Below are 57,671 nucleotides of genomic sequence, written 5' to 3'. Positions count from 1 at the left end.
AATATACAAGCGGTCTTTAAATAGTTTCATCGAAGATCCCGAAGCGGCAAATGCGGCTTCACCTTCGTCTGCGATAAGGAAATAATCGTTGCTGACATCCGTCCAAGTTTTTCCTTTGTTGCTGGTTTTTAGTAGTTGGAATTTTCCATCAATTGGATCACCAAGTATAAAACCAGTTTTGCCCACAAAATCCAAATCATCTAAAAAAATGTCGGGATGGCTATTTTCATACACTTTCTCCCAAGATTTACCTGCATTTGTTGTGCGTAAAATCACAGCAGGAGAGCCTGCATTGACGATTACAGCTTCTTTATCTGAAAAAGCATAGATATCCCGAAAATCGTATTTTTCAAAACCTGTAGGATTTACCCATTGCCAATTTTTCCCCTCATCTTTAGAAAAACCTACAGTTCCATTGCTACCGCTTACCCAAACTATTTTCTTACCAACTGTGGACATTCCACGAAAACTAGCGGATATATTCTCTACGAGCAGCGTAAAGGTTTGTGCACAGCACATGGTTCCAATAAAAAAAGAAAGGGCGATAGATACGATTTTTGATAGCATATATTTATTATGTTAATTGTGCAAGCAAGTTATCAAACTCTTCGCGAAGTTTTGAAAGTTCGGCTTCCAACGTAGCGACACGTTCTTCCAATTGCTGAACTTGACCACTGTTACTACTAGATGATGCTGAAAGGATAGAATTTTCATAATCTTCTTCATCAAAATCTGCAAATAGATGGACATAACGAGCCTCTTTTTGTCCTGGCTTCTTAGGCAATAACTTGATGTAAGGCGTTTCATCCTCAGCCAATTTATGTAAATACGTCTGCACTTCCTCTATATCATCAAACTCATACAATCTTCCTGAATTGGAATTTATTTCGCCAGCTGTCAAAGGTCCACGTAAGAACATAAGACACAAAATCGCCAATTCTGCAGGAACTAAAGGATAATGAATCGCTATATTATGTTTGTATTTGGTCACTCTGGAGCCACCACCAACTACAGTCGATATCAATCCAATTTTTTTCAATCCATCCAGCGTACTCACAATCGTACTCTCGTCGTAATTCACCACAGGCTTACGTGATGTCTTTTGATTACAAGCTGTTTGCAATCCATTTATAGTCATTGGATAATACTCGGGTGTTGTTTTCGACTTTTCTAGTAAAGAGCCTAATACGCGAATTTGTTCTGCATTTAATGTAGGAATTGGTTTTTGTGTTTCCATTTTTAAAGTAAGGTTTATACTTTTCGAAGATAAGAATTATTTAGTTCTTCGTATTTTCGTGTGCTAAAAAAGACATACTTTGCTAAAAATCGCCCATCATACCGCTTATATTCATCCTTTACGCGAAGGTCACCGTTTCCCGATGGTCAAATACGAGCTTATACCCGCTCAACTGCTTTACGAAGGAGTTGTAGATAAGGATAATTTTTTCGAACCAAAATTAGCGGATTTCGAAACTTGCTGCTTAGGTCATCGTAAAGAATATGTTCAACAGTTGTTTGACTTGACATTGGACGCTAAGATGGTGCGCAGAATAGGATTTCCGCTTTCACAATCGCTTGTTGAGCGTGAACGGTATATTTTGGATGGGACTATTCAATCTACATTGTATGCAATGAAATACGGCATTTCGTTCAATACAGCAGGAGGGACGCATCATGCAGGTTATGATTATGGCGAAGGATTTTGCTTGATGAATGACCAAGCTGTGGCTGCTAATTATCTTTTGACGAATGGTCACGCAAAGAAAATATTGATTATTGACCTCGATGTGCATCAAGGAAATGGGACAGCACATGTTTTTCTAGATAATCCCAAGGTATTTACATTTTCTATGCATGGCGCTAAGAATTTTCCTTTTATCAAAGAGAAATCTGATCTTGATGTAGAGCTTCAAGATGGAATTTCAGATACAGATTATTTGAGTCTGTTACTTAGTCATTTAGACGAATTATTCGAACGTGTAAAGCCTGATTTTGTGTTTTATCAAGCGGGTGTAGATATACTTTCTTCGGATAAATTAGGTAAACTAAAAGTTTCGAAAGAAGGATGTAAACAACGTGATTATTTGGTGATTAATAGATGTCATCAACTGAGAATTCCTATACAAATCTCCATGGGTGGAGGTTATTCTGTTCATATTAAGGATATTGTGGATGCCCATGTGGCTACCTACAAAACTGCTGTTGATATTTTTGATTTTTAGCCAAAATACTTTTATATTTTTGTTTCTTTAACTTTAATCTATGTTTTTTCATCAAGACGCAACGTTTGAAAATCTTTCTATTCATCATGTAGGCAACAAAGCCAACGATGAGTTTTATATATTGTCCGAAAATCCAATTGATTTGGCTGGAGACGAAATATTGCCCGATTTATTGATGCAATATTTTATGAAACCTTTTGCAAAGTTGACTGAAGTTTATCGCTTTTTTCATCCCAATGAAGAATTAGAATTAAATGAAGTGTATCACTTTTCAAAGAAATTTTTTGAAGGCAATATCAGCTTTCACGAGTTTTCACAACAAGTAACCAAACATTTATACGAAGTTTCGGATCATCCGAAAATCAAGTCGGGTGAGGTCTATGTCGTAGCGTTGAAGAATGTGCAAATGGAAGGAGAGGACCATGCGGCAGTAGGGATTTTTAAATCCGAAAACAAGGAGGCATACCTTAAAGTGTATCCTGAGCAGGGCGGTTTTCAATTGAATTATGAGCAGGAAGCGATTAATATCAATAAACTGGATAAAGGTGTTGTCATTGTCAATACTGAAACTGAGGAAGGCTTTAAAGTATTGGTTGTCGATCAAACAAACCAGTCCGAAGCAGTCTATTGGAAGGATAATTTCTTACAATTGAAATCGCGTAATGATGCTTTCCAGCAAACAGGAAATCTCATGAAAGTGTACAAAAACTTTGTTAACGAAAAATTGGATGAAGTTTTTGAGTTGGAAACTGCAGATAAAATTGATTTGTTGAATCGTTCGATGAACTATTTCAAAAGCAAAGAAACTTTCGACAGTGCCGAATTTGAAGAGGAGGTAATTGCTAATCCACAAGCCGCTTCTTTGTTTAATGAATACAAACAGTCTTTTGAAGATGAGTTTGATATGCCTTTTCAGGCAAATTTTGAAATAGCTACGCCAGCCGTAAAGAAAATGGCAAGTTCATACAAATCTGTCATCAAATTGGATAAGAATTTCCATATTTATGTCCACGGAAAGCGGGAATACCTCGAGCAGGGCTATGATGAGGATAAAGGGAAAAACTATTACAAGTTGTATTACGAAAATGAAACCCAAAGTTAGAACTAACATACTCCGAAAGTACTATCTGACCATTGGCTTTTGCTGGGTTATCATTGTGCTTTTAGAATTGCTAAAGACTAAAGAAAGTTGGGTAGAACAGTATTATGCACAAATGTTTTACCCCGCTATTTCTTACCTGTATATTGTATTATTCTCATGGATTCCGTTTAGTATAGGGGATATCTTCTATGCTACGATTGCTATAGTATTGACTTACAATGTTGTGCTCGTTTTTCGAGAACTGTTCCGTAAACAATGGTATAATCTAAAACTTAATTTAGCACGTATAATATTTATATTATCAACTGTTTATGTAATATTTACAGTCAATTGGGGATTGAATTATTTCAGACAACCCGTAGCTGATAAATTTGGTTTTTCAGACGCAAAAATAACGCGAGAGGATCACCTCAAAATATTGGATAAATACATTGCGATAGCGAATGAGCTACGTGAAAAAGTGGATGTAAATAGCAACTCCAAAAATGGTGTGAAAGGTGATTTGACAGAAATTGTACTGCAAGATACTTTATTAAAGGATTATCTATGTAAAACACAGGTTCGCGCTAAAGAACCAATATCGAGTGTACTTGCATCGTATTTTACGGTTTCGGGCTACTTCAATCCGTTTACACTGGAAGTTCAGGTTAATCAACTCATACCTAATGCTTCATTTCCCTTTGTCACCGTCCATGAGTTGACACATCAAATGGGCGTAGGATTCGAAGATGAATGCAATTTTATCGCTTTCTTGACATTGAAAGATAATAGAGATGTCTGGTATAAGTATTCGGCATATTATTCTGCTGTAGAATATTTGTTGCATCCCTTATATGGAAATAAAGAATTATTCGATCAGTACAAATCTAAATTATCACCAAAAGTGTTGGCGGATTTCAAAGCTGAAAGAGAATTTTGGATGTCCTATCGAGGTTGGATTGATAAAGTTTCAGGTGTATTCTACAATCAATTCTTAAAACACAACAATCAGCCCGAAGGGTTGGAACGCTACAATATGATGACAACCCTTCTTGTCGCTTGGGAAAAACAACAAGAAAAGTTGCCTTAACTATCTAAAACTTTTCCATCCATCCTTCAAAAGCTTTGATGAATTTTTTGCATAAGTCAGCGGTAGTATCAGATTTTATTGTATCATCCTCATCAAGAAGCTCGGTGACATTGCCGATGTACATTTCGGGTTGCTGCAAAGTAGGCATATTCAGAAAGGTAAGACATTGCCTCAAATGATGATTCGCCCCGAATGCACTAATTGCGCCTGGAGAAACAGAAACAATTGCAGCAGGCTTCCCATCCCATTTACTTTTACCATAAGGTCGTGAACCTACATCTAATGCATTTTTCAACACCGCAGGAATTGATCTATTGTATTCGGGTGTGAAAAATAAAAACGCATCGAAGGACGATAGTTTGTCTCGGAATGAGCTGTATTCCTTTGGCGGTTTATCTTGATCTATATCTTCATTGTAGAGTGGTAAATCACCAATAGCTAGAAATACATAGCTATACTTTTTATCCAATAGATTGACCAAATTATTCGCAATTTTTCTGTTTAAAGATTCTTTGCGTAAGCTTCCTACTAGTATTCCAATGCTTTTACTCATAATGCTTTATACTTTGATTACACTAGGTAAACAGCTGAAATAGACAATAAGTTTAAAATGATTTAAAAGCGAGAGGAGAGGCCTCTCGCTTCAGTTGTGATGTTATTATATTTTTTCGAGAATATCCAAGATCAAAGGATAGGTATTCTCACGTACTTTTTTCAAATCTTTTTTATTCAACCACACAGCTTCTGTGATATCTTCTTCGGTTTGAGGAATGAGCTCAGGCACTTTATTTACGCCCATATCGTACCATTTCGTTTGTTTTAGCACAAATTTACCGCGCATGATGTAGGTATGGTAGGTAGTTTGAATCTTTTCGCCTAAATAATCCACCTTAATTCCGCATTCTTCTTCTACTTCACGTACTGCAGCCTCACGCATTTTTTCCCCTTCATCAACTTTACCTTTTGGTAAATCCCATTTTCCTAGTCGATGAATAAACAAATAATCACCTTCACCATTACGTACAACGCCTCCAGCAGCATAAATAATTTTCAAGTCTGAAATGATTTTTTTGAAGATAGAATTAATCTCTGGATGTACAAACAAATAGGTAATTTGCTGGTTTTTAGTAGACGTGTTGAAAAGTTTTTCAAGTTCAATTTCTTGTAATCCAATAGTTTGAACATTCTTTTCGATTTTAGGAGCAAAATCTGCTAAAATAAGCAGGCTTTGGTTCATATAAATTTTATAAATTTGTGCCATGAATAATTTAAATGAGGTTGAACAAAAAGTTGCTGAATCCTTATTGCAAATTAAAGCAATAAAATTACAACCTAAAAGTCCTTTTACATGGGCATCGGGTTGGAAGTCTCCAATTTATTGTGATAATCGTATCACACTGTCACATCCAGCTATCCGTACGTATATTCGTCAAAGGTTGGCACAGCTGATTCAAGAAGAGTTTGGATCTGTGGAAATGGTTTCTGGTGTAGCTACAGCAGGCATTCCTCAAGGTGTACTAGTAGCACAAGATTTAGGCTTACCATTTACTTATGTACGCAGTAGTGCAAAAGATCATGGACGTCAAAATTTAATTGAGGGTGAAGTAGTAGAAGGACAACGCGTTGTTGTTATAGAAGATTTAGTCTCTACAGGCAAAAGCTCATTACAAGCGGTACAAGCTTTGCGTGAAGCAGGTTGTAATGTCGTAGGACTGGTTTCTATTTTTACATACGGATTGGATGAAGCGACTAAGAATTTTGCTGACGCAAAGTGTCCAATATTCAGTTTATGTAATTATGATGCACTTATCCAAGTTGCAGTACAAAAAAGTTATGTATTGGATTCTGACGTAGAGTTTTTACAATCTTGGAGAAAAGATCCAGCAAACTGGTCTCCAGCACAATAAAACACATACTAACTATGACTGTTATTCAAAACAATGTTGCGATTAATAAACCTATTAATGAGGTTTATAATTTTTTAAATGATTTAAACAATCATGAGCAATTGATGCCTGAAAATATCTACAATTGGTCTTCGACAGCTGATGAGGCTCGTTTTACGATTAAAAACATGGCAAAATTGGCTTTGAAAATTAGCCAACGTGTGGAGAATAAAGAAATAATTTGTGTTCCCTCAGAAGAAGCTCCATTTGAATTGAAATTAGTGTGGAAGGTGGAAGAGATTTCTGCCACAGAAACGAGTGCTACTTTCATTATTGAAGCACAATTAAACATGATGATGAAAATGATGGCTTCAGGTCCTTTACAAAAATTAGTGGATCATCAAGTGGGCAAATTGAAAGAAATATTAGGATAATTATCATACAATCCAATCCCAAAGAAAAGAGGTTCAAAATAATATTTTGAACCTCTTTCTATTTAAAACGTAAATGTAACGTGTGTCAAGAATTTATTCACGAGTTCAGTTCTTCCATGACTTACGAATTGGCTTAGTGGAGTCTGGTAAGAAAAACCTATTGCAATATTATTAATTGTACTCTCTAAACCTACATTGAGGTTGGTATTGTAACCACCAGTTTGTTCGATTTTAAAACCCATAGTTTGATCTCTAGCTTGGGTATCGTGCTGGATCCCGACATTTGGACGTAATTTAATTTTTTCATTTATCGAAGCATTATAATAAACACTTCCATTTAAGGTCAACTTATTCCCGTATTGATATTCATCGCTATTTCTGGTATTAGCCTTATAACTAACATTAGTATTGAGACCAATATTTTTTATGCTAATATCGTAATTCAGCGATCCTGTAAAATCAAAACTTCCAGTTCCTAATTGATAGATATTAGCAGAATTAGTAGTGATAAACTCATCTTTATTGTATTCACCCGTTGGTAATTTGACTCCTGCACCAAACCAAAGTGTTTGGGTAAATATTTCAGATTTATTCAGTAGGTTATAATACCCACTTAGATTGATATCGCCAAGACCCGATTTGCTGGATTGCTGATCTGTTCCATAACTGTATTTTTGGATTTTACTATAAGGTAGGATAGCCATCACGCGCCAACGAGTACCTAGATTCCAAGCGGACCATAGCTCTGCAGTGTGGTATTTTTCCTTATTTGTCAATGCTGTTTTATTTCCTGAAACGTCTAATTGTGTGTATACCTGATTGAAGTGATAGCGCACACCAACGAAACGCTTATTGAAATTGGGTAATAAGCCGGTGTAATTACTTCCCAAACCACCGCCACAAATTTCGCAAGCTACAGCAGATAATGTGCTCAATATACCCAATAATGCAAAAAGTAAAATTTTTCTCATGGTTGATTAAAAGCTTTATTGTTTACGAATGATTCGTCATTTAATGTATTCAGAAAGGCTAATAGGTCTTGCATTTCATTTGCACGCAATGGAATTCCTTTATTTTGTTTTAGAAGAGGATCTAAATTGTCCGTATGCACGACCTCTTTTGCATAATGATTTAATACTCCCTCAAGCGTGATGATGCGCCCATCGTGCATATAAGGAGCTGTATAATGCAAATTACGTAGGGTCGGAACTTTGAATTTAAGCTTATCTTCCTCACTTGAAGTGATATCATAGCGCCCCAAATCTTTTGCTGGATTAATCCCAAGGCCATTATCACGGAAACTATGATCCGTAAATAAAGGTTCTTGATGGCAAGTGTTACATTTGGATTGAAATATCTGATAGCCACTTGCTTCTTCGGTTGTAAAGGTAGCTTCGTTTCTTTTTACTTTATCATACTTTGAATTGTCCGAAACAAGCATCACCATAAAATGTGAAAGGGCTTTGAACACCTGAGTTGAGGTTATATTTTCGGTGCCGAAAGCCTGCTTGAATAAGATTGGATATTGTGTATGCGCCTGCAATTTTTTTACAACGTTTTCCATATTTTCATCCATCTCAATAGGATTATGAATAGGCACCATTGGTGTCAGATCTAATTGCTGTACACCACCATCCCAAAAAAAGGATGCTGACCAAGCCAAATTTATGAGCGCACTAGAATTTCGAATTCCGAGCTGATCATCAATACCGTGACTCACATCATGACCATGATGCGTAAAAGCATTTTGGCTGATATGACAGCTCGCACAAGAAATTGTGTTATCTCTTGAAAGTATTCCATCGTGAAATAATTTTCTGCCCAACTCAAAGGTCTCTTGAGATAACGGAGTAATAGCAAAACTGTATGTAGGTTCTGGAAAATGCCCTGGCTTAGTAAAGCCTGCAAATTCGATCAGATTTAAATCATCTGCTTTTTTGCAGGCCCAAACAGCCAATAACAGTAAAAGCAATACCAAAAGCTGTTGCTTACTTCTCATGGTTTGCTATTTTCGTAAAGTTGTGCGTATGATCATGGGTAAACATGGTCGCGTAATTGTCTGCGATTTTAGCATGCGGTCCAGAGGTCATCACGATTGGATTGGTCTTGATAGAGATTGTGTTTGGCCCGTCAAAGATTTTACCGATATCCACCATCAAATGTATATCGGATGAAAGATTTTCTTGGACTTGGCTCTTACCTGCTTTTGTAAGATCAAGTTTAATAATTCTGTTATTATTTACCGTAGGTGTGCTGTAACCCCCAAAAAGTCCAATATGATATTTAAAACTGTTGTTTGGATTAGCCGCCTGAGCGGAATTACCTTCTAATTGGAAGTGGATATATCCCGAGTTCCATGACCAATACATTCCATATTTTCCAACATCCAACACGCCAGTACGTTCTTCTGCTGGTAACGTATTCGTAAGACTATCCACACCAAGATTAAACTCTAAACTTTTGTATTCGCCCTGAGGAATTGTCAAAATTGGTTTTTGAGAATTTGCGTCACTTGCATCTATAAGAAAGAATGATTCTTTTTTGGGAATTGTGATGACCTCACCATTCACTTTTGTGAATTTAATATTACTCACATAATATTTAAGCGAGGTAATATTAAACATTTCGTTGCTAGCATTCGAATACAAATAATCATTCAAAACCAACTTCTTGCTGCCTACGATATGATCAAATTTTATTTTAACTAGCCCTGACTTTGTTTCGTCAATTTTAATTTCTTCGTTTTTAGTACAGCCACTCAACAGACCCGCGATGCACACGAATCCCAATAATATTTTTTTCATGAAAATGATAAATTAAGTTTAATAACATACAATCCATATAAATCCACCACTGTGAATTCATATTAATTGAAAATAGAATACGATAATTGATGTTATTAACCGATGAGTGGGGGACGATCCAATGTGTAAATAAAATCTCTCGGATTTAAATTTGAAGTGTATAGACCATATACCTTTTTAAGTATTGGAGTTGACAAGTATATGTCAGATGAAAACAAGTTAGGATTTACAGCTAAACTTTCTTGAAAATTGACCTTAAAGTTTTGTTGTTCGTTTTCTTGTTGGTTTTTCAATTTCTTCATCAGAAAACATTGACCTTGACACGTATTATTCTCCATATTACGCTGCACACACAAGTACTTTTCAATATAATTCTGATTATAATAGAAAGAGGTGCATATCACTAATGTCATGTTGCATTGCAATAACATGATGGGTATTAGGATATATAGCAGCCAGGTTTTCATTGCCCGCAAATCTACAATATCCTATGAAGAAATAAAATTTATTTAATAAAATTAATGAAGTTATTTATTTGGATTAAATCTTAATAAGGATTATATTTGTTCCATCAACAAAAAGGAATAGTAGTAAACGATGATTTGTCCATTAGCTAACGTAGAAGAAGTTTTTAAGACAGGATTTGGAGCAGTGTATCAATGTAGCAGAAAAAACTGTTATTGGTTGGAGTTTCAAAATACCACGACTTCATTTAGCGTAAGTGATTTCTTTTTATTTAAAAAGCGTATTGACAGCATCGATATTGAAAAAATGTTATGTGATTCCTCAAGGACATCAGATTTTGAAATGGTTATGCCATTCCGTACAGAGCGTTGTTTTATACTATCTGTTGAAGACATTTTAAATCTGCGCGAGATTTTGGATGGTTCTAAATTTATGATTGAACTTAACTGCCAAATAAAGACAATATTACGTCGCGGAGCAGTTTTTGCATTCTAGATTTTAATTATACTGATTCCAAACAACTTACATCTTACGAGTCTAATTTAGACTGAATTCGTATAACACTTTTTTTATACAATTCACATCTCTTCATCCTATCTTTGTATTAGTAAATGAGTGGTACAACTATTGCTACTTATAATTGTTAATACAAAAATTGTAACTATTAAACTTTACATATATGAAAGATTTATTGAAATTGAAATCATCTTTGTCTGAAGAGATCGAAAATATATTAAACGCCCAAATCAAAGTCGAAGCACATTCATCAGCTATTTATTTAGCGATGTCAGCATGGTGTGGTGATCAAGGTTTGGACAATGCTGCTAAATTTTTTGCAAAACAATCTGATGAGGAACGTGAGCATATGTTAAAATTATTCAATTACGTAAGCAGCCGTGGCGGTAAAGCAATCTCACCAGAAGTAACAAATATTCCAAATGATTTTGAATCTTTCCGTGGTGTATTTGAACAAGCATTAGAACAAGAAATGTTTGTTACGGAGCAATTTAATAACATTGCGGACAAATGTGCTAAGTCTAAAGACTATGTGACTTTCAACTTTTTAGGTTGGTTCTTATCAGAGCAAGTTGAAGAAGAATTCGTATGTCGTAGAATTTTAGAATTATTTGATGTGATTGGAGAAGAGGGTACAGGTCGTTGGGAAATCGATAGACATTTGGTAAAAGTTTGTTTTGATGGTGAATAATTAATTATCCCAAAGTCAAAAATACGAAAGGAAGATATTGATAAACAATATCTTCCTTTTTTTATACTATAAATTTAACTTTCTCGTTTTATATAAAATTGCCCTTAGCATTTTTTCAATGTATTTTATTTAGTATATTGATAAACGGTATTGATGCATTAAACTGTGTATTTTTTTCTGCGAAACATAATCTTCTTTTTTGCCTTTGTTATATTTTTAACGAGCAATTCTCTATACGCGCAAATTCAATTTAGTGGTACTGTAAAGGATTCTTTGGGAACCCCTATTAAAGATGTTATAGTAAAATTGCATATTGAAAATGATACTTTATTCCGCGTCACTAATTCTCTCGGCAAATATTTATTTAATGATCTAAACGTTAAGCAAATACAGGTAAGTTATAATATGTTAGGCTATCTCAGCAAATCGAAAAGTTTTATACTTAACCTTACTGATCAGAATTTTGTAGCACCAGATGTGATTCTACAAAAAATAAACTACATTATACCCGATGTTTCAGTCACCAGAGTTATCCCAATGGTGATTAATGGTGATACGATTCAGTATAATTTGGGTGCATTCTCATTTCGAAAGCAAACGCTTTTAGAAGATGGATTGAAAAAGATTCCAGGATTTCAGATAACAAGAGATGGTTCTGTATATTTTAATGGCTACCACATTAAAAAAGTCAAAGTAAATAACAATGAGTTTTTTGGAGGTGATATTATTACCGCTACTAAAAATCTTCCTGTTGATTATATCAATAATATACAATTGATCGAACTTAATAATAAAAATGAGGGCGCAGAAACTGGCATAGCCGATTACCAAGAGAAAGAAAAGTTATTAAATATAAATCTAAAAGAAGACCGAAAAATTCTTCACTTCGGACAGATGACAATTGGGTCTGGTACTAATGGTCGTTATTTAGGAAGCTTTGGTCTGAATCGATTTAATGATGGCAATGAGTTATCTCTATTAGGATCATTTAATAATACCAATACAAATTTATTTTCATACGGAGATATTTCAGGAGGGAAAAGAACCAATACTACATTAGATATTGATGAATTCATAGACCCAATTGATGGTATCAATACGACATCTTCTATTGGAATAAATATGGCTAAAAAGATTGGGAAACAATCAAGACTAAATACATCGTATAGCTATATTAAGAAAAACACTTCAATAAGTGGATATTCAGGGCTTAAATCTTCATATATAGGAAACACAATCACAAAAAATGAAAACTACGACGAAGAACAAGAAGACGATAATCACAAATTGAGGTTTTTTTTAGACGGAAAATTATTAAACAAAGATATTGTTAAAGTAGAAGGAAATCTAACTTACAATAAGAAGTCAGTATTTAATAATAAAGAATCTGTTTTAAGTAACTTCCAACAGATAAATAAGGGTACCAATAGAGATTCATCCACGCATAAAATTCCAATTGCTGATATTGATGTCATTTATTCTAAATATTTTGAAAAGAAAGATCGAAAATTGGTAGGTAAATTAAATGCTAAATCATATACCTTAAAAAACAGACAATTTGTTAATGAGGAGTATTCTGTATATAGTAAAGATGTTATTGATTATACGGATGAATTGAATAATCAATTTATTGATCAAAGAAATAAGAATGGATCTACCAATTTATCACTTTCATTTGTTGAACCATTTATGAGTCACAGTGTTTTTGAATTTAGGTATGAGTATGATCATAATAAAATTGATGCACAGCGGTATGTATATAATTGGTTGGATGCTCGGCAATCGAATATTTTAGATTCTTTAACAGTGGATTATGGCTATAAGTTTAACAGCAATAAAGTAGGATTAATCTACCAATTTACACCTAATAAAAGAGTCAAATTCAACCTTGGATTTGCTGTGCAGCCAATTCGAATGAATGGTAAAGTATTGAATGACACATTAGAATATAACTACGAGAATATCAACTTAGTACCTACTACGAACTTTAGCTATAAATTATCATCAAATGTTGATTTTCAAGTAAGCTATAGAGGTAGAAATAATCAGCCTAGTTTTTTTCAGATTGTTCCGGTTTTAAATAATACCAATTCAAGAAATATTATCCTAGGTAATCCAGAGTTAAAATCAGAATTTTCACATGGCTTTGTTACTTCATTGCGGGCGTTTATTCCCACTCGTATGCAATATGTAGAATCAAATTTCTCATATAACTATGTGAAGGATAAAATTGTAACGGATAAAAAGCCACTTGAAAATACAACTATCCAACAAACGACCTTTCGAAATGCAAATGGGTATTACGATTGGAAATGGAATTATGTATTTAATACACCTTTTAATGATGATAATTGGATGTTTGATATGTCCGGTGGTTTTGATTATTATAACAATATTTCATTTATTGAGGATCGGGAAAGGACTACTAAACAATTTATTTTCAATCAATCTGTGCAGTTGAAATACTCTTTAAATGATTTTTTAGAAAGTATGTTTAATGCTAATTATTCACGTAACAAAGCGAGTTATGACATTCCTTTTCGTACAAAAATTAATGTAGAAACTCTTTTCATGGGACTTGGAGCAAAGGGATATGTGAAGGATAATTTTTCGCTTGGCTTTGAAATGTCTCAACGTTATAATGATGGTTATATCAATAAATTCATGAATGTGAATCAGACTATGATGAATGCATTTATGGAGTTGACATTTTTGCACAATAGAACTGCTTTATTGCGCTTGCAAGCCTACGACTTGTTTGATCAGAATACACAGATGGGGATTTATTCTGAATATATTGGTAATGATGTTTTTGAAGAGCGGAAGAACAGATTGGGAAGATATTTTATGTTATCCCTAAATATAAGAATGCAAAAATAAATTATGATGAAGGCTGTTGTGATTAGTGAATTTGGTAATGCTGATGTTTTGCAAGTTCAGGAAAGAGAAGTTCCAAATTTAAGCGAATATGAGGTCTTAGTTAAAGTGAAAGCTGCAGGAATAAACCGTCCAGATGTATTTCAGCGTCAAGGAAAATATCCTGCACCCAACGGAGTATCACAGGATATCCCAGGTTTGGAAGTGGCGGGTATTGTAGAAGATATCGGGGAGAAGGTGAGTGGATTTAATTGTGGACAGCGGGTAATGGCATTAGTTCCAGGTGCTGGCTATGCTGAATATGTTAAAGTACATTACGGTTCTGTCATTCCTTTACCTGATCAGGTAAGTTTTGAAACTGGCGCTACATTGCCAGAAACAGTATTTACAGTTTGGCATAATCTATTTCAACGAGGTAATCTTCAAAAAGGAGAAGCTGCACTTATTCATGGAGGTGCAGGCGGAATTGGATCGACGGCGATTCAATTGGCAAAGTTATTTGGTGCAAAGGTTGTCACTACCGTAAGTACATATGAAAAGTCAGATTTTGTTAAATCATTAGGAGCAGATGTCGTTATCAATTATAATGAACAAGATTTTGAAGAAATTTTAAATTCGAATAAAGTAGATATTGTATTAGATTACATAGGTGGAGATTATTTCAACAAGAATATAAATGTATTAAACGAAGAAGGTAGATTGATTTACATCAATGCAATGGAGGGAGCGAAGGTAGATTTAAATTTATTTAAATTGATGCAAAAAAGATTGACTATCTCTGGCAGCACATTAAGAAATCGATCTGTAGAATTTAAACAAAGTCTGACAGAAGATATTGTAAAGAAAGTTTTACCATTACTTAATGAAGGTAAATTGAAGTCCCAAATATTTAGAAAATTTAGTATTCACGAGGCTTCACAGGCACATTCTTTAATGGAAAGTGGTGATTTCTTAGGTAAGCTAGTTATAGTCTTTTAGATTGCTAAAATAATTTAGCTTTGTCTTTATCGCTATTTTTTTTCATCTTTAACACAATTAAATTATAACCAAGATGAAACCAAAGTTTATTTTAGTAGTAATAACCCTTGTTTCCTTATTTTCTAATTCATTTGCGCAACGGATCACAAATGTTGGAAAACCGTTAGATTATGTCAGTACATTGGTGGGTACACAATCAACCTATTTTCTGTCAAGTGGTAATACATATCCAGCAATTGCAGTTCCTTGGGGAATGAATTTTTGGAGTCCTCAAACAGGAAAAATGGGAGACGGATGGATGTATACCTATACTTCTGAAAAAATCAGGGGAATAAAACAGACACATCAACCTTCGCCATGGATGAATGATTATGGTCAATTCAGTATTATGGCAATGGTGGATAATAAAACATTTGACCAAGACAAGCGGTCAAGTTATTTTTCGCACAAAGCGGAAGTTGCAAAGCCGCATTATTATGCTGTTTATCTAGCAGATTACGATACCAATGTCGAGGTGACGCCGACTGAACGTGCTGCATATTTTCGTTTTTCTTTCCCTAAAACAGACAAAGCTTACGTATTAATTGATGCTTTTGACAAAGGATCTTATGTAGAAGTCATTCCAAAAGAGAACAAAATTATTGGGTATTCAACCAAAAATAGTGGTGGCGTGCCTGATAATTTCAAAAATTATTTTGTTTTAGAATTTAACAAACCATTCCAAGAAGTTTCGACTTTTGCAGATTCAGTTATGCAAGATGGCCGTTATATGGTTAAGTCTGATCATGTCGGCGCAATCTTAGGATTTAAAACTTCAGGCAAACAGGATCCTGTTTTGGTTAAAGTGGCATCATCATTTATTTCTCATGATCAAGCACAATTAAACTTGAGAGAGCTTCATAATCAAACTTTCGATCAAATAAAGAAAAAAGGAGAGGATGTCTGGAACAAGGAATTGGGTAAAATCGAAGTTCAAGGCGGCACAATAGATCAATTGCGTACATTTTATTCATGTTTATACCGTTCTCTATTGTTCCCGCGTATGTTTTACGAATATGACGCGAATAATCAGATCGTACATTATTCCCCGTACAACGGAAAAGTTCTTCCTGGCTATATGTTCACAGACACTGGTTTTTGGGATACTTTTAGAGCCTTGTTCCCATTTTTGAATTTGATGTACCCTGAAGTGAATTTGAAGATACAAGAAGGATTGGCTAATACATATCGTGAAGGAGGATGGTTACCTGAATGGGCAAGTCCTGGCTACCGCAATATCATGGTGGGTAATAATTCAGCTTCCGTAGTGGCGGATGCTTGGATTAAAGGTGTGCGTTCAAAAGATATTGAAACATTATATGAAGGTCTAGTAAAAGGTTCTAAAAATGCAGGTCCGATGACTGCTGTGGGACGTGCAGGTGCAAATTATTACAATGAATTGGGCTACGTACCTTATGATGTCAAAATTCACGAGAATGTAGCGCGAAGTTTAGAATATTCTTATGATGATTTCTCTATACGCCAATTAGCTAAGAGTTTAGGTAAACCTAAAGAAGATTTAGATTTATACGAAAATCGTTCCTACAATTACCAAAAGCTATTTGATAAATCTACAGGTTTAATGCGTGGTAAAAATCAAGATGGTACATTCCAATCTCCTTTTAATCCATTCAAGTGGGGTGATGCTTTCACTGAGGGAAATAGCTGGCACTACAGTTGGTCTGTTTTCCAAGATTTCGCTGGATTAGCAAAATTGATGGGCGGAAATAAAGCTATGGAAACAAAACTTGATTCTGTGTTTATTTTACCTCCAATATTTGATGATAGTTATTATGGATTTCCAATCCATGAGATTCGAGAAATGCAAATTGTAAATATGGGACAATATGCTCACGGTAATCAACCCATACAGCATATGACGTACTTATACAATTATGTAGGTGCGCCGTGGAAATCACAATATTGGGTTAGAGAGACTATGGATAAAATGTACTCTCCAAATCCAGATGGGTACTGTGGTGATGAGGATAATGGACAGACTTCAGCATGGTATGTATTTTCTGCTTTGGGATTTTATCCTGTAACACCTGCTGTAGATGAGTATGTTATCGGATCTCCTTTATTTGATAAGGTAGTCTTGCATTTGGATAATGGCAAAAAGGTAGAGATTCATTCGGCTAATAATTCAGATGAGAACCGATACATTAAATCTTTGCAAGTAAACGGAAAAAATTACAGCAAAAATTACCTTAAACACAGTGAACTGGTTAAAGGTTCGGTATTAAATTTTACAATGGATAAAGTTCCAAATACCTCACGTGGTACCACTGTAGCTGATTTCCCTTATTCAATCAGTACAGAAAAGAAATAATATTTAAACAAAGTAGGCTATCACATTTGATAGCCTTGTTTGTTACATATCATTAATATAAATTAACACCTAATTTCTCTTCGCATAAAGACAAAATAGGATAGAGCGAAACAGATCATCATTCCAGCTGTAATTCCTGTAAGCTGTGGCCAAACAATCATTATACTATCTTTAAACGATAAAGGTGATGGTATAGCTGCGATCATCTGTTCCATGGAAACAGGTCCTAGACTACGGACTGATGGCATGAGAATACTTGTGGTCGCGTCCGTATAAAGTTGACTAGGTGATAGACGCATCAGATTCAATATCAGTTCGTGCCACGCCAGATATTCTTGTTCCGAAATATAATTTGGATTTGGAATGAAAGGTCGTACAACAAAATTGACAACAATAGGAAAGAATATGGTGAAAAATAACCAAACTCCTATCGCGGTCATAGCCGATGTAGCCCCTTGGCGGAAAACTATAGACAAAAATATAGCAACACTTAACCAAAACCCCACATATAAAATGGTCACAGCAATAAAGGCAATTATGCGAACGATTTCTTGTAATTGAATACTGATTCCGGTGGATATAAATCCTGCTCCAATCATGAGCATTACCAAAGCTGTAAGCATTGTACTGACAATAATTAAAGGTGCAAAGAATTTTGCGAGCAATAAATTATCTCTATATAAAGGTTGCGCGACTAGGCGGGTTAATGTCCCGCTATTGTGCTCCGAGTTGATCGCGTCAAATCCTAAAGCTATTCCAAGTAGAGGTGCCAAAAAGTTTAAAAACACATGAACTGGGGGGATGGAATTGTCACTTGATGTAAGCAATTTTAAATATACGAATGCACTATCTGGATCTTGTGCATTATTGATTGTGTCTTTTAATCCCGAAAATGATACAAATAGTGACGCTCCAAAAGTCAATATTATCAAAGCCATTAGGATAATAAATCGCCAACTTCGGATATGTGAAGCAATTTCTTTCTTAATTAAGACTTTCATCGCCAAAGGGATGATTCCCGACTTTTCCTTGCCGCTGTGTGAAACATGACTTTTGAAGATGTTAGTTTTACTTTTCATCTCTTAAATTTTTATTATCAAAATACTTTGCATAGATATCATCCAAGGAGTATCCGTTTCGTTGTACAAAAACGATACTCGCCTCTTGGTAAACCAAAGTTTTTACTGCTTCTGCTGTGATATCTCGATCTGAATAAATACTTAACACATCCTTGTCGAAAGAGATAGACCTGAATCCAGAAATGGACTTTAGAGATTGTTCAAGTTGGATTGCATCAATATTTTTGTCTGCAAGTTGAATGATAGTTTTAAACCCTTCATTAATTTGCAATTTCTCTGCGAGGGTTTCAATAGGTCCATCGACAATCATTTTACCGTCAACAAATATCCCTACACGATCGCATACACGTTGCACTTGATGGAGATGATGAGAAGACATCAGAACAGTAAGGTTTTGATCTTTACTCAATCGTTGAATTAGCTCTAGAAATTCATTCACTCCACTAGGATCGATTCCTAAGGTGGGTTCATCTAAAATAACAACTTTTGGCTTTTTTATTAAAACTTCAGCTAGCCCTAGCCGCTGCTTCATGCCTCGAGAAAATGTTCCCGTTTTATTATTTGCTGCATGATTTAGACCTACGGTATCTAGTAGATCGTGGGCAGATTTAGTGGCCTCTCGGTCATCTATTCCGTTAATGTTTGCTATGAAACATAAATTTTCTAAAGCTGTCATATCAGGATAAAAACCAACATTATCTGGAAGATATCCTACTAATTTTTTTACATCTAAAGGATTTCGTGTTGCATCATAACCACAAACAGTTGCTGTACCACGTGTTGGTTCGGTTAGACCTAACATCATGAGAATACTTGTAGTTTTACCTGCACCATTTGGCCCAAGCAATCCAAATATTTCACCTGGGTGAATATCAAGATTTAGCTTATCAACAGCTTTCTTTGTGCCATAGCACTTACTCAAATCCTTCAGTTGAATGATTGGATTATTCATGTGAAATCTTGTGATTTAATTCTAAATGGTACTTGTACTATCTTCTTCCATATTTTCGGATCAAATAATAAATCAAACCAGCAGCTGCTGCAATGATTAGTATTCCGACCCAACCCGATAGAATTGAAGTTTTGACCATTATACGAAATGTTACCTCCGAAGATCCATTAGTTGATTTGGCAGTTAATTTGGATACATAGTCTCCAGCAATAGTTTTTTCAGGAACTTTCAACGTAACTTTAACATCAGTTTGCTGACCTGGTTGTATTTGTTCGATAGTGGAAGGAGCGAAGCTGGTTTCCCACTTACTTGGTAATTGCGAAGATAGGTCTACATTGTTTAATGGCAATGTACCCGTATTCTTTACAACCAAAAGTAGTTCTTTACTATTTCCAGCGACTATTTCATCAGATAATCTACCCGATGGCGTAGTAAGCTCAATAGCATAGGAGCCGCGTACAGCTGCTTCTAATGCTAAACTTAACGTGTCTGCGTTTGAAATTGCTTGAACAGGAATTTTGTATGTTTCAGGTTTTGTCGTGATCGGACAAGTGATTTCGATACCGATATCTTTTGTCATATTTGGCTCCACTTGAATGGAAGTCACAGTTACACCATCTACACGATACGTTATTTGCCAACCCGCAGGAAGTTTTGTTGACAAGTTATAATTAGTAGTTACAGAGTTTCCATTTGTAAGAAGACCATTATAACGAAAAGTTTCGTTCGTAGCAGCTTCTACATTAAGTAATCGCGCTGTAAAAGTACTTTTGCTATTTGCAGTGTTTTGAGCAAAAGCTAATGATAAATAAAGAAATAAGCCATTAAATAGAAGTAGGCACTTTTTGAAGTTTAATAATTGTTTTAACATAATCTAAATACTAAAATTTATAATTAAATGAATGATAGCTTTCAAAGAATGTTTATCAGCTGCATTGGCTAATATTTATTAAAAATTTGCGCCAAAATAATAATCAAAAATGTATTTGTCAATATCAAATTGCCAAAATTTAGAAGTTTAAAATATAAAGAATGAAATGACTTTATATTTGTGTTTTAGGTAAGTCTTAACAGTCGTAACTTGGTTAATTTTTACCAGCTGTGCGCAAGAATGAAATTAATATAAATAGACTGTGATTTTAGTCGTAAACAATTATTGCTATAAGCTAATTTTATGATTTTGGTAATTCTATAATGAAAATAGTACCTTGATCAGCATTGTTTTCAATCCAAATTTTGCCTTTGTGTTGGTCGATGATTTGTTTACAAATATACAAGCCCAATCCAAACGATTCTTCTCCAAGAGTACCTTCGCGCCTAATGTTGGGATTGAGATCAAATAATTTGGATCTAAATTCTTCTGGAATACCAATTCCATTGTCAGCTATTCTTATTTGGATAGTGTGTTGATCTTTATCTAATAGCATTATTTCAATATTGCTGTTACGTGAACTGAATTTAATAGCATTATTCAGAATATTGTCTAAAACACGACGTATTTTTTCTTTATTAATTGCGATGTTAATTGGTGTCAGATTAGTCTTTAGTAATTGACTTTTTTCATTTGCTTTATATTGCAATAGTGTTACCGATTCCAAAATGAGTTTGTCTAAAACTGTTTCAGATTTTACAAGAGCATCACGATCTGTTTTAATATTTAGTAAGTCTGAAATTGTTATCAATGCATCTTTATTAGATTCATCCATTAATTCAAGCATTTTTTTTTCATCCGAACTCAAATGTGGGTTATGGATTAAAATTTCACATAAATTGATAGATCCCGCAATAGCGCCTCTCAAGTCGTGTGCTAATACTTTTAATATCCATGAATTTTCTCTTTGACTTCTCTCGAGTTCTAGCAATAGATTTTGAAGCTCTGTATTTTTTGATGAAATCTTTTGATTCAGAGATTTTAGTTTAGTCCTACTGTAAAAAAACCAAATGATAATAAAAATTAAAAGCAATGAAACGATCACAAAAGTCATAATCTTTCTTTCAGTATTTAAAATTTTCTGGGCGGTAACTTGCGTAAGTATAGAGGTAATTTCTAACTTATGGAGCTTAGATCCAAAGAAATTCGCATTATCTAATCCTTCTTGTAATACAAAATAAGCATCATTAATATTCCCTTTCTTATAAAAATTTTCACCGAGTTTTAATATTGCTGCTGTCTCCTTAGTTGAATTTCTAACATCAAAAAATTGCTGCTAAAAGCAAAAAATGATTTGCACGTTCGTCACCCTCGTATATAAAATTATACATGAATGCAAGTCTCGCTGCACGTAGTGGATTTTCTTGCTGGTAAGCATTCAGAAAATTCATGTAATATTTATAGTTAGTATCCTTATGTGTATATACGCTATCAGGAAATAAATGTAAAAGTTCTAAATCGTAAGTGCTTGGATTTGCATACACTTTGGCAGAATCACGATATGCGATTTCTTTAATTCGGTAATTAGGACTATAATAAGTGTCATCCAATGAAAACTGTAAAGCCCAATTTAGCCAGTATAATAAATGATAATATTCATATTTATTATGATTTGAATCATTTGTAATATTGATGGAATCTAAACAATTAGAAGCTTCCTTGAATGCACCAGATGAAATCAAAATTTGACCCAATTTTATACGAGCTCCATTCATCTTGGTCGGGTCATTAGTTTGACTAGCTAAGCTGATAAGTTTATTTGCTAATACAATTGCTGAATCTCTTTTATAAACTATATATTCATCAAGAAGACTTTCTGTTATTTTATATCTTTCTGAAAGAGGAAGATTTTGAGATAAAGAATATTTTGATTTTAATTTCTGAATTCTAGCTTCTTTTATTCGATCATAATTATTCTTGTTCTTAATTTCAGATTTTAATACCAATAATAAGCTATCTGTAGTAGATTCTCCAAATATCGGATCAATCTTTATCAGTAAATTAAAAAATAATATGATAATATATATATACTTATTTCTTACCAAGGTAGCGTGTTTTTAAGTCTATAATATTCTATATATAAATATATCAAACAATTGGCATAAATGACACTAGCAATAAAAATATCCTAATAATATATTCAATTTGTATAATTGAACTTAAAATAACAAAGCCCTTATGTTTTTTACATAAGGGCTTTGTGTAATTTATAATTTTGAACTAGTTACAATTTGGAATTACAAATTCAGCTTTCAATGTAGCTGTATTAGTGCCAGAATTGTATGTTACATTACCAGTCAATCCATTTTGAGCCGGTAATTTTGTGTCTGATTTATTAAAATTGAATTCGGACGATTTCTTCTTGCCATCAAAAGAAACTTCTAAAAAGTATTTAGTGTTATTTATTAATTTTAGCTCCCCTTTACCGTTCGTAACTCTGACAGATTGTACAAACTCCTTTTGTCCTTGAGTATTTATTTTATATAAAGGGATGTTAGAACTAGGAAGTACTTGTGCTTTTTTAGAAGGACATTTACCAATTAGATCCAAGACTACATTTACAATATCATCTGATGAAGCATTCAAAGTGATTGCAACACCTTGGTTTGAACATGGATTGAAGAATGCTGACTCAGCTGCTTTTTGTCCTGTCGCTTTATCGTACACTTCTGCTTTAACAGAGTAGTTGGGCATATTAGTTAACGTTATCGTATTAGCGCCTGATTTCATAGTGTATGTTAAATCTTCTGCAGTAGATACAGGTTGACCACTTTGATTAACGATTCTTAAACCAAATTGTCTGTTAGCAGCAGCAGCATTAGCGTTTATTGTTAGTCGAGTATCTTGGGTACAATTTTGCGTAAAGAAATTTAAACTCCAATATGATAAATGTGGTACATCAAACGAAGCCATTAACTTACCGTTGTTTGTTGCGACTGTAGACATTCCTTCTCTTTGCCACACACCTTTGCTCTCATCTAAACTCCAAACAGGAATTTGATCTCCAGCTTTTATAGCAACACCTGTTGTTGGATTGATTATCTGGCTGCTTAATTCCATATCAATTTTCAAAGGTTTAGAAAATTTCTTTACCGCCTGATTGCCCACTTTCATGTCAATAGCAACAAATCCTGCGGTCACAAATGAACCTGCATTTATTTTACTACCATTAGCATCCACTAAGTTTTGTGCAGACAAACCTCCAGGGAATGCTTCTAATGCCTTAGGCGATGAAGCGCTGTATTGCACAATATTACTTGTTAGCGTACCACCTGATATAGGCGCACCTGATTCTGTTAAAAATTGTGTTCCTGTTTGTAATACAATATTTGTTTGCTCTGGTTTTGTTGCACTACTAGGTAAAGTTATAGTTTTTGTGGCAGTAGTTGCACCAGCAGCTAGTGTGGTATTATTTGCAACAACCGCAGCTGTTCCTTCAGGAAGATTTCTATATTGAACCATTCTAACCACAAATACAGAAACTGAATCATGATCTAGAGTAATTGTTTGCGAAATTGGGACATAGCCTGTTAACTCTCCACTAATGTGAAATTGTATTGGATTTGCTTTAGTAGGTTTTACCCCATCTTCTAATACTAAACTTAATATTCCCCCAACAACTTTAAAGTCTTTTTTACCAAGATCATTCATAACCTTGCCTGCATCTTGACCAGATATAGTGACATTAAAATCCCCAACAGGAGTTGGGTTTAGTTCATTCGCATTAATAAAAACAACACCAGTAGGTGAGTTACCGTATAGGTCTCCATCGGTAATAATTTCTATTCCATTAAATGGATTTTTACACGTATAAAAGGTTGCTGATATAATTGCTATCAGCGCTATTAATATATATTTAGTTGAAATTTTCATTTTATTGAGGTGATTAGTTTGCTATTTTAAAGTTAAGATTCACTTGTAAAGTAGGCATCCAACGAAAAGTCGATAAATTATTTTCTAATATAGATTCTTGTTGTTTATTAGGTGCTAACATTTTGGTCGCATCAATAGTAACCTTAGCGGGACTCATATAATAAGAACCTAAATCGACATTTATGCCAAAACGTTTACTAGGTGTACTTTTTCCAAGTCCCAAACCAATATATGGTGCAAAACCATTGTATCTTACATTTGCTTTTAAATCACCAATTTGCTCTGGAGTTATGCTTAGGCTTCCAAAATCCATTCCTTTGGAAGGCTTTAAATAACCATCCACTCCAGTGTTGTTAATAATTGCCCCACCAACAACTAATCTCAACATCGAAAGAACGCTATATTCTCCAAGTACTCCAATTTGACTCACACTTCCTTTGACATAGCGTATATCATCTTTGAAATCGCCCAAAGCGGCAATATTTATATCGCGCCCTTTCAAAGGATTATTTACAGTACGGGCAAAATAAGTTCCATTCAATCGAACTGCTAATTTTTCAAGGAATTGATAACGTACTCCTGCACCAAATCCATTCGTTCCTCCTTGCAATTGCACACTTAGTTTATTAGTTTGAAATCCTGATGGCATGGAGAGAGAATCCGTTTGCGCCATCAAACAACCCGTTGCCATGACTTGGCAACAGATTAAAAGAAATTTGTTTTTCATTTTCTGTAGGTTAATGTAGTAATAAGGCAAATATATCAATATTGTATTGTAAAATACAATTAAATATTTTATTAAATTAATTTGATATTATTATTTAATTTAAAAACAGGTCTGATTACACTATGGTTAATAATAAAAAATTATTTAAACATAATAAGGTCAATTTTTTCTCTTGTCATTGAGAAAAAGTGATTTCCAACATTAGGAAAATTTTTAATAATATGTTTAATTAGTGTAAACTTAAAGCCAGATACCTAAACGAAAAAACATGTATACCTTGAAAAATATTAATCGCCTAAAATTTTTCTTTTTATTATTATTTACAATTGGACTTTATAATAAAACATTTTGTCAGTCCATAGTAGAGTTAAGTGTACATGATCCTGTTATGATTAAGTGTATGGACAAGTATTATCTGTTTCATACAGGAAATGGAATTCCCGTATCATCGTCGAAAGATCTGGTCAATTGGAAAAGAGAGAAGTCTGTATTTTCTACTCCACCATCATGGGCAGTTGAAAAAGTACCATCTTTCAAAGGACATATTTGGGCTCCAGATATTACTTTCTATAAAGGAAAATATTATTTGTATTATAGCATATCTGCATTTGGTAAAAATACATCATGCATTGGTGTAACTACTAATTTGACCTTGGATTCTTCTGATCCTAGTTATAATTGGACGGATCACGGACTAGTTATTGAATCTATTCCTGGTAATACGAATTGGAATGCAATAGATCCTAATTTTATTATAGATGAAAACGGTAATCCTTTTTTGAGTTTTGGCTCTTTTTGGGATGGTATAAAGCTGGTTAAATTAAATAAAGAAGGTTTACTCACCGACCAAGATTTAACAAAAATTCCCACAATTGCTAGGCGTCATGATCGATTCGACGATAAAATTTCTGTAAGTGCTGGAGATAATGCAATCGAAGCACCTTTCATTTATAAGTATAATGATTATTATTATTTGTTTGTCTCTTTAGATTACTGTTGTAGAGGTGTGAATAGCACTTACAAAATTTCAGTTGGTCGATCCAAGAATCTTAATGGCCCATATATCGACAATTTTGGAGTAGATATGGCAAAAGGAGGAGGGATGATCGTGTTGGAAGGAAACCATGATTGGCATGGAGTTGGACACAACGCTATTATAAAAATAGATGCGGAAGAACACTTGGTATTTCATGGATATGATGCGAATGATCACGGAAGATCAAAACTTTTAATCAAAAAAATTCATTGGAATAAGGACGGATGGCCAACTGTTAATTGATATGAAATGCCATTTAATACATTATAGCACACAATCTTCATATTAGATGAGGGTGTAAATTAAATTGTGTGCTATTCAAAGTATTCTTGCTTAATTTATTACAACTTGACTTCCTTTTTCTATATCTTTCACTACAGTGATTGAACGTGGCATACGCTCTTTTAGCTCTTCGACATGTGATATTATACCAACTACACGGTTTTCTTGATGTAAATATTGCAATGTATCAAATACAGTATTGATACTTTCTGAGTCTTGCGTTCCAAAACCTTCATCTATGAAGAAGAAATTTTTATCCGCCTTATTGAGCGACTGAATGTTTTCTGCCAATGCAAGAGCAAGACAAAGCGAAGCTTGAAAAGCTTGACCTCCTGATAGTGTTTTTGCAGATCGTCTACGACCATCATTCAAATAATCGATTATTTCAAACTCATTATTTTCATTGATTACTAAACTTAATTGATTTTTTGTTAAACGATGGAAACGTTGATTTGCAATCTCACACAATCGGTGTAAATGTATGCTTGAAACATAATTCACAAAACCATTTCCTTTAAACATATTATCTAATGTTTTTAGATTATCTTTTCGAGTTTCAAGTTTTTGATAAGCTAATAATAGTTCTTGTTTCTTAGAAAATTCTATTGTTAATCGTTCTAGATCATCTTTCAAAGCACCGTACAATCCTATTTGAACTTCTAATTCTTGTTTCTTAATACCAATAAGATCCGTTACTTGATTAAATATTTCATCAGAATAATTATCTTCTTGTGTTCTGCTTTTTAAATCTACAATTCGATTTTCTAATGTAGAGTAGGCTAAATAAAAATCATTAATAATTTTTCTAGATTCAGCGATATTTAATTTTTTATCCAATACTGTTTTTACAGTAGAAATATCTGGATAATTGAATTCGACTAACAATTTATGAAGGAAATTTTGTGTTTCCTTTAGCTGAGAAGTATATAAGATATACTGTTCTTGTGCTTCCGTGTAGGCACCTTTTATTTGAGCATATTGGGTTCTCTGTTCTAATAGTTGTGTGTTATAATTTTGATATTGTTCGTTTATTTTAAGAATATGCTCTGTATTCTTATTAACGAGATCTATCAAACCATGCTCGTCTAAATGCGCCAAATGATTAACATCAATCACTTGAATTTGTTGTAGATTTTGAATTATATTCGCTTCTAATGCATAGATCTCGCTTTGGTATTTATTTAGTTTATTTTCTGCATTTTGAATAGTATTCTTTGTCGTTGTCAAAAGGTCCCGCTTGCTTTTGAGTTTACTATCAAGTTGCGTCAACTGCTCTTCAATTTTAAATACTTCAATCTTTTTCTCTTCAAAAACAGCTTTATTGTCCTTATCATATTCAGACCATTTAAAATTATTTTGGTGATCAATTAACTGCTTACCAATATTCAAAATATCTATTTGATATTTTTGTAATTCCAGTTCTTTGTCTGCGATCATTCGATTCACTACCTGCAATTCTGATTTTTTCTTATTCAAATTCTCTTTTTTAGTTTGGAGAGCTTCTTTTTCGAAAGCCAAATTCGAAAATTCATCGTCCAAGACTTGAATCTGCATAGGGAATGGATGATCTTTGGAGCCGCAAAGTGGACAAGGCTCACCTTCATGCAAACTATGAATATACTGGGATAGTTCTTGTTTAAGGCGGATATCACTTTCACGAATGTTTAACTGATTATCTTTGTTCGCTAATTCGCTAAGCTTACTTTCAAGATCCTCCTGCCAAGTTGACTCGTTGAAACCTAATTCATAGAATTTACTTTTCAATTCTTTAATTTGATCATGCAAATTATGAATACGCTGGTTTTCATCATTTAAATCTTTTGAAATTTGCTCCTGTTTTTGATACCAGGCATCGATTGTCAAAAGATCTATAGAATTAATTCGTGAAGATTTTATACGATCAATTTCTTGTTCTTTTAGTACTATTGACGCGGTTAATTGCTCTTCGATCTTTTTTTGCTCAGCTAAAAATTCATTACCCTTTTCTATATTTTTCTCTTTTTCAGATTTAGCTTTTTTAGATGTTAAATTCTGGATTAATTTGTTTAGATCTTGAATCTCCGCTTTTTTATTATCAAGATTTTCAAATTGAGGTTTAAGTTGTTCTAATGTGTGTTCAATTACGATTAATGTAGTTTTAATTGAATCTTTTGATTCTTTTAATTTCTCAATTTTCGTCAATAAAGTTTTTTTATTGGACGTAATATTTTCGAAATTATTTATATGCTCTCTAAAATTAGTTGAAACTAATTCAAATTCATTGATTTCATTTTCAACCTTTTGAATCGCAGTTTTCTTCGTCTCTAAGAGATTTAATTCTTCCAATTTCTCAGCTAAATCTTGACGAATTTGTTTAGCTGTTTGAAGCGATTTATATTGTATATCTAATTGTTCAAATTCTTTTTTAAGCTCGATAAGATTTTTTTCTAATTCTAAAAACTGTGATTTTTTTTCTTCTATTACATCGTTATTAACTTCTTCAAAACCACTCAAAACACCTTTTAAATGTTCAATCTTTTTGTTTGTGTGAGACAACATAATTGAAGTTTTAGGGCCTAAATCGTATTGATTTAGAAAGAAAATCTCCTTCATCATTTCTGAACGATCTTTACCTTTCAGTTCTAGGAATTCCTTAAATTGTCCTTGGGGTATTATTATGGTTCGCCTAAAGTTTGAGTAGGATAGATTCGTGATTAAAGCTCCATCATTGGATGGTAAAGGAATCCAATTACCATCAATCCATTCATAAGCATCTCTAGTGTTATCAGTAATGTCTTGAAAGTTTTTACGACGTCTCCATCTTGCAATAAAACGAAATTTCCGTCCCTGAAAATTTAAAAACTGAAAATCAATAATGACATTTGTTGATTTCAGATTCATCATATTATAGGCTCGTTTCTCTTTGCTATTTAGACGTTCCGTCTCACCGTATAGTGCATAACCAATAGCTTCTAGTATAGAAGATTTGCCAGAACCAACTGCACCGAATATTCCAAAAAGACCAGCCTCTGTTAATGTCGTAAAATCTATTTCCTGTTTATCCTGATACGAATAGAGCCCCTCAAGACTTAAATACAACGGTAGCATATTATTCCTCCAAATCTTTAGTATATGTTAGCACCTCTTTAAATAAATCCTTAATTTCATCATTAGGTTGTTGGCCATATTTGTAATTGAAATAATCATGGAACAAACTATGAATATCCTTATCAAGTCGTATCACATCGCCCGCAACTTCAGTATCATTTTTCAAGTGCGTAACTACAGGAATAATATGAACTATACCATCATGTACCTCATGTATACGTTTAAGATCGGCGGAGGACATAAAAGTGTTGCTAATTAAGGTCAATTCGACCAACGTATAAGGATTTGATCTAAGCCAATCTACTGCCAAATCTATATTATCAAAACTCATTCTTTTCAGAGGTTTACCGCTGTGTAGAGAAATTGCTTGTACAACTGCTTTTTGTTTTGGTACAACGTCAATAATAACTACCTTCTTTTCTTGGCCAGCCTCTGAGAAAGAATAGGCAAGGGGCGAACTAGAATATACCACAGGGTTCGAATGTCCCTTTATAAATTGATACCTGTGTAAGTGCCCCAGTGCAGCATATTGAATTTGTCGAGGAATAGCATCCGAATATACAATGTCTGCATTACCGATTTTTATTGGTTTTTCGCCCTCTGGTTCATCTAATATTTCACCACCCCGCTCCAACATATAGAGGTGAGCTGTGAGGATATTGACCCCGTAATCATCACAGTATTTATTTGCTAAAAAGTTCCAATTTTCTTTAAGAACTTCATTCAACTGCTCTCCTTTATTTTCCACACCCAAGAATTGTTTTAATCTAACTTCATTTGCATACGCAGTAGTTATTATTCGAAGAGGATAAGCTAGATGCTGAAGTTTTATTTCGATAAATCCTTTATCTGAGTTTATAATTTCAAAATTGCTTTCCATAGCGAATGGCTTCACCTCAGCGTGAGGATAGCCAACAAATATAATTCCACAGGCTCTTGCTAATGGATCAGGAGAATCAATTCGGTCTGGTGAATCGTGATTACCAGCTATAGCAAGTACTGGTCGTTTTCCATTTGCCGTTAACCGTTTCAAAGTCTGGTACAGAAGCTCAGTTGCCTCTACAGGTGGGTTGAATGTATCAAACAAATCGCCAGCTACTATGACAACGTCTACTTGCTGTTGATCTGCAATATCGCAAATTTCTTGAAGTACTTCTTTTTGTTCTTCAAGACGACTAATATTATCAAGCTTCTTTCCTAAGTGCCAATCCGCTGTATGTAGTATTTTCATGTGCGCAAATGATGGTTGAGCGATTATAAAAATACTTATTTTTGATGAGTAGTAGGTGTTTAGTTTCTTAAGTTAACTATTTCTTTTCTGCAAGTCTTTCTTTACAAAGCTTATACATCGAATCCATATTTTTATCTTGCGGATAAAATGATCTTCCAATTCCAAAGATTTCCTTAGAAGTCGTAAATTTTTTATCATAAAATAATTGCATACCCACATTGTAAAAAATAGCATCTACATTTGGAATTCGCTTCAGGCTATAAGAAGATTTGCTTTCTTTTATAGTTTTTGCAATCATTCTGGCGAGCTCTATTGCACGTGTTAAATTCTTTTCATCAAAGGCTTGCATAGTCAGCACAACAGCATCTTGTATTTTAACCTTTTGGATTTTTTCATTATCATTTAAAAAGGAATACTGTGATTCCCAAACGACAATATCTTTTAGGTTTTTACTTGGATTTTTTTGCTGATTTATCTTAAGAAGCAATGTCTCTTGTAATAACGCGATAACCATCGTATCTAGATTATTAACAGCATAACAACTATCCAGTATGGACTTCGCTTTGCTTAATTGTCTAGTATGAACAGCAACGATTGCTCTATTACGCATTGGTTCGTAAGTGGTTATATCAAAAAAAGAATCCTGAATTTCTTCTTTTTCATGCTGCGCATAACAAAATCCTATCGAACAAATAATAAATGTTACAGTAATTAAATGATGAAATAGATTCAATTGTAATAGTTTTATTTTGATAATTGTATAGTTTTTGGTTGCGCTTGACCATTATGACAAGTTTCGCAAGAAATATTCTTTACGAGACCCTGATGTTCATGTTTAAAATATTTTTTATTGATTTTCTTTGTCATTTTCATCATCTCTCTAGCCATATTCTTTTTAGGATTAGAATCGCTAGCGAAGTCCATTCCTTTTTCACCATTTGATTTGGGAGCATGGCAATACCCACATTTCACACCTAATGCTGCATTAAATCCACGCATAACTTTAGTGAGTTCTTCATCAGAAATATTTTTTGACAATACTTTAAGATTTTTTGGTTTATTATTCTCTTGGACAGATTTACTTGTAAATGCAGAGATTGTAAATACAAGGGCTATTATAACTCCGAAAAATGTGATTTTTTTGTTGCTTTTCATGTAAATTTAATTTGTTCTAATATTACGAATTAAACTTGATTTGTCATAATAAAGTCATTGCAAATTCTCATTTACTATTATTTTTGTAGTTTTGTCCCTTTAACTGTTGAGGTTGAACTTACAAATTATGAGAACGACACTATTTACTTTGCTATTAGTATTAAATATTTTAGTTTCAAAGGCTGAAACTTTACCTATTATTAATAAAACAACCTATAATTTCTTATTACACTTGCCTGATTCATACGATAATAAGTCAGACAAATTACCAGTAATTGTTTTTCTTCATGGTCGTAGTTTATCAGGAACAAATCTGGATCGAGTAAAACGCTACGGCGTGCTTTATGCAAAAAATAGGGGACATGAGCTACCAAACGCAATAATCGTTGCACCACAAACTAACAAAGGTTGGGATCCTGATAATGTAATAGAAGTAGTAGATTATGTGTTAGAAAATTACAATGCTGATCGATCAAGGGTGTATGTATGCGGGATGAGTATGGGAGGATATGGAACTATGCATGTGGCTGGGAAATATCCTGATCGTATCGCAGCGGCTGTAGCTATATGTGGTGGTGGAAATATAGGCGATGCTTGTAATTTGACACAGGTACCATTGTGGATTCAACATGGAAGTGCTGATAGGGCCGTGCCAGCTTCGGAATCGAAGAAGATTTATAATGCGATTAAGAAATGCGATAGTAATGCAGATGCTACTTTAACAATTATAAAAGGTGGAACACATGGTAGCGTAGAAAAATTATTTCATAAAGATGCAATCTACGATTGGATGATGAAATATAAAAAAGATTTATAACAAAGATAACGGCTTACAAAAATTAGTAAGCCGTTATCTTTGTTATAAGTATGTTAATTTAAAACTGGAGTAACTGTATATCCTTTTTCACGAAGTTGTTGTATTAGACCATCTTTTCCAATCAGATGTGCTGCTCCAACTGCAATCAGAGTTTTATTTTCAGAAATTCTAGAAGGAATTATATCTAACCAATTGTTATTTCTTTGAGTTAACATTAAATCATAAACTTCAGGAGTCATCCAATTAGGATCTGTGATTACTTCTTCAAGAATGGATAAGTCTTGTTTATTGTAAGCGATAACCATTTGTTGTGTCAATTTACTAGCCTCATCATAAAGTTTTAAATAATTATAGAAATACTCAGGAGTAGCAATCTTACTCAACATTTCCATCTGAAATTCTATTGTTTCCAAATCCGCAATATTTTTACCCTCTGCTAATTTATGAACTTCATTTTCTACAGACTTAATCTCCATTGGATTAGGGCAATTAAATGATTTTAATGTCAAAAGACTCATTACCATTGCTGGGTGCAACATATCGAACATTTTAATAGATAATTGATTCGCTGTGAGCACACTGTCGATTAATTGAATCTGATCAGACTTTAAATTACTCAGAAAATCTTGAGTAGGACTCATCATTCTTTGTTGCATTAAAGCTGTATTTTCTGGATTAAACAAATCCACTTCAAATATCACTTGATCAACTTCTCCAATTACCCGTTTAACTTTATCATGCATGACGAAATCTTCTGGACATAAAATATGAATTGTACCTAATAAATAGGAATCAGCTTTTAAATTATTTCCAGATATTTTCCATAAAACAGAATTTTCTTGCGCAAAAATAGTTGCCATCGACAAGATGGTAAAAAGTTGAATTAAAAATAATTTTTTCATATAACGTTAGTGAATTTTCTTTTAAGATAAGAGTTTTTAAAAACAAAAAAGGGATTTATTCAAAATAAATCCCTTTAAACTGTAAATATCAAAAACAATTATTGAATTGGAGCTGGAGCTTCCTCTTCAAATAATGGAAATTCTTTGATAATATTATACCAAGAAATAATTTTTTTAATATCAGAAGTATAAACTCTAGCCTCATCATGACCTGGAGCTACTTCGCGGAAAAAGTTACGTAATTCTTCGCCGCTTGCTTTTGTGTCTGGTGTAGTTCCTCCATTAGCTTTAATAGTTTCCAAAACATCTAATAGACGAATTTCTTCTTCCTCACCGTATATCGTGATATCTTCCAAAGTAGCCATCTTAGTCGTGTTAAGATTTACTACAGACTTGATTTTAGCTTTATCTAATGTTTCTAAGATAAAACCACCTTTATTTTGACCGATTAATTTGAATAAACCTGGTTTACCAGTTACTGATACTAATGCTCTTAAGTTCATTATTTAATATGTTTATACTAACCTTCAATAACTTCGATTGATAAAATACGATCACCTTGACGAATGTCATCAACTACATCAACATTTTCGATTACTTTACCAAAACAAGTATGGTTACGATCCAAATGTGCTGTATTGTTACGGCTGTGGCAAATAAAGAATTGAGAACCACCTGTATTTCTACCTGCATGTGCCATAGATAATACACCACGGTCATGATATTGGTTTTCACCAGTCAATTCACAATCAATTTTATAACCTGGACCACCTGTACCTGGCATACCAGAAGCACCTTCACGTGAATTAGGACAACCGCCTTGAATTACGAAGTCAGGAAGAACACGGTGAAATGTCAAACCATCATAAAAACCCTCTTTCGCCAATTTAATGAAATTTGCTACTGTATTAGGAGCGTCTGCTGTATAAAATTGTACAGTCATGTCGCCTTTTTCTGTCTTAATAATTGCTTTACTCATTGCTAAATAAATTTTTTACAAGGTACAAATATACTATTTTTTATCCTAAGAATAACCAAACTTGACACGTCAGACTGTGTTAATATTTGTTAACCTAAATGCTTTTTAGTAAATTCATAATAACCAATTAAATACGCACACACGAACTATAAAATGGAAAAATTAGTTATCCGCGAATGGGCAGAATCCGATCGCCCGAGAGAGAAATTAATGGAGCAAGGCAGGAGGGCACTTACTGATGCAGAGTTGTTAGCAATTCTTATAGGTTCGGGCTCAACAACTGAAACTGCAGTTGAGCTTTGTCGCCGCATACTCAAGGATGTGAATAACAATTTGAATGCCTTGTCCAAGAAAGAAGTTAATGATTTATGTGTCTACAGGGGAATTGGTGAAGCGAAAGCCATAACAATCATTGCAGCACTTGAATTGGGGCGGCGTAGGAGAGATGAGCAAGTCGTTGATGTTCCCGTACTGAATAGTAGCAAACGTGTATACGAATATTTTAGAGCTAACTTGCAAGATATTCCGCACGAGGAATTTTGGGTACTTTATCTAAATACAGGTTGTAAGGTATTGGATACGCAATTAATCGGACGCGGAGGAAATGATTTTACGCCTGTTGATGTACGTATTATTCTACGTCACGCTTTACATTCAAAAGCAAATTCGATGATACTAATTCACAATCACCCTTCTGGCACACTTCAACCTAGCCAAGCAGATAAACTATTGACTAATAAAATCAATGATGCAGCAAAAATAATGGACATCAAGGTGAATGACCATATTTTTTTTACTGTTACAGCTTATTATAGTTTTAGAGATGAAGGATTACTCTGACTATTGTTAAATTCTTGGTAAATCATACGCACTCTTTCTTGTTCTTCGCCACCCGAATGTATAGATTGCAAACGAGTTTCCTCGTCAACAATAGTTCGTTCATTTTGTCTTGTTTTCCATATATTAACCAAGCCAAATCGTCCGATCTTTGTATTTGATAATCCTAAAAGTTTACAAGAATATTCACCCAACAAGAAATTATTATAAAACAAATGTACTTCACGCATCATCAAGCGCATTAATTTATTTTTGGGATAATGTGCTAGTACAGGCTCTTCTTTAAGTGCATCAGCTAAGGATCTGCTATCTTCGTCGCCTTCTCTTTGCGTCATTGTCCAAAGATAAAGTGCTTCAATGGCTTCATTTTCATTTTCGGGCAACAATGCTAAAGGAATTCCTAGCAAGTAACCGACATATTTCCAAAAGTGAAATAATCCATCCACTTCTTTTGAAGAAGGCTGAATTCCGATTTTACGTAACCCAACTAAGAACACCAATGAGAACCCCAGATTTGTAGCCAGCATATCCCAGGTATTCAACGGAATACCCCATTTATTAGAATCCCAATCTGTACGCTTTAAAATGTTAATGCGCGAATAAGAATGGATACAACGAGTCAAAAATATCTGGCGAAATCCTTCTGAGTTTTGTTTTAATCCACCTTCTTTGGTAATATTTACCCAAAAATTGACAGTGTCATTTAGCCTTTTGACAGCACCTTTTTTTAAAGCCCCTGTATAGATTAATGGCTTATTGATAGCTGCTGATTCATAGCCGCCCATAAGGCAATAATCCCGCAAAACTATCAAAGCTGAAAGACCGGCGCGTCGAGAAAGTTCAGCACCAAATTTTAATTTCTCTAGATCTAACCAATTAGGTACAATGTCAATCTTTGCGAAGAATTCATCCCAAATTAGCTTTTCCTCGGATGGCAGTTGTTCATGATTCAAATAAGAAGAAAGTGAATTATTACCCTGAACAAATCCTTTCTTATCATGAAGATCAAGTACCAATTGGTCGCCATGTCTGTCCCATTCGTAGAGAAAGGGAATAAGTTTTTCTGCAATTGCGATATCAGGAACATATCCTAATTTTTGAAGCAGTTCTACGCCTACACCTTCATTCCAATAGTGTGCAAACGATGATTCATTAATTTTATATCGGTAGGGCTGACTCCACATAGGCTAATTTGTTAAGCTCCAATCAAAATATGCTGCACGTGCTACTAGTTTGTCATCTTTCGTACTGAAATCGAAATCTAAATAATCATTGGCGCAGGCTTGCAAATCCGAACAACAATATTGGCGGTCAATCTGAAATTTCAATCTAAATGATCCTTTCTTTGTATCAGAATTATAATTGAGATTAATCACACTAAGGTTCATAATTGATGGACCACCGTCCAGACTATCCAAATTATCTAAAATATATTCACGAATCTTCTGTAAACTATCCTCAGTTAAATGGCTCATAATCAACTGAGAATTTTGCGCTAATTCCTCTGCGTTAGTCGGGCTTATTTCTATTGTTAGGTCACTGCTCATATTTAAATACTCTTTCGAAATGTTTCGGGTTTGAAACATATTTGTTTATCAAATCATCAATTTGTTCTTCCGAACATCTTAAAAAAATTCCCACAGCTCGTATTACGACATAGGTGATAAAATCTTTCGATTTGTCAATTAATGTTTTTGAATAGGTAATGTATCCGTTTGTATGACAAATTGAATAATATTTTGTTTTTAGTTTTTTAAGATTAGTTTCAGGAAGAATTAAATTCAAATCTTCTTCTAGATAAGACAATTTTGAGTTAATAAAGTTTAGTAATAGGGTAAATTTTAATTTTTCAAGATTTGTTGCCGTGCTGAAATGCTTCTTATTACCATATAAAATTTCATTTTTTATATGGGCTGACAATATTGGTTCTATTTTGATTGGGTATATCTTATCAAACAGAGATATCTGGGTAAGGGAAGTATTTAAAGATTTTTTGTGTGCTGAAATTAACTTCGGTAATTCTTGTTTAATGTATACAATTAGATTCTCTTGAGGAATTCTTGCAGGAACATCCAGATGCACAATTTCGTGCTCGATCTTTTTAAGAATGATTGAATCGATGTCGGTTTTGATATGAATAAAATACGTTTTTTCGCCAATTTCCAAATACATACACAAAATAGTTACTTTTTATTCAAGCTGTAAATAATTATGTTTGCATAACATTTACATCATTTAAAATAAGCTTATAAAGATGAAGAAAATTTTTGTTTTGACAGCAGCCTTGCTGTCATCAAATTTTATTTTTGCCCAAGAGTACAAAGCCATAAATAAAACATTTATGGATCAGTCTGTACGCCCGCAAGACGATTTTTACAATTATGTCAACGGAAATTGGATGAAAACAGTTCAAATTCCTTCAGACAAAGCACGTTGGGGATCATTCGACGAATTGCGTGAAAATACAGATTTGGCTGTATTGGAAATTTTGAAATCAGCATTAAATGAAACGCAAGCAAAAGGTTCGGATGGCCAAAAAATTGCCGATTTGTACAAATCATATGTTGACTTCGAAACGCGTAATAAAGTTGCTTTAAAGCCAATTCAACAAAGATTGTCAGATATTAATGCCATTAAAAATTTAAAGGATCTAACGGCGTATTTCTCAAAATATGGACGTGAAGGCGGAAATCCTTTCTATGGTGGTTATGTAGGTACGCATCTGAAAAATTCAAAAATTAATACAGTTTATCTAGGTGGTGGTTCATTAGGACTTGGTCGTACTTATTACCAAAAAGACGATGAGGCAAATAGAAAAACATTAGCTGATTATTCTGAATTCATCAATACACTTTACGGAAAAGTAGATCCAAAAACGAAGGACTTAAAAGGATCAAAAGTTATAGCTTTTGAGAAAGCGATTGCTGCAAATTTGAAAACAGTAGAAGAATCTCGTGATGCACAAAAGCGTTATAATCCGGTAGCTGTATCTGATTTAAATAAATTAGTCAAAAACGTAGATGTAGCTGGATTCTTAAAAGAAGTAGGCTTTAAAGCGGATACTGTAATCATAGGAGAATTAAAATATTTCCAAAATCTTGATCAAATCTTAACAGAGAAAAATGTTCCTGTCATCAAAGATTATTTGAAATTCCATGTAGTAAATGGTGCAACTTCCTATTTGACAGAAGAACTTGATAAATTATCTTTTGACTTCTATGGCCGCAAATTAAGAGGTCAAGCAGAACAAAGAAGTTTGGATAAGCGTGGTTTAGAGTTTGTAAATGGTAATGTCGGCGAATTGCTAGGTAAATTATATGTAGAAAAACATTTCCCTGAAGAAGCCAAAGCAACATGCGAAGAATTAGTTAAATACCTAATCAAATCGTTTGAGATGCACATCAAGAACTTAGAATGGATGTCTCCAGTTACGAAAGAACGCGCTTTGGACAAATTATCTAAGTTTACTGTAAAAATCGGTTATCCAGACAAATGGAAAGATTATTCACAATTGGCCGTTGGTACTTCATTGTACGAAAATATTAGTGCAATCAACAAATGGAGATTTGAGCAGAATCTCGCTAAGCAAGGACAACCTGTAGACAAAGAGGAGTGGGGAATGTCTCCTCAGACGGTAAATGCGTATTATAGCCCACTAAACAACGAGATCGTATTTCCAGCAGCTATACTTCAAGCTCCTTTCTATGATTACCGCGCAGACGCAGCAGTCAATTTCGGTGGTATCGGTGCTGTAATTGGTCACGAATTATCGCATGGTTTTGATGACTCAGGTTCTCAATACGATGGTGATGGAAACTTGAATAACTGGTGGACTGAAGAAGATCGTACTAAATTTGAGGCAGCTGCTAATGCTTTAGTGGCGCAATTCGAAAAATATGAACCAGTACCAGGTGTATTCGTAAATGGCCGTTTCACTTTGGGTGAAAACATCGGTGATTTGGGTGGTTCTTCAGTAGCTTTTGACGCTTTGAAAATGTACTTGCAAGATAAAGGTAATCCAAGTATGATTGATGGTTTTACCCCAGAACAACGGTTCTTCCTGTCTTGGGCAACGATTTGGCGTACGAAAACAACAGATGCGTTTGTAATTAATCAAGTAAAAACCGATCCACATTCACCTGCGCAATACAGAGCTTTCGCACCAATTATTAATTTGGACGCATTCCATGAAGCTTTCGGTACAAAAGAAGGTGATAAATTATACGTTCCAAAGGAACAAAGAATTCTTATTTGGTAAACTTTCAATTCTACCTATGAGAAAAGGCGATCCTAGGATCGCCTTTGTTATTTAAGATTGTTTATTTCTTGCTGTTCTTTCAGTTTCTCTACGTTGTTTTTTTCACCGTATTCTTCGGTTTTACGTTCAAATTCTTCAAGTATTTCTTTGATAGCGTCGGAGTTCTGGGCAGTTCTGGAATAAATATCCGGAATCTTGCTTTCAATTAATTTATCGCCCAATTCTATATTATCCACTTCAATTTTACCAATTTTTTCTAAAACTGCTTGTTGGCTATTTCTAACATCTTCCAGCTCACGCGTAATTTTAGCCATCAATTCAAATTTTTTCAATTTATCCATAGTTATTATATGTTAGTGATATAAAAACAACAACACAAGTCGGCATATGGTTTGTGCTTTAACATAATTTAACCCTTTTTCTAAAAAAATAAAGCCTCTGTTATAAACATCAGAGGCTTTTAATAAATCATGTAATTTATTAATAACTAAGCGACTTCCCGTAGATCAACTGGTACCACACGTGAGATACCTTGCTCTACCATCGTCACTCCATAAATAATGTCTGTACTCGCGATAGTACGTTTATTATGTGAAACCACAATAAACTGAGATTGACCCGAAAACTGCTTAATGATATTATTAAACTTGTCAATATTTGTATCATCCAATGGTGCGTCTACCTCATCGAACACACAGAATGGTGCTGGTTTAAGGAGATACAATGAAAATAATAGGGCAGTAGAGGTCAATGTCTTCTCTCCACCCGAAAGCTGATTGATGGACAAAGGACGTTTTCCTTTTGGTCTTGCGATAATGTCAATATCCGAATCCAAAGGATTTGAAGGATCAGAAAGTATCAAATCACAGCTATCTTCTTCATTAAATAAGGAACGGAATACTTTAATAAAGTTCTCGCGAACAGTATTGAAAGCATACATAAATTTCTCGTTTGCACTGCCATCAATTTCATCGATCGTAGACATCAACGTTGCTTTGGCTTCCAATAAGTCATTTTTCTCTTTGTTGATGAAATCATAACGCTGTGTGATTTCATCATATGCTTCTTTCGCCATTGGATTGATTGTGCCGAATTCATCCAATTGCTTTTTGAGTCGCGTACATTGCGACCCTAATTCTTCTTGCGTTTGTTCGATTTCAGGCAATTCGCTTTCTAGCAACTCTTTGATATTAATATTAAATTCTACAGAAAGGCGTTCCTTCAATGAGTTTAAATCAATTTGTAAAGTCGTTTTCTTGTCTTTTACCTCGGTAATCAAGAAATCCAATTGGTCTTTTGATTTACGTAAATTTGCTACTTCTTCTTCCAAATCATTCAGACGCTTACGGAAGGCGTAGAATTCTTCTTCCATATCATGAAGTGCTTTTTCAAGTGCTTCACGCTGTTCATAAAGTTCTTTTAAGTCTTCATCGTTATTATCCGTGAAAGTTAGTGCATCTTTCATATCCACCTTGATTTGTTCCATCTCGGCGTTATTTTTATTGATACGTAATTCTAAAGCCTCTTTTTGACTTTCACGGTATTCCAAATCTTTCTGGATACCCGCGACTTTATTTTGCTGCTGATGAAGACGAATATTTTCCTGATTGTAAGCCGTAGATTTCTCTTGAACAATCTCGTTCAATTCTTGATAAGCAGCTTGGAAGTCCGCCAATTGTTTTTGACGCTCGTCAACTTCCACCTTTAGAATTTTTAATTCTGGTTCAGCTTTCGTCAATTCAGCAGCAATCTCTGCTAGACGTTTTTCAATATCTTGCTTGCGATTTTGAGAATTAGAAATAAATGCTTGGTATTGCTCTTGTTTGGTTTTCACTGAGGTCCATTCATTCTGAATTCGAGCCAATTGAATGCGTATTTCATCAATGATTTCCTTTTGCGATTGCAATTTAAGTGAAGCTATTTTATCGACTAATTCGGCTTCTGTATGTTGTAAATCAGCGATAAGCGCATTAAGATCCTTAATTTCTTTGGCAAGATTTTCCAAATTCTTAGCGCGGCCAATACGTTTACCTTCGAATAAGCCTACAGAACCACCACTAAAACCTAATTTGTGTTTACTGAATTTTCCTTCATGATGCAGAATTATCAAATCTTCATGTGGCAACTCAGCATCCAAAGCTTTAGGGTCATCCGACTTCAACAAGTAAACATTGTTTAATAATTGCAAACAAAGTTTCTCGTATTTCTTATCCACTTTGATAACCTGCATGGCAGGAATCATATTTTCTGGAACTATGAAATTGCTTGATTTTTTATCTATAACAGACTCTAATACAAAGAAGTTAGCGCGACCACGTGATGCATCACTTAACAACTGAATTGCTTGCACAGCATCTTGTTTTGAATCCACTACATAATGATTCATAACGTACTCCAAGTAGTTCTCAATTGCAACACGGTATTCTTCTTGACAGAATAAAATGTCCGAAAACAAAGGATAAGATTTAGGCCAACCCGCATTTTTACGTAAGAATTTGATGGATTCCGGGAAGCCTTCCAAATTATCCACCAAGGATTTTGTCAAATTGTACTCATTCTGTTTGGCATCTACCAAACGAGATTCTTTACTCAATAACGCTCGAGTTTCCTGTAACTGAATTTCAGATTGTTCGATTTGACGATTTAAATCATTTTCAATGCGTACAGCCTCATCGTATTGTTCTTGCTGTGCATCTAATTTTCCTTGTAGGTCTGCTACGGCAATATTGAATTGCGATAATTCTTCTGCTTTAGAAGATGCATCCGAAATATTGCGCAAAGACTCTTGCTCCAACGATTCTTTTTGAATATTTAGAACAGCGATGTCTTTTTCTACTTTATAAATATTATTTTGGATTTCGCTATTCTCTTGTACGAATCGATCCAATTTATTTTTTGCCGTTTGTTGTTGGCCTTTTAGTTCCTCAACTTCGGTTTTATATTTTTGAATATCATCTTGAGCAACATCTAGTTTAGCTTGCTCTTCATAAATTTCTTCGTTAAGTCTTTTAAGCGTGTATTCGACATTTGTAAGCTGCTGATTATCCAGATTAAATTCAGCTGTGATACGCGATTCACGCTCTTTCAGATGATACAAACGTTCGTTCTTAATCTTCTTTTCCGATTCATAAGCACGAATTTTATTATTGAACTCGTTTGTCGTTTTTTGCTGCGCTGATAGACTTTTCTCCTTAGAAAGAATTTCTTCACGACCAGCACGTAATTCTTTTTCTTTGACATCAATTTGTTCTAATGTCGTTCCTAGATATTGTTGCAAATCCTTTTCTTTCTCTCCCAAAGAACTTAAATCAGAACTAAAACTATCCAGACGGTAATAAGCCAATCCAATACTCGCTTGCTTGTATTCTTCTTTCAATTGGAAGTATTTGTCTGCTTTCTTCGCTTGATTTTCCAGAGACTTTAGATTCTTCGTAATCTCAAACAATAAATCATCGACACGCGAAAGATCAGCTTCTGTATCTTTTAATTTGCTAAGTGTTTGTTTCTTGCGGACTTTATATTTTGAAATACCTGATGCTTCCTCAAACAATGCACGACGAGAATTATCTTTGTTTGCAATGATTTCATCTATCATTTTCAACTCAATGATAGAGTAGGTGTCTGCACCGATGCCTGTATCTAAGAATAAATCCGTAATGTCCTTCAGACGACATTTCACATCGTTCAATCGGTATTCAGATTCGCCTGTACGGTACAATTTACGTGTGATAGTCACAGTTGTAAATTCCGTAGGAAGAATGTTTTTATTGTTGTTGAATGTTAAAGAAACTTCCGCAAGATTGGCTGGTTTACGCGTTTTCGTTCCGTTGAAAATAATATTTTCCATCTTTTCCGAACGCAATGTTTTCGTACTTTGCTCACCCAACACCCAACGTATCGCATCCACCACATTGGATTTGCCACAGCCATTAGGCCCTACAATTGCTGTAACGCCTTCATTAAAATTTATTGTGATTTTATCACCAAAACTTTTAAATCCTTTGATCTCAAGTTTAGTTAGTTCCATTCACTTAGCTTTTGTTATAACGTACGAAAATAAGGATAAAAATACAGAATGAGTAGGTCGGGTTTTGCACATTTTTGGAGATTTCCACATTTAATTATAGCCTAGCTGTTTACAGTTTCAATTGAGTGATTTTCTTACAATAAATTTCTATCTTAGAGCAATCAAAATTGGATTTATGCGCTATCTAACTTTACTAATTACCATTCTTTTCACTTGTCAATATTCCTTCGCACAATCACGCAAAATAGCTTTTAAAACCGATTACGGAACTATTAAAGTTTTGCTTTATGATTTCACACCTAAATATCGAGATTTGATGCTACAGTCCATTCAAGATTCAACATACCAAAGTGCATTATTCAATAGAATCATCGAAAATTTCGTCGTACAAGGAGGCGAACATGATATCGATATTGCTAAACGAGAGGCAGCTAACCCAACAGGCCAAAAACCGCGATTAGCGGGAGAGTTTGATTCCCGTGCATTTCATAAAATCGGTGCATTAGGGCAGGGAAGAGATGACAATCCAGAAAAGGCCTCCTTTTTGAATCAAATTTATTTTGTTGTTGGTAAGAAAGTGACTGAGGAAGATTTGGTGAAGTTAGAAACACAAAAAGGTATTAAATTTACGGAAGAACAACGTGAAGAATACCTAAAAAATGGAGGTCTTCCGAGATTGGATGGCGACTATACTATCTTCGGAGAGATATTCGAAGGTTTGGAAGTTATTATGGAAATTAGCCGATTCAAAACGGATAAAAATGATTTTCCATTATCACCAGTGAGATTTTCGGTTAGTGTAATAAAATAATTTAGAATAGAGTAAGAAGAGTATTCGTCATTTGGATGAAGAATGAGGAGAAATCTAAAATTTGGATGAATAAATTATATTAATTTTATCAGATTTCTCCCCATGGTCGAAATGACGCAAATATTTTTATTTAAACAATCCGTATAGTTCGGCGTCTATCTTTTCTTTAATATACCCCAAGTCTTCTGGGTTGTTGGCAAAATCTAAGTTATCTTTATCCAAAATCAACAATTTACCATCTGTATAGTTATTGATCCATTTGTCGTATTTATCATTCAATTTAGATAAATAATCCAAACGAATAGCTGATTCGTAATCACGACCTCGCTTTTGAATATTATTAACCAATGTCGGAACAGAAGCTTTCAAATAAATCAATAAATCAGGAGGTTTGATGTAATGAATAATACTCTGGAAAATATTGCTGTAATTATCAAAATCACGCGCACTCATCAAACCCATATCGTATAAATTCTCCGCAAAAATGTAAGCATCTTCGTAGATCGTACGATCTTGAATCATATTTATTCCATTCTTCTGCTGCTCCACAATATGTCTAAAGCGACTATTCAAAAAGAATATCTGCAGATTGAATGCCCAACGCTTCATGTCACTGTAAAAATCCTCTAAATAAGGATTATTATCCACCGCTTCAAACTGTGGCTCAAAATTCAAATGTTGTGCCAACAATTTTGTTAACGTAGTTTTGCCAGCTCCTATATTCCCTACAATTGCAATATGCATATCTATTTCTAATATAGTTTTTTAAGTCCTATTATCTCTCTTACCTCTTTAATTGTTTTTTTGGCACTCTCTTGCGCTTTTTCAGCACCTAGTTTGATGACTTTTTTAATGTATTCATCATCATTAGCAATAGCTTCTATGCGCGAACGAACTGGATCAGTAGCGATAACCATGTCTTCCGCTAATTGCTTTTTGAAATCACCGTAACGAATCTCACACTTATTGTACAATTCATCAAAATGTGACACAGTATCAGGCGAAGAAACAACTTTCATCAAATCAAAAAGATTTTGAATGGGTTCAGGTTTCGCTTGATTTGGTTCTGTAGGACCTGTATCCGAAACCGCACGCATAATTTTTTTACGAATCACTTCCGGTTTATCCGATAAATAAATACAATCTGCTTCACCATTAGATTTTCCCATTTTACCTTGACCACTCAATCCTGGTACTTTCACTAATTTGTCCGAATAGCTGAATGCAAATGCTTCTTTAAAGTAATCTACTTGGTATAGGTGATTGAATCTATTACCAAAAGTACGTGTCATTTCTAAATGCTGCTCTTGATCTTTACCCACAGGAACTTTGGTACCATGGTGAAGTAATATATCGCTAGCCATCAACACAGGATATGTCAACAAACCCGCATTTACATTATCTGGATTAGAACGTACTTTGTCCTTAAAAGAAGTAGATCTTTCCAACTCGCCCATATATGCATTCATATTCATATAAAGGTAAAGCTCCGCTACCTCTGGAACATCAGATTGAATATATATCGTCGATTTTTCGGGATCAATACCAGCAGCCAAATATTCTACCACCACATTACGCACAGTAGTGTGCAAATCTTGTGGTGTAGGGTGTGTCGTCAATGAATGTAAGTCGGCTATAAAAAAGAAGCAATTGTATTCATTCTGCATTTTCACAAAATTACTCAATGCTCCGTAGTAGTTTCCTAAATGTAATTTTCCGGTACTTCTGATACCGCTAACAACAGTTTCCATATGTTGCGAAATTACACATTTATTCTTTAATATGGGAAACATAAAATAACAGCATTCTGAAGCTCTTATAAATGGAAAATTAAATATTTAGATATAGTTTAATATTTAAATCGTTAATTTCAAAACGTATTTTCATTAAGATTGTTCATCCCAATATGAGTAAGATATTTTTCCAAATCACAATAATCAGTTTGGTTTTTTTTCAGACCAAACTCAATGCACAAGAAGCCAAATTTGATTTTGATGACGAGTTATGCCGGTATACAGGGTATTATGATAGTACTAAATACACTTCAGATCAGCTTAGAGACACCTATAAATTAGCACAAGGATATTTTAGTATATATTCTGATGAGGAAAAGCAATTAGAAGATAATTATAAAAATTTAAAAGATGAAATTAGCAATTTGAATATTGTTAAGAGCACATATTTTCAAACACTGAAGGATTCCATCTTAAATTTTATAGAATTAACCTATCAGATTAAAAAAGTTGAATTCGAAGCTATAAACGGCAATAAAAAAAGCTTGTTGAAATATTTTCAAAATAATGAAACTGTCAAATTATACAGCCAAGCTTTGTATAAAGGAGGAGATGAGCTACTAAAAGCTTATGAATACTTGACTAAGGAGCAAATGAAGAACAACGGTTCGCCGGAACGGATTTGGAATGAATACGTGAATAACAGCAAGTCAAAACAAGCACAAGAACTAGCTTTCAAACGTGTGTTAACTTACGGCTGGTGGAATGCTGTTAATCATCAATTACCTCATGTTAATTTTGATGGTTCTCAATTTGAAGAATTCCAAAAATTGTTCAGTAAAGTGGAAACCATCGATTGTGATGAAATATAGCAAAACATTTATAAATCTAAATGTTCTAAAGGACTAGCTAACAACTCTTGCGCTTCGAGAAGTATTGTTTTCTTCTTATTGTTATCAGTTTGAATGACCTGAAGAAATTTTGGGTCGCGTACAATATCTTTCACCAAAATACATTGCGCTTTTAATAATCGAGCTTTGTCTTCTGATGTTATAGTGGTCAGACATGTAATAGGATATTCACCATTACTATCCACTATCACCTTTATGCTCTTATCAGCAGGATAATCCCAAGCCAACAAATTCATGTTGTAATGCTCTCCAAATGCTTTAGAATCCAATGTTAAATACGCATTGGTTACTAACCAACCTTGCGTAACAGGTAATGTTTTGTTAAAAAATGTATACGGTCTATTGCTAATATCTTTTACACGTGAAAGAAAATACATAGGTGTAGTGACAGAAATTTTCGCATCCACATCATTTCTAAATTTGCATTCGATAGCTAATAATTCGTTTCCTTTTAAAGCTATTACATCGATTTCATGTGTTACTGCATGACCCTGTATAGTTTGGCTGGTGATAGCTTTATAACCTTCCTCCTGAAACATACGGGCTACCCATTTCTCAAAATAAAAACCTTCTGGCCCTAAATCACGTAATGCCTTTTTCAAGCTATATCGCGCTGCATATGTATTTCGACATGCCTTAAGTTGATCAAATGCAATTTCATACATTTCACGCGTACTGATACCATCATACAATTTTGGCTGTATCGCATCAAACACTTGGTTAACCTCTTTTTCAGAAGCTCCAGATCGTGATAAGGAATGACGAAGGCTATTTGGATTAAAGTCAACTAATTCGCCAGAATGCTTTTTTACTTTCATAAAATCATTTTATGCAGTTAAAATACTATTATCGTTATAATTATCAAAAATTAATATGCTTTAGCAAACAAACTTACCTGTTAAATGTTTATCTATTGGACACAAAATCAAAGATATGAACACACTAATAAATTATGCTATAGATAAAATTAAAAGAAAAGTTGATGAAGATTGTATTGACGGGAATGTAGGCACTTCTGAGCGTATACTTTCAGTAATTGCAGGGGGATTAATTCTGAGCTTTGGTGTAAAGCAAATATTAAAACATCCCATTACAGCTATATCAGGCGTTGGCTTAGGCGGAGCATTGGTTTATCGTGGTATCACGGGAAAATGTACAATAAAAGCAGCAGTAGATCAAATCGCTAGCGAAAAAGACGAAGTTACAGTTATCGAGCATCGGTATTTTGTAAAATAGGTTAATAATCAATTCATATTGCATAATGGTCGAAAATTTCTAATTTTTGACCATTATTATTTTAATACTATGTCAAAAAAGAAAATAGTTGTTTTCACAGGCGCCGGAATTTCCGCAGAAAGCGGATTGCAAACATTCAGAGGTGCGGATGGGTTGTGGGAAGGTCATCGGATAGAAGACGTAGCTACTCCTGAAGCTTGGCAACGAGATCCGCAGACAGTACAACGATTTTATAATATACGAAGGGCAGCGTGTCGCAAAGCATTGCCGAATGCGGGTCATTTGGCATTAGTCGAATTGGAAAAATATGCAGATGTACATATCATTACACAGAATATAGACGATCTCCATGAACGAGCTGGTAGTAAAAATATTTTGCATCTTCATGGAGAGATTACAAAGGCACAATCTTCGCGCAACCCTCGTTTAGTATACCCAATTGAAGACGATGAAATTTCGATGGATGACAAGTGTGAATTAGGTTCTGCATTGAGACCTCACGTAGTTTGGTTTGGTGAAGCTGTTCCAAATATGGCTGTAGCCAGTAGGATAGCCGGAGACGCAGATATCTTGCTAGTCGTTGGAACATCCCTGCAGGTATATCCAGCAGCAAATTTAATACATGATATTCCAAGTACTTGTAAGATTACATTAATTGACCCAAATGCAAACTCTATGGGCTTAAATTCTAATTATGAACTTATAAATGGTACAGCTGCAATAGAATTGCCAAAATGGGTAAAAAGATTCGCAGAATAATATTTCGGTTGATGATATATTGTATTATTATACAGATTTTTAGATGTTTTATATGACTAATATATTCAGTAAAATCATATTTATACAAAAGCTATAAACAAAGAAGACCAAATATAATTTGGTCTTCTGTATTTTGTTTAAATAAAAACATAATAATCAATCAATTATGTTTTACAATCTAAATATTCTATTTAATTATATTTGTTATATGTATCGATAAATGATGTACGCATCGTAATAAAAATTTGGAGAACTTTATTTACAAATTCTTCATCCAGTATTTCAAAAACACCATTCACACCGTCAACGATATCAGCCTCGGCAATCTTATATGTCTGCTCCAAATTACCTTGTTCAAACTTAATAATGTACTTTTGGTTCATACCAAAAATTGTAATCTTGCAATCGGGGTGAGGCAGTTCTGCTAATGTTCTCATGTTTTTTCTATCCTAAATATTACGTTACAAAGTAACTAAATTTAATGCGATTCAACTATTGAAATACTATTCTTAAAAAATTAAAAAAGGGAACAATCTATTGAATGTTCCCTGATATGGTTTATTTAATTATGCTCTATACTTTATAATACACCTTGTGCTTTCATAGCTTCTGCTACTTTGATAAACCCGCCAAGATTTGCGCCTTTCAAGTAGTTTATGTAACCATCCTTTTCTTTACCATAGCGAAGACAGGTTTTGTAGATATTTGCCATAATGGCTTTTAATCTATCATCCACTTTTGAAGAAGACCACTGTTGACCGATAGAATTTTGAGACATTTCTAGTCCAGATACAGCGACACCACCCGCATTCGCAGCCTTACCTGGAGCGTATGCAATTTTGGCATCATGAAACACTTTTATTGCTTCTGCAGTAGATGGCATATTCGCACCTTCAGCAACACATATACAACCGTTTTTAATCAACTCTAACGCATCAGCTTCATCTAACTCATTTTGTGTGGCACATGGTAAAGCAATATCACAAACAAATTGCCAAGGCTTTTCGCCAGCATGGAATGTAGCTGATGGATAGCGCAACGGAAATTCTGAAAGATTACGACCTAATTTTGCAAGATGAACAAGCTTCTCGTGTGTGAAACCGTCTTTGTCGTAAATTGTTCCTGTACTATTTGACAAAGTAATCACCTTAGCACCAAATGACAACGCTTTTTCCGCAGCATAAAAAGCCACATTTCCAGCACCTGATATTGTCACAACTTTACCGTCTAAAATCTCGTTATCATTTTCGAAGATATTTTGGACAAAATACAGCAATCCATAACCCGTTGCTTCTGGACGAATATACGAGCCGCCCCATTGCACACCTTTACCTGTCAAGACACCTGTAAAATTGTTTTGAATTCTTTTGTATTGCCCAAACAAATAACCAATCTCACGACCACCAACACCAATATCACCAGCAGGTACATCAGTTTCAGAACCAATATGACGGTATAATTCAGTCATAAAAGCTTGGCAGAAGCGCATAATTTCATTATTCGACTTACCTTTAGGATCGAAATTAGATCCACCTTTACCGCCACCAATAGGTAGACTCGTTAAGGCATTTTTAAAAACCTGCTCAAATGCTAAAAACTTTAAAATACTAAGATTCACTGTAGGAGAGAAACGCAAACCGCCTTTATAAGGACCTATTGCACTATTCATTTGCACGCGATAACCTCGATTGACTTGGACATTGTTTTGATCATCAAGCCATGCAACACGAAATGAAACCACACGCTCAGGTTCAACCAATCTTTCTAAAATTTTTAGATCAGCATATTCAGGATGATGTTCATTGATGTATGGGATCAAATCTTCTACGACTTCAGTTACTGCCTGCAAAAACTCAGGCTCATGCGGATTTTGTTTTTCTACGTAATCAATAAAGTTTTTAAGATTTAGCATTTTCTATTGATAGATTTGTATTATTTTGTTGTGAAATTTAACAAATATACAATATTAACGTTATCATTCCATATATTTTGATCGATTTTTGTTTCAAAGTCACAAAATACTTGCAAAAGCAATCTTTTGAATAAAAATATGAGAATTATAAATAAATTAGCATTTCGTTCTAAATAGTTGATCATGATAAGAATTAGTTTAAAAAAATACCCTAAAGTAAAACTTATTGAAAATCCATCGCCAATACATCACTTGCAACGTGTAAGTAAGACACTTGGAGTAGATATTTACATTAAGCGAGATGATCTTTTTTCTGTCGGTTTTGGCGGAAATAAACTTCGTAAACTGGAATATTTGCTTGGCGATGCCAAAAAGAAAGGAGCTACTCATATTTTTACTATCGGAGCGATACAGTCTAATCATGCACGCATGACGGCAATTGCCGCCAAGATGTTTGGATTTGAAATTGAGCTTTTTCTTAAAAAGTCTGTTCCTGTAAATGAAAAATCATATTTCGAAAACGGCAATATAATTCTTAATAACATTGTAGATACAACCATTCACGAAGTGCAAGATAATGCAAGTGCATATAAAGCTGTAGATGAGCGAAAATCAATACTTGAAAAGGAGGGAGAGAAACCCTACATCATACCAATCGGCGGATCAAATGGCATTGGTACATTAGGTTACGTTGATTGTTATTTTGAAATATTAAAACAGCAAAGTCAACTCGGATTGAAATTTGATTTAATCAGTACAGCCTCAGGCTCTGGAGGTACGCATGGTGGTTTGATCGTCGCAAATGTATTGTCTGATGTAAAAACGAAAATAAAAGCCTATAATGTAGAGCCAGATCAAGGTCAACTAGCTGCACATACGCTTAAAATTGCGAATGAGGCTCTTGATTTGTGCGGATCGCCCGTAACTTTATTAAATTCTGATATAAACTTAACCAATCAATATGCAGGGAACGCATATGGTATACCAGAGGATTATCACATTGATACCATCAAATTTTTAGCAAAACACGAAGGAATTTTCTTAGATCCAGTGTATACTTCAAAGGCATTCACAGGATTAATAATGGACATCCAAAATAATGTAATCAAAAAAGGAGAGAAGGTGCTTTACATTCATACAGGCGGCATACCTGGAATATTTGCTTATCCACAATATTTCTAAATCCTATTTTATACGGGCTTCATACACCATTGCATTAAACGGCTCAATATGAACGAACACATTAGAGATTTCAGGCATTTCGGCCATCAAATAATCTTTAAGTTTGTGTGCAATATCATGGCCTTCTTTTACTGTATATTCTGCAGGAACAATAGCGTGAATATCGACCAAAAAATACATACCATTTTTACGCACAAAACATTTTTCTGTATCGATTAAACCACTGACATTTAAAGACTTTTGCTTTATAACTTCAACCATATCTTCGTATAGATTCTCATCCATAATCTCACCTAAAGCAGGTCTAAAAATCCGGTAACAATTGTAAATAATAAACCCAGCAGCAAATAGTGCAGCCCAATCATCCGCAGCTTGATAACCATCACCAAGTAATAACGCCATCGAAATACCAATAAATGCGGCTACCGATGTGATGGCATCGCTGCGATGATGCCATGCATCAGCCTTTAAAGAACTGCTATTTAACGATTTTGCTCGCCTCATGACAATTTGATAGCTGATTTCTTTCCACACAATGATCAATCCTAATACAATCAATGTCCAAGCTTTTGGTGCATCATGTGGCGTTTGAATATTGATAAGACTTTTATGGGCAATAATCGTGGCTGAAATCACCAAAAATATGACAACAATGAAAGTAATTAGCGGCTCTATACGACCATGACCGTATGGGTGTGTTCGATCCGCCGGTCGCTCAGAATATTTAATTCCCAATAATACAAGAATAGAAGAAAAAATATCTGATGTAGATTCAATAGCGTCAGCAATCAACGCAAATGAATTACCAAAAAATCCAGCCAACCACTTGATTAAAGCTAAACCAAAACTTCCAATGATACTAAAGTAAATTGTCTTTTTTGCTTTTTGTGATTGTGGCGTAGACATATTGCGTTTATTAGATTACAAAATAAACCATTATAACCTGAATTAAAGATTAAAGTTTTAAACATGCAATTTTGATGATAAATTAATATGCAGAAGAGGATCTGAAATTTTCTATTTAACATAATATAAATTATAAGACAAATATATTTAAAATAAATACGGAATGTTTATAATCAATTCCGTATTTGAAAATACAATTCTTAAATATTGCTTTCTAAAGATTTACACTTTATAATATTGTTCCCAACCTTTAGCTGGCGGTGGTCCGACCAATAACGCATTTGCAAAAGCATTGTTTGTGATCTCTTTTGTTTTTGGATCAAATTGAATATTCGTATTCAATCGTTGTGCAATAACACCTAAACAAAATACTTGACTCAAAGGCCCAGCAATAGAAAATGGTGAACGAGTTTTTTCCAGTCCTTTACAGGCTTGCAAAAAGTTTTTGAAATGATTAGATGGCGTAGCTGCAACTTCGGGCAATTTCGAAGCTAAAGCTTTGGCTTTCTCTTCAGGAATAATCTGCAACGTACTTCCATGAGATCCACCTTTAAAAATCAAATCTTTGCTGTAGATAATTTTACCTGGATTCAATTTTGCAGGCTCTAAATTTCCGGTACTTGGCGGTGGAATGTTGGGATCCAAACCAGATACGCCGTATCCCTCTGGTATCGGTGGCAAATTATCGAGGCCGTCATACCAATTAATGTCAAGTGCAGGATGTCCTTTACGCTTAGGAAATTTGAATTTTAATGTAGTCGACATTGGGAAGAAGAAAGCATTATGTCCATCTAATTTTACCGCATTCACTTCTGTTGGTAAACCCAAATCTAAAAACTCATGAGCAGTATCAATAATGTGTGCTCCCCAGTCTCCTAGCGCTCCCATTCCAAAGTCATACCAACAGCGCCATTGCCCATTGACAAAATCCTTATTGTACATGTGCCCTTTAGTATGCATCTGCCAAAGTTCCCAATCCATGGTCTCAGGAATTGATTCAGCATTCGGGAAATTTTTAATATTAACATTCCATGAATGCCATCTTCGCGGCATATTCATATGCGCATCAATGCGTGTCACATCCTTGATAATTCCTGCCTCTTTCCATGCTTTGAATTGAAAGTAATTTGCTTCAGAATGCCCTTGATTACCCATCTGTGTAACGACTTTTGGGAATTTATTAGCCTTCTGCATCATTAATTCATTCTCATAAAAAGTATGCGCCATCGGCTTTTCTACGTAAACATGTTTGCCCAAATCCATTGCCATCATTGTCATTGGAAAGTGTGCAAAATCAGGTGTACCAATTGAAACGGCGTCGATCTCATTACTCATTGCATCGAACATCTTGCGGAAGTCCTGAAAACGTTTTGCATTTGGAAACATGTTTGCAATTTCTTGTGTATGCTTTGCACCCATATCTACGTCACACAACGCTACAATATTGCAGAGTCCTGTTTTATATAAGTCTTTTATAATTTCCGCTCCGCGGAAACCGAAGCCAATACAAGCTAAATTTACACGTTCATTAGCTGAAGCTAAAGGAATATTGCCAAGTAAACTGTTGGAAAGAATTATTCCACCTCCAGCTAATGCTGCGCGTGAGATGAAATTTCTTCTTGAAATATAATGATTCATAATCAGCGTAAATTAAAAGGTTTAAAGTTCTTTAATCTTGATACTGCGGAAAGATACTTCGTCACCGTGATCTTGCAACAAAATATGACCCGTTTCAGCTTCACCAAATTTCTCCCAATCTTTATATTTACTTATGGCTACCAAATCCTTAAATTCTTTCGAACCACGCACAAAGCTTAACACTTTAAAACCATTCAGAAAATACGTTACTGTATTGTCTTTGGTCACCACTATTCGCCCCCTATTCCACTCTCCAATCGGTTTGCGTGGTCGCGGATTTCTATCTGATGTAATCAAATCGTATAATGATGCCAATGTTCTATTACCATCACGTCCCATTTTAGCATCTGGATGTTTAGCATCATCCAAAAGCTGATATTCTAGTCCTATGGCTGATCCTTGTGTTTTTTCTTTTAATGTCACGAAATATTTAACACCGCTATTTGCACCTTCAGACAATTTAAATTCAAATGAAAAATCAAATGCACTAAATTGATCTTTTGTGATAATATCACCACCATTTGTAGCCTCTCCGCCATCGGATTTAAACACTTTGATGATACCGTCTTTAATTTCCCAACCTTTTGCAGGGAAATTCTGATGATATACACTTCTCCAGTTTGTAGAAGTTTTTCCATCAAACAATAATTTTACTCCGGAATTTTGTTCAGCTTGGCTAAGCTTATTTTGCTGTAGATTTACAACATAATTGTCCTTATGAAAAGCTTTAGGTTTTAAGTTATTTGTTTGAATTTTAATATTCTTGAAATAAACTTTTTTTCCATCTAGATCTGGCGAAATACTATGTACTTGTAAGCCAATAATTCCACGAGCATCCAATGTATCAATCACATATGCAGCTGGAACATTGTTTATCCATGTTTTCAACTCATCGCCAATAGATTCAATTCGGATATGATTGTATTGCTCTGCTTTATATGCAGACTTTGCAGGCTCATTTAAATCTAATGGATACAACCAACCTCTGCGCGCTTCATCGTATATACCCCCTGTCCAAGCACGTGGTGTAGGATCAACATCCACTTGTCTACCATATACGCGACCTTGTCCATTATTTGCAGTTGGATCATAATGACTTCTTATTTGTACGCCGGAATTGGTTTTATCGCCTTCCAATTTGATTTCAAGCTCTAAAATAAAGTCTCCATATTCTTTTTCTGTAATCAAAAAAGAATTTGGAGTGCCTTTAGTCATTGTACCTACAATAACTCCATTTTCAATAGTATATGGAGCCTTACCTCCTACCGGCTTCCAACCTTTAAGGCTTTTGCCATCAAATAAACTAGTCCAGTTTTCTTTGCTGGTCTTAGTTTGTGCTTTTATTTCGTTTATATTAGAAGACATGAAGGCAGTTAACGCAATAGAAGCGCAAACTATTTTTATATTTTCTTTTAGTATGTTTAACATAACGTCTAATAGACAGATTTATTTGTTTGAAAATTATACTGTTGGAATAGCATATCCGTTGTGATATTTCGCAGCTAAATATGTATTTGATTCATCGTCAGTAAATTTTTTCTTTTCTTTATCCCAAAATATTTTTTTGCTTGTACGATACGCTATATTACCCATTTGAGAAATTGTTGCAATATGGCTACCAGCTTCAATTGGTGCATTGATTATTGATTTATCCTTTTTACGGATAGCTTCAACCAAATTAACCATATGCAATTCTAAACCATTATCTACAGCTGGTTGAAGTGGTACAGCTTCCATCTTTTTCTTATCTGGGATCACTTCCCATCCGCCTCTATTCACAACCAATGTTCCATTATTACCAATAAATGCTACGCCGTGATCTCTACTGTAAGGTCCTGATTCAATACCTAGCGCGTGCTCCCACTGTATATTGAAATCATCAAATTCATACAATGCTGTCAATGTATCTGGTGTTTCCGCAGCCGTATTTGGATCAGCATATACCCCTCCAGTTGCGACAATTGATTTAGGAACAGAAGCTTTCATTCCTATTAAAGCGAAGTCAATCAAATGCACGCCCCAATCTGTCATCAATCCACCTGCATAATCCCAAAACCAACGGAATTCAAAGTGAAAACGATTTTCATTGAAATTCCTTTTCTGAGCAGGACCAAGCCACAAGTCATAATTTACTCCTGCAGGAACTGGTGTATCTGGTTTTTTAATGATAGGATCTTTCCAGCCTACATATGACCACGCTTTAACCAGACGTACTTTTCCTAATTTACCAGAATGAACGAACGCCATAGCATCTCTAAAATGTTGCTGACTGCGTTGCCATTGACCAACCTGAACAATGCAATTTGATTTAGCCGCTGCTGCTACCATTACTTCACATTCTTTGATTGAATTACCTATCGGTTTTTCAACGTATACGTGTTTTCCAGCTCGGATTGCATCTACATATTGAATACAATGCCAATGATCTGGTGTAGCGATTATTACTAGATCAACAACATTATCTTTTAAAAGTTTTTTGTGATCTTCATAAGTTTTTACTTGTATATTTCTTCCAGCTAGTTCTGATTTTCTTCTAGCTAAAACGTTTGCATCGACATCACAAAGCGCAGTACAAACAACGTTATCTACTTTAAGAAGAGCATTCAAATTAGCCCATCCCATGCCATTAACGCCAATTAGACCTACTCTGATCTTAGACTGCAATAAATTGGATGCCATGCTTGGTACATAAAAGGTTGAGGTAGCTAGTAAAGCACTAGCTTTCAAAAAATTTTTACGGTTCATAATTAATGTTTATATGACGCAATATAACAAATTATTATCCCAAAGGCTAGTTTAGACTGTAAATAACCAACATGTTACAAATTATCCCCTAAAGATATTTATATCACATAAGTTAATTTATTATTTCTTTCATTTCAAATCCTGCGAAAATAACTGATAAAAACATATTTGAATTCAGAAGCGTCCCAAATAAGGTAAAAAATGGCGGTAATTTATATAGCAGGGATTGCTATATTTAATTTGCAAAAAT

At 34.4% G+C, this 57,671-nt stretch carries 55 protein-coding genes and 1 pseudogene (1 of these 56 running past the window's edge); 19 read left to right on the top strand and 37 right to left on the bottom strand.

Going from position 1 to position 57,671, the window contains the following annotated elements:
• Both GOQ16_RS10270 and GOQ16_RS10265 read right to left on the bottom strand, forming a co-directional pair.
• Nucleotides 1–567 carry the 5' portion of a beta propeller repeat protein gene (locus GOQ16_RS10270; RefSeq protein ID WP_240141008.1) on the bottom strand. It extends 444 nt beyond the left edge of the window, so only the first 567 of its 1,011 coding nucleotides appear in the window; it begins with the start codon at nucleotides 565–567; its stop codon lies beyond the left edge, outside the window.
• Between the two features lie 7 nt (nucleotides 568–574).
• Complete coding sequence (locus GOQ16_RS10265; RefSeq protein ID WP_160069189.1) at nucleotides 575–1,237, bottom strand: YceH family protein; 663 nt, start codon at nucleotides 1,235–1,237, stop codon at nucleotides 575–577.
• 79 nt (nucleotides 1,238–1,316) lie between these two features.
• On the opposite strand from GOQ16_RS10265, the gene GOQ16_RS10260 reads away from it, so the two are divergent.
• The 3 genes from GOQ16_RS10260 (at nucleotide 1,317) to GOQ16_RS10250 (ending at nucleotide 4,393) form a co-directional block, all read left to right on the top strand.
• Nucleotides 1,317–2,222, top strand: coding sequence for a histone deacetylase family protein (locus GOQ16_RS10260; RefSeq protein WP_192922522.1), 906 nt, complete (start codon nucleotides 1,317–1,319; stop codon nucleotides 2,220–2,222).
• Between the two features lie 40 nt (nucleotides 2,223–2,262).
• Nucleotides 2,263–3,324, top strand: a complete 1,062-nt coding sequence (locus GOQ16_RS10255) for a nucleoid-associated protein (protein WP_160069188.1) — start codon at nucleotides 2,263–2,265, stop codon at nucleotides 3,322–3,324.
• A 67-nt stretch (nucleotides 3,325–3,391) separates the two neighbouring features.
• Nucleotides 3,392–4,393, top strand: a complete 1,002-nt coding sequence (locus GOQ16_RS10250) for a DUF3810 domain-containing protein (RefSeq protein ID WP_160069187.1) — start codon at nucleotides 3,392–3,394, stop codon at nucleotides 4,391–4,393.
• 4 nt (nucleotides 4,394–4,397) lie between these two features.
• Here GOQ16_RS10250 and GOQ16_RS10245 read toward each other — a convergent pair whose 3' ends face one another.
• Entirely contained in the window at nucleotides 4,398–4,946 is a 549-nt protein-coding gene (locus GOQ16_RS10245) for an NADPH-dependent FMN reductase (RefSeq protein ID WP_160069186.1), read from the bottom strand.
• 105 nt (nucleotides 4,947–5,051) lie between these two features.
• Complete coding sequence (locus GOQ16_RS10240; protein WP_240141007.1) at nucleotides 5,052–5,630, bottom strand: NUDIX hydrolase; 579 nt, start codon at nucleotides 5,628–5,630, stop codon at nucleotides 5,052–5,054.
• A 22-nt stretch (nucleotides 5,631–5,652) separates the two neighbouring features.
• Between GOQ16_RS10240 and pyrE the strand changes: the two genes are divergently transcribed.
• Both pyrE and GOQ16_RS10230 read left to right on the top strand, forming a co-directional pair.
• Entirely contained in the window at nucleotides 5,653–6,300 is a 648-nt protein-coding gene (gene pyrE, locus GOQ16_RS10235; RefSeq protein WP_160069184.1) for an orotate phosphoribosyltransferase, read from the top strand.
• 14 nt (nucleotides 6,301–6,314) lie between these two features.
• Nucleotides 6,315–6,713: an SRPBCC family protein gene (locus GOQ16_RS10230; RefSeq protein ID WP_149913751.1), complete on the top strand. Its 399-nt coding sequence runs from the start codon at nucleotides 6,315–6,317 to the stop codon at nucleotides 6,711–6,713.
• Between the two features lie 62 nt (nucleotides 6,714–6,775).
• Here GOQ16_RS10230 and GOQ16_RS10225 read toward each other — a convergent pair whose 3' ends face one another.
• From GOQ16_RS10225 to GOQ16_RS10210, 4 genes are all read right to left on the bottom strand, one after another.
• A complete protein-coding gene (locus tag GOQ16_RS10225; RefSeq protein WP_160069183.1) occupies nucleotides 6,776–7,684 on the bottom strand; it encodes a transporter family protein in 909 nt (302 codons plus the stop codon).
• Entirely contained in the window at nucleotides 7,681–8,712 is a 1,032-nt protein-coding gene (locus GOQ16_RS10220; RefSeq protein ID WP_160069182.1) for a cytochrome-c peroxidase, read from the bottom strand. The genes GOQ16_RS10225 and GOQ16_RS10220 overlap by 4 nt, the downstream gene beginning before the upstream one ends.
• On the bottom strand, nucleotides 8,702–9,517 hold the full coding sequence (locus GOQ16_RS10215; RefSeq protein WP_160069181.1) for an MbnP family protein: 816 nt from the start codon (nucleotides 9,515–9,517) through the stop codon (nucleotides 8,702–8,704). Before GOQ16_RS10215 ends, GOQ16_RS10220 begins: the two co-directional genes overlap by 11 nt.
• Nucleotides 9,518–9,612: 95 nt before the next feature.
• A complete protein-coding gene (locus GOQ16_RS10210; RefSeq protein WP_160069180.1) occupies nucleotides 9,613–9,855 on the bottom strand; it encodes a hypothetical protein in 243 nt (80 codons plus the stop codon).
• 259 nt (nucleotides 9,856–10,114) lie between these two features.
• Here GOQ16_RS10210 and GOQ16_RS10205 point away from each other — a divergent pair, with 259 nt between their 5' ends.
• From GOQ16_RS10205 to GOQ16_RS10185, 5 genes are all read left to right on the top strand, one after another.
• Nucleotides 10,115–10,477: a DUF6686 family protein gene (locus tag GOQ16_RS10205; protein ID WP_160069179.1), complete on the top strand. Its 363-nt coding sequence runs from the start codon at nucleotides 10,115–10,117 to the stop codon at nucleotides 10,475–10,477.
• A 184-nt stretch (nucleotides 10,478–10,661) separates the two neighbouring features.
• Complete coding sequence (locus GOQ16_RS10200) at nucleotides 10,662–11,189, top strand: ferritin (RefSeq protein ID WP_149913757.1); 528 nt, start codon at nucleotides 10,662–10,664, stop codon at nucleotides 11,187–11,189.
• Between the two features lie 273 nt (nucleotides 11,190–11,462).
• Nucleotides 11,463–14,069 (top strand): outer membrane beta-barrel protein, encoded by a 2,607-nt coding sequence (locus GOQ16_RS10195; protein WP_160069178.1) that lies wholly within the window; start codon nucleotides 11,463–11,465, stop codon nucleotides 14,067–14,069.
• A 3-nt stretch (nucleotides 14,070–14,072) separates the two neighbouring features.
• Nucleotides 14,073–15,044: an NAD(P)H-quinone oxidoreductase gene (locus GOQ16_RS10190; RefSeq protein WP_240141006.1), complete on the top strand. Its 972-nt coding sequence runs from the start codon at nucleotides 14,073–14,075 to the stop codon at nucleotides 15,042–15,044.
• Between the two features lie 73 nt (nucleotides 15,045–15,117).
• The gene (locus GOQ16_RS10185; RefSeq protein WP_160069177.1) at nucleotides 15,118–17,415 is read left to right on the top strand and encodes a GH92 family glycosyl hydrolase; all 2,298 of its coding nucleotides are present in this window, start codon (nucleotides 15,118–15,120) and stop codon (nucleotides 17,413–17,415) included.
• 62 nt (nucleotides 17,416–17,477) lie between these two features.
• On the opposite strand, the gene GOQ16_RS10180 is transcribed toward GOQ16_RS10185, so the two are convergent.
• The 8 genes and pseudogenes from GOQ16_RS10180 to GOQ16_RS10150 form a co-directional block, all read right to left on the bottom strand.
• Nucleotides 17,478–18,494, bottom strand: a complete 1,017-nt coding sequence (locus GOQ16_RS10180; RefSeq protein ID WP_240141005.1) for an ABC transporter permease — start codon at nucleotides 18,492–18,494, stop codon at nucleotides 17,478–17,480.
• Nucleotides 18,484–19,416, bottom strand: a complete 933-nt coding sequence (locus GOQ16_RS10175; RefSeq protein ID WP_240141004.1) for an ABC transporter ATP-binding protein — start codon at nucleotides 19,414–19,416, stop codon at nucleotides 18,484–18,486. Before GOQ16_RS10175 ends, GOQ16_RS10180 begins: the two co-directional genes overlap by 11 nt.
• 67 nt (nucleotides 19,417–19,483) lie before the next feature.
• The gene (locus GOQ16_RS10170; RefSeq protein WP_160069175.1) at nucleotides 19,484–20,317 is read right to left on the bottom strand and encodes a COG1470 family protein; all 834 of its coding nucleotides are present in this window, start codon (nucleotides 20,315–20,317) and stop codon (nucleotides 19,484–19,486) included.
• A gap of 301 nt (nucleotides 20,318–20,618) precedes the next feature.
• On the bottom strand, nucleotides 20,619–21,308 hold the full coding sequence (locus GOQ16_RS18450; RefSeq protein WP_160069174.1) for an ATP-binding protein: 690 nt from the start codon (nucleotides 21,306–21,308) through the stop codon (nucleotides 20,619–20,621).
• Nucleotides 21,309–21,497: 189 nt separating this feature from the next.
• Nucleotides 21,498–21,629, bottom strand: a pseudogene (locus GOQ16_RS18445) (SusR-related protein); the annotation flags it as partial.
• A gap of 10 nt (nucleotides 21,630–21,639) precedes the next feature.
• Nucleotides 21,640–22,422: a SusR-related protein gene (locus GOQ16_RS10160; RefSeq protein WP_160069173.1), complete on the bottom strand. Its 783-nt coding sequence runs from the start codon at nucleotides 22,420–22,422 to the stop codon at nucleotides 21,640–21,642.
• Nucleotides 22,423–22,597: 175 nt separating this feature from the next.
• Nucleotides 22,598–24,250, bottom strand: a complete 1,653-nt coding sequence (locus GOQ16_RS10155) for an astroprincin family protein (protein WP_160069172.1) — start codon at nucleotides 24,248–24,250, stop codon at nucleotides 22,598–22,600.
• A gap of 13 nt (nucleotides 24,251–24,263) precedes the next feature.
• Nucleotides 24,264–24,977: a hypothetical protein gene (locus GOQ16_RS10150; protein WP_160069171.1), complete on the bottom strand. Its 714-nt coding sequence runs from the start codon at nucleotides 24,975–24,977 to the stop codon at nucleotides 24,264–24,266.
• A gap of 325 nt (nucleotides 24,978–25,302) precedes the next feature.
• On the opposite strand from GOQ16_RS10150, the gene GOQ16_RS10145 reads away from it, so the two are divergent.
• A complete protein-coding gene (locus GOQ16_RS10145; RefSeq protein WP_438865730.1) occupies nucleotides 25,303–26,256 on the top strand; it encodes a family 43 glycosylhydrolase in 954 nt (317 codons plus the stop codon).
• 90 nt (nucleotides 26,257–26,346) lie between these two features.
• On the opposite strand, the gene GOQ16_RS10140 is transcribed toward GOQ16_RS10145, so the two are convergent.
• The 4 genes from GOQ16_RS10140 to GOQ16_RS10125 all read right to left on the bottom strand — a co-directional run bounded on the left by GOQ16_RS10140 (nucleotide 26,347) and on the right by GOQ16_RS10125 (nucleotide 31,768).
• Complete coding sequence (locus tag GOQ16_RS10140) at nucleotides 26,347–29,382, bottom strand: AAA family ATPase (protein ID WP_160069169.1); 3,036 nt, start codon at nucleotides 29,380–29,382, stop codon at nucleotides 26,347–26,349.
• Nucleotide 29,383: 1 nt separating this feature from the next.
• Nucleotides 29,384–30,613, bottom strand: a complete 1,230-nt coding sequence (locus GOQ16_RS10135) for a metallophosphoesterase family protein (protein WP_160069168.1) — start codon at nucleotides 30,611–30,613, stop codon at nucleotides 29,384–29,386.
• 76 nt (nucleotides 30,614–30,689) lie between these two features.
• Nucleotides 30,690–31,346 carry a hypothetical protein gene (locus GOQ16_RS10130; protein ID WP_160069167.1) on the bottom strand — a complete coding sequence of 219 codons (657 nt, stop codon included), beginning with the start codon at nucleotides 31,344–31,346 and terminating at the stop codon, nucleotides 30,690–30,692.
• Nucleotides 31,347–31,357: 11 nt separating this feature from the next.
• Entirely contained in the window at nucleotides 31,358–31,768 is a 411-nt protein-coding gene (locus GOQ16_RS10125) for a c-type cytochrome (RefSeq protein ID WP_149913768.1), read from the bottom strand.
• A gap of 127 nt (nucleotides 31,769–31,895) precedes the next feature.
• Between GOQ16_RS10125 and GOQ16_RS10120 the strand changes: the two genes are divergently transcribed.
• Entirely contained in the window at nucleotides 31,896–32,585 is a 690-nt protein-coding gene (locus tag GOQ16_RS10120) for a carboxylesterase family protein (RefSeq protein ID WP_160069166.1), read from the top strand.
• 53 nt (nucleotides 32,586–32,638) lie between these two features.
• On the opposite strand, the gene GOQ16_RS10115 is transcribed toward GOQ16_RS10120, so the two are convergent.
• The 3 genes from GOQ16_RS10115 to GOQ16_RS10105 all read right to left on the bottom strand — a co-directional run bounded on the left by GOQ16_RS10115 (nucleotide 32,639) and on the right by GOQ16_RS10105 (nucleotide 34,466).
• Entirely contained in the window at nucleotides 32,639–33,487 is an 849-nt protein-coding gene (locus GOQ16_RS10115) for a TraB/GumN family protein (RefSeq protein WP_160069165.1), read from the bottom strand.
• A gap of 98 nt (nucleotides 33,488–33,585) precedes the next feature.
• The gene (locus tag GOQ16_RS10110) at nucleotides 33,586–33,990 is read right to left on the bottom strand and encodes a DUF5606 family protein (protein ID WP_160069164.1); all 405 of its coding nucleotides are present in this window, start codon (nucleotides 33,988–33,990) and stop codon (nucleotides 33,586–33,588) included.
• Between the two features lie 17 nt (nucleotides 33,991–34,007).
• Nucleotides 34,008–34,466, bottom strand: a complete 459-nt coding sequence (locus GOQ16_RS10105) for a peptidylprolyl isomerase (protein WP_149913772.1) — start codon at nucleotides 34,464–34,466, stop codon at nucleotides 34,008–34,010.
• 153 nt (nucleotides 34,467–34,619) lie between these two features.
• Here GOQ16_RS10105 and radC point away from each other — a divergent pair, with 153 nt between their 5' ends.
• Nucleotides 34,620–35,306: a RadC family protein gene (gene radC / locus GOQ16_RS10100; protein ID WP_160069163.1), complete on the top strand. Its 687-nt coding sequence runs from the start codon at nucleotides 34,620–34,622 to the stop codon at nucleotides 35,304–35,306.
• On the opposite strand, the gene GOQ16_RS10095 is transcribed toward radC, so the two are convergent.
• Genes GOQ16_RS10095 through GOQ16_RS10085 form a run of 3 tightly spaced genes read right to left on the bottom strand, consistent with a single transcriptional unit; the run spans nucleotide 35,276 to nucleotide 37,475 of the window.
• A complete protein-coding gene (locus tag GOQ16_RS10095; protein WP_160069162.1) occupies nucleotides 35,276–36,487 on the bottom strand; it encodes an oxygenase MpaB family protein in 1,212 nt (403 codons plus the stop codon). The genes radC and GOQ16_RS10095 overlap by 31 nt on opposite strands.
• A 3-nt stretch (nucleotides 36,488–36,490) precedes the next feature.
• A complete protein-coding gene (locus tag GOQ16_RS10090) occupies nucleotides 36,491–36,850 on the bottom strand; it encodes a hypothetical protein (RefSeq protein ID WP_160069161.1) in 360 nt (119 codons plus the stop codon).
• Complete coding sequence (locus GOQ16_RS10085; protein ID WP_160069160.1) at nucleotides 36,840–37,475, bottom strand: YgjP-like metallopeptidase domain-containing protein; 636 nt, start codon at nucleotides 37,473–37,475, stop codon at nucleotides 36,840–36,842. Before GOQ16_RS10085 ends, GOQ16_RS10090 begins: the two co-directional genes overlap by 11 nt.
• Before the next feature lie 82 nt (nucleotides 37,476–37,557).
• Between GOQ16_RS10085 and GOQ16_RS10080 the strand changes: the two genes are divergently transcribed.
• Entirely contained in the window at nucleotides 37,558–39,561 is a 2,004-nt protein-coding gene (locus tag GOQ16_RS10080) for a M13 family metallopeptidase (RefSeq protein ID WP_160069159.1), read from the top strand.
• 47 nt (nucleotides 39,562–39,608) lie between these two features.
• Here GOQ16_RS10080 and GOQ16_RS10075 read toward each other — a convergent pair whose 3' ends face one another.
• Together GOQ16_RS10075 and smc are read right to left on the bottom strand one after the other, a co-directional pair.
• Nucleotides 39,609–39,902, bottom strand: a complete 294-nt coding sequence (locus tag GOQ16_RS10075; RefSeq protein WP_160069158.1) for a hypothetical protein — start codon at nucleotides 39,900–39,902, stop codon at nucleotides 39,609–39,611.
• Between the two features lie 146 nt (nucleotides 39,903–40,048).
• Nucleotides 40,049–43,588: a chromosome segregation protein SMC gene (gene smc / locus GOQ16_RS10070; protein ID WP_160069157.1), complete on the bottom strand. Its 3,540-nt coding sequence runs from the start codon at nucleotides 43,586–43,588 to the stop codon at nucleotides 40,049–40,051.
• Between the two features lie 175 nt (nucleotides 43,589–43,763).
• Here smc and GOQ16_RS10065 point away from each other — a divergent pair, with 175 nt between their 5' ends.
• Nucleotides 43,764–44,399 carry a peptidylprolyl isomerase gene (locus GOQ16_RS10065; protein ID WP_160069156.1) on the top strand — a complete coding sequence of 212 codons (636 nt, stop codon included), beginning with the start codon at nucleotides 43,764–43,766 and terminating at the stop codon, nucleotides 44,397–44,399.
• A 126-nt stretch (nucleotides 44,400–44,525) separates the two neighbouring features.
• Here the strand turns inward: GOQ16_RS10065 and GOQ16_RS10060 are convergent, their stop codons facing one another.
• On the bottom strand, nucleotides 44,526–45,143 hold the full coding sequence (locus tag GOQ16_RS10060; RefSeq protein ID WP_160069155.1) for a deoxynucleoside kinase: 618 nt from the start codon (nucleotides 45,141–45,143) through the stop codon (nucleotides 44,526–44,528).
• Between the two features lie 8 nt (nucleotides 45,144–45,151).
• Nucleotides 45,152–46,150, bottom strand: a complete 999-nt coding sequence (trpS, locus tag GOQ16_RS10055; protein WP_160069154.1) for a tryptophan--tRNA ligase — start codon at nucleotides 46,148–46,150, stop codon at nucleotides 45,152–45,154.
• 155 nt (nucleotides 46,151–46,305) lie between these two features.
• Here trpS and GOQ16_RS10050 point away from each other — a divergent pair, with 155 nt between their 5' ends.
• On the top strand, nucleotides 46,306–47,004 hold the full coding sequence (locus GOQ16_RS10050; RefSeq protein WP_160069153.1) for a hypothetical protein: 699 nt from the start codon (nucleotides 46,306–46,308) through the stop codon (nucleotides 47,002–47,004).
• A gap of 8 nt (nucleotides 47,005–47,012) precedes the next feature.
• On the opposite strand, the gene GOQ16_RS10045 is transcribed toward GOQ16_RS10050, so the two are convergent.
• On the bottom strand, nucleotides 47,013–47,861 hold the full coding sequence (locus GOQ16_RS10045) for an ATP cone domain-containing protein (protein ID WP_160069152.1): 849 nt from the start codon (nucleotides 47,859–47,861) through the stop codon (nucleotides 47,013–47,015).
• Nucleotides 47,862–47,976: 115 nt separating this feature from the next.
• Here GOQ16_RS10045 and GOQ16_RS10040 point away from each other — a divergent pair, with 115 nt between their 5' ends.
• The gene (locus GOQ16_RS10040) at nucleotides 47,977–48,279 is read left to right on the top strand and encodes a YgaP family membrane protein (RefSeq protein ID WP_149914138.1); all 303 of its coding nucleotides are present in this window, start codon (nucleotides 47,977–47,979) and stop codon (nucleotides 48,277–48,279) included.
• A 69-nt stretch (nucleotides 48,280–48,348) separates the two neighbouring features.
• On the top strand, nucleotides 48,349–49,038 hold the full coding sequence (locus GOQ16_RS10035) for an SIR2 family NAD-dependent protein deacylase (RefSeq protein WP_160069151.1): 690 nt from the start codon (nucleotides 48,349–48,351) through the stop codon (nucleotides 49,036–49,038).
• Between the two features lie 191 nt (nucleotides 49,039–49,229).
• On the opposite strand, the gene GOQ16_RS10030 is transcribed toward GOQ16_RS10035, so the two are convergent.
• Together GOQ16_RS10030 and gdhA are read right to left on the bottom strand one after the other, a co-directional pair.
• Entirely contained in the window at nucleotides 49,230–49,475 is a 246-nt protein-coding gene (locus GOQ16_RS10030; RefSeq protein WP_160069150.1) for a hypothetical protein, read from the bottom strand.
• Nucleotides 49,476–49,618: 143 nt separating this feature from the next.
• Nucleotides 49,619–50,950, bottom strand: coding sequence for an NADP-specific glutamate dehydrogenase (gene gdhA / locus GOQ16_RS10025; RefSeq protein WP_160069149.1), 1,332 nt, complete (start codon nucleotides 50,948–50,950; stop codon nucleotides 49,619–49,621).
• Between the two features lie 183 nt (nucleotides 50,951–51,133).
• Between gdhA and GOQ16_RS10020 the strand changes: the two genes are divergently transcribed.
• On the top strand, nucleotides 51,134–52,132 hold the full coding sequence (locus tag GOQ16_RS10020; protein ID WP_160069148.1) for a D-cysteine desulfhydrase family protein: 999 nt from the start codon (nucleotides 51,134–51,136) through the stop codon (nucleotides 52,130–52,132).
• A 3-nt stretch (nucleotides 52,133–52,135) separates the two neighbouring features.
• Here the strand turns inward: GOQ16_RS10020 and GOQ16_RS10015 are convergent, their stop codons facing one another.
• The 4 genes from GOQ16_RS10015 to GOQ16_RS10000 form a co-directional block, all read right to left on the bottom strand.
• Complete coding sequence (locus tag GOQ16_RS10015) at nucleotides 52,136–53,038, bottom strand: cation diffusion facilitator family transporter (protein ID WP_160069147.1); 903 nt, start codon at nucleotides 53,036–53,038, stop codon at nucleotides 52,136–52,138.
• Nucleotides 53,039–53,260: 222 nt separating this feature from the next.
• Entirely contained in the window at nucleotides 53,261–54,676 is a 1,416-nt protein-coding gene (locus tag GOQ16_RS10010) for a Gfo/Idh/MocA family oxidoreductase (protein WP_160069146.1), read from the bottom strand.
• A 21-nt stretch (nucleotides 54,677–54,697) separates the two neighbouring features.
• Complete coding sequence (locus GOQ16_RS10005) at nucleotides 54,698–56,041, bottom strand: 3-keto-disaccharide hydrolase (RefSeq protein WP_160069145.1); 1,344 nt, start codon at nucleotides 56,039–56,041, stop codon at nucleotides 54,698–54,700.
• Nucleotides 56,042–56,137: 96 nt separating this feature from the next.
• Nucleotides 56,138–57,421 (bottom strand): Gfo/Idh/MocA family protein, encoded by a 1,284-nt coding sequence (locus tag GOQ16_RS10000; RefSeq protein ID WP_160069144.1) that lies wholly within the window; start codon nucleotides 57,419–57,421, stop codon nucleotides 56,138–56,140.
• Nucleotides 57,422–57,671: the final 250 nt, after the last annotated feature.

Source organism: Sphingobacterium bovisgrunnientis (assembly GCF_009829085.1).
GTDB classification, from domain to species: Bacteria; Bacteroidota; Bacteroidia; order Sphingobacteriales; family Sphingobacteriaceae; genus Sphingobacterium; species Sphingobacterium bovisgrunnientis.
The sequence above is the reverse complement of the archived record's forward strand: the minus strand, read 5'-3'. Positions and strand labels throughout refer to the sequence as shown.

Coding starts and splice junctions, on each gene's coding strand:
- GOQ16_RS10110 (WP_160069164.1), bottom strand. CDS start 33,990: ATGAACTTAAGAGCATTAGTATCAGTAACTGGTAAACCAGGTTTATTC.
- GOQ16_RS10095 (WP_160069162.1), bottom strand. CDS start 36,487: ATGTGGAGTCAGCCCTACCGATATAAAATTAATGAATCATCGTTTGCA.
- GOQ16_RS10135 (WP_160069168.1), bottom strand. CDS start 30,613: ATGAAAATACTACATACAGCGGATTGGCACTTAGGAAAGAAGCTTGAT.
- GOQ16_RS10170 (WP_160069175.1), bottom strand. CDS start 20,317: ATGTTAAAACAATTATTAAACTTCAAAAAGTGCCTACTTCTATTTAAT.
- GOQ16_RS10155 (WP_160069172.1), bottom strand. CDS start 24,250: ATGAAAATTTCAACTAAATATATATTAATAGCGCTGATAGCAATTATA.
- GOQ16_RS10120 (WP_160069166.1), top strand. CDS start 31,896: ATGAGAACGACACTATTTACTTTGCTATTAGTATTAAATATTTTAGTT.
- GOQ16_RS10015 (WP_160069147.1), bottom strand. CDS start 53,038: ATGTCTACGCCACAATCACAAAAAGCAAAAAAGACAATTTACTTTAGT.
- GOQ16_RS10040 (WP_149914138.1), top strand. CDS start 47,977: ATGAACACACTAATAAATTATGCTATAGATAAAATTAAAAGAAAAGTT.
- GOQ16_RS10060 (WP_160069155.1), bottom strand. CDS start 45,143: ATGCATATTGCAATTGTAGGGAATATAGGAGCTGGCAAAACTACGTTA.
- GOQ16_RS10255 (WP_160069188.1), top strand. CDS start 2,263: ATGTTTTTTCATCAAGACGCAACGTTTGAAAATCTTTCTATTCATCAT.
- GOQ16_RS10230 (WP_149913751.1), top strand. CDS start 6,315: ATGACTGTTATTCAAAACAATGTTGCGATTAATAAACCTATTAATGAG.
- GOQ16_RS10205 (WP_160069179.1), top strand. CDS start 10,115: ATGATTTGTCCATTAGCTAACGTAGAAGAAGTTTTTAAGACAGGATTT.
- GOQ16_RS10105 (WP_149913772.1), bottom strand. CDS start 34,466: ATGAGTAAAGCAATTATTAAGACAGAAAAAGGCGACATGACTGTACAA.
- GOQ16_RS10075 (WP_160069158.1), bottom strand. CDS start 39,902: ATGGATAAATTGAAAAAATTTGAATTGATGGCTAAAATTACGCGTGAG.
- GOQ16_RS10080 (WP_160069159.1), top strand. CDS start 37,558: ATGAAGAAAATTTTTGTTTTGACAGCAGCCTTGCTGTCATCAAATTTT.
- GOQ16_RS10190 (WP_240141006.1), top strand. CDS start 14,073: ATGATGAAGGCTGTTGTGATTAGTGAATTTGGTAATGCTGATGTTTTG.
- GOQ16_RS10065 (WP_160069156.1), top strand. CDS start 43,764: ATGCGCTATCTAACTTTACTAATTACCATTCTTTTCACTTGTCAATAT.
- GOQ16_RS10010 (WP_160069146.1), bottom strand. CDS start 54,676: ATGAATCATTATATTTCAAGAAGAAATTTCATCTCACGCGCAGCATTA.
- GOQ16_RS10020 (WP_160069148.1), top strand. CDS start 51,134: ATGATAAGAATTAGTTTAAAAAAATACCCTAAAGTAAAACTTATTGAA.
- GOQ16_RS10150 (WP_160069171.1), bottom strand. CDS start 24,977: ATGAAAAACAAATTTCTTTTAATCTGTTGCCAAGTCATGGCAACGGGT.
- GOQ16_RS10180 (WP_240141005.1), bottom strand. CDS start 18,494: ATGAAAAGTAAAACTAACATCTTCAAAAGTCATGTTTCACACAGCGGC.
- GOQ16_RS10045 (WP_160069152.1), bottom strand. CDS start 47,861: ATGAAAGTAAAAAAGCATTCTGGCGAATTAGTTGACTTTAATCCAAAT.
- GOQ16_RS10245 (WP_160069186.1), bottom strand. CDS start 4,946: ATGAGTAAAAGCATTGGAATACTAGTAGGAAGCTTACGCAAAGAATCT.
- GOQ16_RS10140 (WP_160069169.1), bottom strand. CDS start 29,382: ATGCTACCGTTGTATTTAAGTCTTGAGGGGCTCTATTCGTATCAGGAT.
- GOQ16_RS10005 (WP_160069145.1), bottom strand. CDS start 56,041: ATGTCTTCTAATATAAACGAAATAAAAGCACAAACTAAGACCAGCAAA.
- GOQ16_RS10085 (WP_160069160.1), bottom strand. CDS start 37,475: ATGTATTTGGAAATTGGCGAAAAAACGTATTTTATTCATATCAAAACC.
- trpS (WP_160069154.1), bottom strand. CDS start 46,150: ATGGAAACTGTTGTTAGCGGTATCAGAAGTACCGGAAAATTACATTTA.
- GOQ16_RS10215 (WP_160069181.1), bottom strand. CDS start 9,517: ATGAAAAAAATATTATTGGGATTCGTGTGCATCGCGGGTCTGTTGAGT.
- GOQ16_RS10090 (WP_160069161.1), bottom strand. CDS start 36,850: ATGAGCAGTGACCTAACAATAGAAATAAGCCCGACTAACGCAGAGGAA.
- GOQ16_RS10050 (WP_160069153.1), top strand. CDS start 46,306: ATGAGTAAGATATTTTTCCAAATCACAATAATCAGTTTGGTTTTTTTT.
- GOQ16_RS10030 (WP_160069150.1), bottom strand. CDS start 49,475: ATGAGAACATTAGCAGAACTGCCTCACCCCGATTGCAAGATTACAATT.
- GOQ16_RS10125 (WP_149913768.1), bottom strand. CDS start 31,768: ATGAAAAGCAACAAAAAAATCACATTTTTCGGAGTTATAATAGCCCTT.
- GOQ16_RS10225 (WP_160069183.1), bottom strand. CDS start 7,684: ATGAGAAAAATTTTACTTTTTGCATTATTGGGTATATTGAGCACATTA.
- GOQ16_RS10210 (WP_160069180.1), bottom strand. CDS start 9,855: ATGGAGAATAATACGTGTCAAGGTCAATGTTTTCTGATGAAGAAATTG.
- gdhA (WP_160069149.1), bottom strand. CDS start 50,950: ATGCTAAATCTTAAAAACTTTATTGATTACGTAGAAAAACAAAATCCG.
- radC (WP_160069163.1), top strand. CDS start 34,620: ATGGAAAAATTAGTTATCCGCGAATGGGCAGAATCCGATCGCCCGAGA.
- GOQ16_RS10115 (WP_160069165.1), bottom strand. CDS start 33,487: ATGAAAAAATTATTTTTAATTCAACTTTTTACCATCTTGTCGATGGCA.
- pyrE (WP_160069184.1), top strand. CDS start 5,653: ATGAATAATTTAAATGAGGTTGAACAAAAAGTTGCTGAATCCTTATTG.
- GOQ16_RS10000 (WP_160069144.1), bottom strand. CDS start 57,421: ATGAACCGTAAAAATTTTTTGAAAGCTAGTGCTTTACTAGCTACCTCA.
- smc (WP_160069157.1), bottom strand. CDS start 43,588: ATGGAACTAACTAAACTTGAGATCAAAGGATTTAAAAGTTTTGGTGAT.
- GOQ16_RS10035 (WP_160069151.1), top strand. CDS start 48,349: ATGTCAAAAAAGAAAATAGTTGTTTTCACAGGCGCCGGAATTTCCGCA.
- GOQ16_RS10265 (WP_160069189.1), bottom strand. CDS start 1,237: ATGGAAACACAAAAACCAATTCCTACATTAAATGCAGAACAAATTCGC.
- GOQ16_RS10200 (WP_149913757.1), top strand. CDS start 10,662: ATGAAAGATTTATTGAAATTGAAATCATCTTTGTCTGAAGAGATCGAA.
- GOQ16_RS10185 (WP_160069177.1), top strand. CDS start 15,118: ATGAAACCAAAGTTTATTTTAGTAGTAATAACCCTTGTTTCCTTATTT.
- GOQ16_RS10240 (WP_240141007.1), bottom strand. CDS start 5,630: ATGAACCAAAGCCTGCTTATTTTAGCAGATTTTGCTCCTAAAATCGAA.
- GOQ16_RS10220 (WP_160069182.1), bottom strand. CDS start 8,712: ATGAGAAGTAAGCAACAGCTTTTGGTATTGCTTTTACTGTTATTGGCT.